Source organism: Alistipes sp. AF14-19 (assembly GCF_003461645.1).
GTDB classification, from domain to species: Bacteria; Bacteroidota; Bacteroidia; order Bacteroidales; family Rikenellaceae; genus Alistipes; species Alistipes shahii.
In genome coordinates this window covers 1-57,153 of sequence record NZ_QTXM01000007.1, presented here as the reverse complement: position 1 = coordinate 57,153, position 57,153 = coordinate 1, and the positions used below count along the sequence as shown (strand labels likewise).

At 56.1% G+C, this 57,153-nt stretch carries 57 protein-coding genes and 1 tRNA gene (1 of these 58 only partly in view); 45 read left to right on the top strand and 13 right to left on the bottom strand.

Annotated features, from left to right (window positions below):
- From DWW03_RS07765 to DWW03_RS07560, 42 genes are all read left to right on the top strand, one after another.
- Positions 1-440 carry the 3' portion of a hypothetical protein gene (locus DWW03_RS07765; RefSeq protein ID WP_004293656.1) on the top strand. Its footprint begins 373 nt before the window's first position, so only the last 440 of its 813 coding nucleotides appear in the window; the start codon falls outside the window, past its left edge; its stop codon occupies positions 438-440.
- On the top strand, positions 419-1,204 hold the full coding sequence (locus DWW03_RS07760) for a hypothetical protein (protein ID WP_004293657.1): 786 nt from the start codon (positions 419-421) through the stop codon (positions 1,202-1,204). The genes DWW03_RS07765 and DWW03_RS07760 overlap by 22 nt, the downstream gene beginning before the upstream one ends.
- A gap of 69 nt (positions 1,205-1,273) precedes the next feature.
- Positions 1,274-2,173 carry a DUF932 domain-containing protein gene (locus tag DWW03_RS07755; RefSeq protein ID WP_117700945.1) on the top strand — a complete coding sequence of 300 codons (900 nt, stop codon included), beginning with the start codon at positions 1,274-1,276 and terminating at the stop codon, positions 2,171-2,173.
- Between the two features lie 11 nt (positions 2,174-2,184).
- Positions 2,185-2,775 carry a tyrosine-type recombinase/integrase gene (locus DWW03_RS07750; protein WP_004293659.1) on the top strand — a complete coding sequence of 197 codons (591 nt, stop codon included), beginning with the start codon at positions 2,185-2,187 and terminating at the stop codon, positions 2,773-2,775.
- Between the two features lie 81 nt (positions 2,776-2,856).
- Positions 2,857-3,525 carry a hypothetical protein gene (locus DWW03_RS07745; RefSeq protein WP_004293660.1) on the top strand — a complete coding sequence of 223 codons (669 nt, stop codon included), beginning with the start codon at positions 2,857-2,859 and terminating at the stop codon, positions 3,523-3,525.
- A 130-nt stretch (positions 3,526-3,655) separates the two neighbouring features.
- Complete coding sequence (locus DWW03_RS07740; RefSeq protein ID WP_117700944.1) at positions 3,656-4,246, top strand: hypothetical protein; 591 nt, start codon at positions 3,656-3,658, stop codon at positions 4,244-4,246.
- Positions 4,233-6,137 carry a hypothetical protein gene (locus tag DWW03_RS07735; protein WP_008143046.1) on the top strand — a complete coding sequence of 635 codons (1,905 nt, stop codon included), beginning with the start codon at positions 4,233-4,235 and terminating at the stop codon, positions 6,135-6,137. Before DWW03_RS07740 ends, DWW03_RS07735 begins: the two co-directional genes overlap by 14 nt.
- On the top strand, positions 6,134-7,006 hold the full coding sequence (locus tag DWW03_RS07730) for a DpnD/PcfM family protein (protein WP_004293663.1): 873 nt from the start codon (positions 6,134-6,136) through the stop codon (positions 7,004-7,006). Before DWW03_RS07735 ends, DWW03_RS07730 begins: the two co-directional genes overlap by 4 nt.
- Before the next feature lie 140 nt (positions 7,007-7,146).
- Positions 7,147-7,818, top strand: a complete 672-nt coding sequence (locus DWW03_RS07725; RefSeq protein ID WP_004293664.1) for a hypothetical protein — start codon at positions 7,147-7,149, stop codon at positions 7,816-7,818.
- Positions 7,815-8,165, top strand: a complete 351-nt coding sequence (locus DWW03_RS07720; protein ID WP_004293665.1) for a hypothetical protein — start codon at positions 7,815-7,817, stop codon at positions 8,163-8,165. Before DWW03_RS07725 ends, DWW03_RS07720 begins: the two co-directional genes overlap by 4 nt.
- Positions 8,166-8,486, top strand: a complete 321-nt coding sequence (locus DWW03_RS07715) for a hypothetical protein (RefSeq protein WP_004293666.1) — start codon at positions 8,166-8,168, stop codon at positions 8,484-8,486.
- Positions 8,487-8,505: 19 nt separating this feature from the next.
- Entirely contained in the window at positions 8,506-8,925 is a 420-nt protein-coding gene (locus DWW03_RS07710) for a hypothetical protein (protein ID WP_004303935.1), read from the top strand.
- 32 nt (positions 8,926-8,957) lie between these two features.
- The gene (locus DWW03_RS07705; RefSeq protein ID WP_004293668.1) at positions 8,958-9,476 is read left to right on the top strand and encodes a hypothetical protein; all 519 of its coding nucleotides are present in this window, start codon (positions 8,958-8,960) and stop codon (positions 9,474-9,476) included.
- 34 nt (positions 9,477-9,510) lie between these two features.
- Positions 9,511-9,690: a hypothetical protein gene (locus DWW03_RS07700; protein ID WP_004293669.1), complete on the top strand. Its 180-nt coding sequence runs from the start codon at positions 9,511-9,513 to the stop codon at positions 9,688-9,690.
- Entirely contained in the window at positions 9,671-9,934 is a 264-nt protein-coding gene (locus DWW03_RS07695; protein WP_004293670.1) for a hypothetical protein, read from the top strand. The genes DWW03_RS07700 and DWW03_RS07695 overlap by 20 nt, the downstream gene beginning before the upstream one ends.
- A gap of 11 nt (positions 9,935-9,945) precedes the next feature.
- On the top strand, positions 9,946-10,449 hold the full coding sequence (locus tag DWW03_RS07690; RefSeq protein ID WP_117589475.1) for a hypothetical protein: 504 nt from the start codon (positions 9,946-9,948) through the stop codon (positions 10,447-10,449).
- 17 nt (positions 10,450-10,466) lie between these two features.
- Complete coding sequence (locus DWW03_RS07685) at positions 10,467-11,171, top strand: radical SAM protein (RefSeq protein ID WP_117700942.1); 705 nt, start codon at positions 10,467-10,469, stop codon at positions 11,169-11,171.
- Positions 11,172-11,191: 20 nt separating this feature from the next.
- A complete protein-coding gene (locus DWW03_RS07680) occupies positions 11,192-12,094 on the top strand; it encodes a hypothetical protein (protein WP_117700940.1) in 903 nt (300 codons plus the stop codon).
- A gap of 104 nt (positions 12,095-12,198) precedes the next feature.
- Entirely contained in the window at positions 12,199-12,672 is a 474-nt protein-coding gene (locus tag DWW03_RS07675; protein WP_004293674.1) for a MutS domain I containing protein, read from the top strand.
- Positions 12,673-12,710: 38 nt separating this feature from the next.
- Entirely contained in the window at positions 12,711-13,157 is a 447-nt protein-coding gene (locus DWW03_RS07670; RefSeq protein ID WP_004293675.1) for a hypothetical protein, read from the top strand.
- Positions 13,158-13,179: 22 nt separating this feature from the next.
- Positions 13,180-13,686: a hypothetical protein gene (locus DWW03_RS07665; protein ID WP_004293676.1), complete on the top strand. Its 507-nt coding sequence runs from the start codon at positions 13,180-13,182 to the stop codon at positions 13,684-13,686.
- Positions 13,687-13,701: 15 nt separating this feature from the next.
- Positions 13,702-14,292, top strand: a complete 591-nt coding sequence (locus tag DWW03_RS07660) for a hypothetical protein (protein ID WP_229053208.1) — start codon at positions 13,702-13,704, stop codon at positions 14,290-14,292.
- A complete protein-coding gene (locus DWW03_RS07655; RefSeq protein ID WP_004293678.1) occupies positions 14,268-14,603 on the top strand; it encodes a hypothetical protein in 336 nt (111 codons plus the stop codon). Before DWW03_RS07660 ends, DWW03_RS07655 begins: the two co-directional genes overlap by 25 nt.
- A 3-nt stretch (positions 14,604-14,606) precedes the next feature.
- Entirely contained in the window at positions 14,607-15,263 is a 657-nt protein-coding gene (locus DWW03_RS07650; protein WP_004293679.1) for a hypothetical protein, read from the top strand.
- 22 nt (positions 15,264-15,285) lie between these two features.
- Complete coding sequence (locus DWW03_RS07645) at positions 15,286-15,594, top strand: LPD28 domain-containing protein (protein WP_004293680.1); 309 nt, start codon at positions 15,286-15,288, stop codon at positions 15,592-15,594.
- Positions 15,595-15,607: 13 nt separating this feature from the next.
- Entirely contained in the window at positions 15,608-16,018 is a 411-nt protein-coding gene (locus tag DWW03_RS07640; RefSeq protein ID WP_021891778.1) for a hypothetical protein, read from the top strand.
- A 154-nt stretch (positions 16,019-16,172) separates the two neighbouring features.
- A complete protein-coding gene (locus DWW03_RS07635; RefSeq protein ID WP_004293682.1) occupies positions 16,173-16,496 on the top strand; it encodes a hypothetical protein in 324 nt (107 codons plus the stop codon).
- Positions 16,468-17,124: a hypothetical protein gene (locus DWW03_RS07630; RefSeq protein ID WP_004303923.1), complete on the top strand. Its 657-nt coding sequence runs from the start codon at positions 16,468-16,470 to the stop codon at positions 17,122-17,124. Before DWW03_RS07635 ends, DWW03_RS07630 begins: the two co-directional genes overlap by 29 nt.
- Positions 17,125-17,286: 162 nt before the next feature.
- Positions 17,287-17,817: a hypothetical protein gene (locus tag DWW03_RS07625; protein WP_004293684.1), complete on the top strand. Its 531-nt coding sequence runs from the start codon at positions 17,287-17,289 to the stop codon at positions 17,815-17,817.
- A complete protein-coding gene (locus DWW03_RS07620) occupies positions 17,814-18,212 on the top strand; it encodes a hypothetical protein (RefSeq protein ID WP_004293685.1) in 399 nt (132 codons plus the stop codon). Before DWW03_RS07625 ends, DWW03_RS07620 begins: the two co-directional genes overlap by 4 nt.
- A gap of 10 nt (positions 18,213-18,222) precedes the next feature.
- Positions 18,223-18,426, top strand: coding sequence for a hypothetical protein (locus DWW03_RS07615; protein WP_004303920.1), 204 nt, complete (start codon positions 18,223-18,225; stop codon positions 18,424-18,426).
- 364 nt (positions 18,427-18,790) lie between these two features.
- Positions 18,791-20,812: a polysaccharide lyase family 8 super-sandwich domain-containing protein gene (locus tag DWW03_RS07610; protein WP_259301984.1), complete on the top strand. Its 2,022-nt coding sequence runs from the start codon at positions 18,791-18,793 to the stop codon at positions 20,810-20,812.
- Between the two features lie 275 nt (positions 20,813-21,087).
- Positions 21,088-22,491 (top strand): site-specific integrase, encoded by a 1,404-nt coding sequence (locus DWW03_RS07605; protein ID WP_118406595.1) that lies wholly within the window; start codon positions 21,088-21,090, stop codon positions 22,489-22,491.
- A gap of 57 nt (positions 22,492-22,548) precedes the next feature.
- The gene (locus DWW03_RS07600) at positions 22,549-23,157 is read left to right on the top strand and encodes a DUF6088 family protein (protein ID WP_022061805.1); all 609 of its coding nucleotides are present in this window, start codon (positions 22,549-22,551) and stop codon (positions 23,155-23,157) included.
- Entirely contained in the window at positions 23,147-24,160 is a 1,014-nt protein-coding gene (locus DWW03_RS07595) for a nucleotidyl transferase AbiEii/AbiGii toxin family protein (protein ID WP_022061804.1), read from the top strand. Before DWW03_RS07600 ends, DWW03_RS07595 begins: the two co-directional genes overlap by 11 nt.
- 2 nt (positions 24,161-24,162) lie before the next feature.
- Positions 24,163-24,906, top strand: a complete 744-nt coding sequence (locus DWW03_RS07590) for a hypothetical protein (RefSeq protein ID WP_022061803.1) — start codon at positions 24,163-24,165, stop codon at positions 24,904-24,906.
- Between the two features lie 213 nt (positions 24,907-25,119).
- Positions 25,120-25,425, top strand: a complete 306-nt coding sequence (locus DWW03_RS07585) for a helix-turn-helix domain-containing protein (protein ID WP_118406594.1) — start codon at positions 25,120-25,122, stop codon at positions 25,423-25,425.
- Positions 25,415-26,635, top strand: coding sequence for a primase-helicase family protein (locus DWW03_RS07580; protein ID WP_009597055.1), 1,221 nt, complete (start codon positions 25,415-25,417; stop codon positions 26,633-26,635). The genes DWW03_RS07585 and DWW03_RS07580 overlap by 11 nt, the downstream gene beginning before the upstream one ends.
- A 183-nt stretch (positions 26,636-26,818) precedes the next feature.
- Positions 26,819-27,676 carry a toprim domain-containing protein gene (locus tag DWW03_RS07575; protein ID WP_118406593.1) on the top strand — a complete coding sequence of 286 codons (858 nt, stop codon included), beginning with the start codon at positions 26,819-26,821 and terminating at the stop codon, positions 27,674-27,676.
- Positions 27,677-27,944: 268 nt separating this feature from the next.
- The gene (locus DWW03_RS07570) at positions 27,945-28,313 is read left to right on the top strand and encodes a MobC family plasmid mobilization relaxosome protein (protein WP_009597001.1); all 369 of its coding nucleotides are present in this window, start codon (positions 27,945-27,947) and stop codon (positions 28,311-28,313) included.
- A complete protein-coding gene (locus DWW03_RS07565; protein WP_118406592.1) occupies positions 28,303-29,373 on the top strand; it encodes a relaxase/mobilization nuclease domain-containing protein in 1,071 nt (356 codons plus the stop codon). The genes DWW03_RS07570 and DWW03_RS07565 overlap by 11 nt, the downstream gene beginning before the upstream one ends.
- 24 nt (positions 29,374-29,397) lie before the next feature.
- Positions 29,398-30,156, top strand: coding sequence for a hypothetical protein (locus DWW03_RS07560; protein ID WP_009597054.1), 759 nt, complete (start codon positions 29,398-29,400; stop codon positions 30,154-30,156).
- Between the two features lie 250 nt (positions 30,157-30,406).
- Here DWW03_RS07560 and DWW03_RS07555 read toward each other — a convergent pair whose 3' ends face one another.
- The 8 genes from DWW03_RS07555 to DWW03_RS07520 all read right to left on the bottom strand — a co-directional run bounded on the left by DWW03_RS07555 (position 30,407) and on the right by DWW03_RS07520 (position 46,368).
- A complete protein-coding gene (locus DWW03_RS07555) occupies positions 30,407-32,602 on the bottom strand; it encodes a glycoside hydrolase family 97 protein (RefSeq protein WP_118406591.1) in 2,196 nt (731 codons plus the stop codon).
- A gap of 12 nt (positions 32,603-32,614) precedes the next feature.
- Positions 32,615-34,507, bottom strand: a complete 1,893-nt coding sequence (locus tag DWW03_RS07550; RefSeq protein WP_240046646.1) for a glycoside hydrolase family 13 protein — start codon at positions 34,505-34,507, stop codon at positions 32,615-32,617.
- Between the two features lie 183 nt (positions 34,508-34,690).
- Positions 34,691-35,998 (bottom strand): alpha-amylase family glycosyl hydrolase, encoded by a 1,308-nt coding sequence (locus tag DWW03_RS07545; RefSeq protein ID WP_118406590.1) that lies wholly within the window; start codon positions 35,996-35,998, stop codon positions 34,691-34,693.
- Between the two features lie 40 nt (positions 35,999-36,038).
- Positions 36,039-38,357, bottom strand: a complete 2,319-nt coding sequence (locus DWW03_RS07540) for an alpha-amylase family glycosyl hydrolase (RefSeq protein ID WP_118406589.1) — start codon at positions 38,355-38,357, stop codon at positions 36,039-36,041.
- 107 nt (positions 38,358-38,464) lie between these two features.
- Positions 38,465-40,279, bottom strand: a complete 1,815-nt coding sequence (locus DWW03_RS07535; RefSeq protein WP_009596999.1) for a SusE domain-containing protein — start codon at positions 40,277-40,279, stop codon at positions 38,465-38,467.
- A gap of 23 nt (positions 40,280-40,302) precedes the next feature.
- The gene (locus DWW03_RS07530; RefSeq protein WP_009597014.1) at positions 40,303-41,961 is read right to left on the bottom strand and encodes a RagB/SusD family nutrient uptake outer membrane protein; all 1,659 of its coding nucleotides are present in this window, start codon (positions 41,959-41,961) and stop codon (positions 40,303-40,305) included.
- Between the two features lie 13 nt (positions 41,962-41,974).
- Positions 41,975-44,896 (bottom strand): SusC/RagA family TonB-linked outer membrane protein, encoded by a 2,922-nt coding sequence (locus DWW03_RS07525; protein WP_022062061.1) that lies wholly within the window; start codon positions 44,894-44,896, stop codon positions 41,975-41,977.
- Between the two features lie 164 nt (positions 44,897-45,060).
- Positions 45,061-46,368, bottom strand: coding sequence for an MFS transporter (locus tag DWW03_RS07520; protein WP_022062060.1), 1,308 nt, complete (start codon positions 46,366-46,368; stop codon positions 45,061-45,063).
- 222 nt (positions 46,369-46,590) lie between these two features.
- Between DWW03_RS07520 and DWW03_RS16875 the strand changes: the two genes are divergently transcribed.
- Both DWW03_RS16875 and DWW03_RS07505 read left to right on the top strand, forming a co-directional pair.
- On the top strand, positions 46,591-47,973 hold the full coding sequence (locus tag DWW03_RS16875) for a sensor histidine kinase (protein WP_022062059.1): 1,383 nt from the start codon (positions 46,591-46,593) through the stop codon (positions 47,971-47,973).
- 1 nt (position 47,974) lies between these two features.
- On the top strand, positions 47,975-48,727 hold the full coding sequence (locus tag DWW03_RS07505) for a LytR/AlgR family response regulator transcription factor (protein ID WP_009597005.1): 753 nt from the start codon (positions 47,975-47,977) through the stop codon (positions 48,725-48,727).
- Positions 48,728-49,101: 374 nt separating this feature from the next.
- Here the strand turns inward: DWW03_RS07505 and DWW03_RS07500 are convergent, their stop codons facing one another.
- The 5 genes from DWW03_RS07500 to DWW03_RS07485 form a co-directional block, all read right to left on the bottom strand.
- Complete coding sequence (locus tag DWW03_RS07500; protein ID WP_022062058.1) at positions 49,102-51,705, bottom strand: 4-alpha-glucanotransferase; 2,604 nt, start codon at positions 51,703-51,705, stop codon at positions 49,102-49,104.
- 490 nt (positions 51,706-52,195) lie between these two features.
- Positions 52,196-52,627 (bottom strand): transposase, encoded by a 432-nt coding sequence (locus DWW03_RS16870; protein WP_227042921.1) that lies wholly within the window; start codon positions 52,625-52,627, stop codon positions 52,196-52,198.
- A gap of 114 nt (positions 52,628-52,741) precedes the next feature.
- Positions 52,742-53,083: an IS110 family transposase gene (locus DWW03_RS16865; RefSeq protein WP_009597111.1), complete on the bottom strand. Its 342-nt coding sequence runs from the start codon at positions 53,081-53,083 to the stop codon at positions 52,742-52,744.
- A 488-nt stretch (positions 53,084-53,571) separates the two neighbouring features.
- A tRNA-Leu gene (locus tag DWW03_RS07490) sits at positions 53,572-53,653 on the bottom strand.
- Positions 53,654-53,722: 69 nt separating this feature from the next.
- Positions 53,723-54,337 (bottom strand): lipoprotein signal peptidase, encoded by a 615-nt coding sequence (locus DWW03_RS07485; protein ID WP_015545747.1) that lies wholly within the window; start codon positions 54,335-54,337, stop codon positions 53,723-53,725.
- Positions 54,338-54,471: 134 nt separating this feature from the next.
- Between DWW03_RS07485 and DWW03_RS07480 the strand changes: the two genes are divergently transcribed.
- Complete coding sequence (locus DWW03_RS07480) at positions 54,472-56,556, top strand: S8 family serine peptidase (protein WP_118406588.1); 2,085 nt, start codon at positions 54,472-54,474, stop codon at positions 56,554-56,556.
- Positions 56,557-57,153: the final 597 nt, after the last annotated feature.

The window sequence follows — 57,153 nt, the reverse complement described above, 5'->3', positions numbered from 1 at the left end:
CATGGGATGACAAGTTATATGCACTCGTGGAATTTCCCGAGGAAAGTGCTCCTTTCGAGGAAGAAGGAACCGGTTATCCGGCATGGGGAAGCGGGGAGAACGGGGCGCTTTACGTGCCCGAGGAAGACTATATACGCCATACCGGCAAATCTCCCGAACGGGACAAGTGTTACCGTGCCGTGTGTTGGCCGGACTCCCAGAAATACATGGGAACGAAAGGTTGTGAACCCATACAGGATGAAAACGGGATACGGGATTTCGGCACATCGGCATACTGGGTGCCGCTGCTTCTGACGGAAGAAGCGGCAGAGCGACGAATGGACAAGAAAAAGGTACCGGTATGCCCCGAATGTGGGGGCACAGATATTGACATTCTGAGTGACGAGGGCGTGGCCGTATGCAATGACTGCTGCCTTGAATGGCCTTACGCGGAGGATTGAGAATGGAAACGGTAGATGTTTATACGGAACGAGGCGACCTGGTCACCTGTTCCGATTGCGGCAAGGTGATGCTCCTGCCGTATGGAGCGGATAAATGTCCCGCCTGCAAGAAAGAAGGTTGCCTGGTATGGACGGACGAAAGCTTGCGGGAAGCCGACATCGACTCCCTGCTCGAGAGGCACTGTAACCTGCACCAGAAGAGCGAACTGCAACCGGAGGAGTATCTTTCACTTTCCATACTGGTGACCGAGTATATTCCATATCTGGCCGATAAACCGCAGACAGCGCGTGAAACCCTGTTCCTACTCCTTGAAACCGGCTCTCTTTTCGAGAAATACTGGCGGGATACAAGATGCTTCCAATCCGAAAATATCTACACGCCCGCCATCAAGACACTGCTTGACAAACTGGACGTGAAACTGCGAGAGGGCGACACGATTCCGGTAGAATACCAGGATTGCCGCTCCCTGGAGGACTTCTTCAGGGTCGTTGCCGGCGAGCGTCCGGCAAAGGAAGAGGTATCGTTTTCTTCAGATAAGGAGGGAAACTATTATTTCAACGGACGCAAGGTCAAGGTGGAAAATTCTGACGAGTACGCCTACCGCCTGCTGAAAACCAAAATACAGACGAGCTACCGGCGTCCGGTAGATTTTTACTTCCGCTTCCTTGCCCGTTTCGGACCATACGGAACTTATGGCAACGTGTATTACCCGAGTATCACGGACCTGATATGCAGGCGTTACCTGCCTGAAACCGCAAAATGAATTCCGGAAAGGCGATGGACAACGGTTCACCGCCTTTCTTATTGTATAACTTTTTTAATATCAATCATTATGGCAACAGCATTAGCAACAACGGTCGCCCCCGTGCAGTTCGATTTCCAGAACAACAACGTCGAGGTGATGACGCTCGACACGCTCCGGCGCACACACAAGGAAAATGACATCTATGGCAACCCGCTCAAGGGAATCTACCATTACGAGGTGATAGAGCGCATGGCGGACATCTGCCAGAAACACAACCTGAATTACGAGGTGGAGGAAATCTTCGCCGCCCAGAACAAGAACAAGGCACAGCCCGGCGTGGTCGTCCTGCCCCAGGTGGAACAAAAGTACGGGGCGATGGCCGTCGAGGCGCATATCCTGCGCCGCGTTTATACGACCATCCGCATTAAGGAATGGGAAACGGACGAGCTGACCACGACGCTTGTCATCGCCTTCCATCAGGACGGCATCCAGGCGGCCATCGGCCCGTGCGTCAGGGTGTGCCACAACCAGTGCATCCTCTCCCCCGAACGCAGTGTGTCGAACTACGGGAAAGACAAAGTCACCACCGAAGAGCTTTTCGGTCGTGTAGACGAGTGGCTCTCGAACTTCGAGGTACAGATGAACGAGGACAGGGAACGCATCCGCCGCCTGAAAGCGAAAGTAATTACCCCGGTGGAGATGTACGCCTACATCGGATTGCTGACAGCATTGCGCGTATCGCATGACAGTTCCGACAAGCGTCTTTCGTCCAAGGTGGAGACCTATCCCCTGAACCAGTCCCAGATTTCCATCTTCACCGAGGACCTGCTCAAACTCACCGAAGAGAAGAAGACGCTCACGGCGTGGGATATCTATAACGTGGCAACCGAAATCTACAAGCCCGGACGTACGGACATTCCGGCCATGATTCCCCAGAACGGGGCGCTGGCCGAGCTGATGCTCTCGGAAGGGTTGCCGGAATCTTAAAAGGCTGCCACGTGACAAGAATCAAGGGACAACTGACGACAGCCGACTACCTGCCCATAGCGGAATATAACAGGCTGGTCCGCGGGCTTGAGAAGGACGGCGAGTACCTGTGGGAGACCTACTGCTGGCTGTCGTTCTGCACGGCATGCAGGGCCTCCGACGTGAGGACCCTGCGCTGGAAAGACATCTTAGGAAAAAGCACCATGACCCGCATCGAGCAGAAAACAAAGAAAAACCGCCTGATCAAGTTCAACAGGGACGTGCAGGAGAAGAACCGTTTCCTGTACGAGATGCTCGGACAACCCGCCCCCGAACAGTACATCTTTCTCAGCCCGCGTACCGGGAAACCTTACTCGCTGGAATACATCAACAGGCTGCTCAAGGTATTCAAGGTAAGGTACAGGCTGCCGATCAGGGCATTCTCCACACATACCTTCCGCAAGACTTTCGGGCGCTATGTCTACGAGCTGATGGGACGCTCGGCCGAGGGCCTGATCCTGCTCAACCAGATATTCCGCCATTCCAACCTGGAAACCACCCGGCGCTACATCGGGCTGGCGCAGGAGGACATCGACAAAGTGTTCGATTCCATACGTCTATGAGAATATTTTCAACGATGCCCGGAACCCGAGCGGGAGGTTCCGGGCTATGCTTTATATAACATATCAAAATCAGAACTGTAAATGGACACACCGATATATATCGACACATACTTCCGCGTCGAGTCCGGCTATGACGGCGGTCGCATGCCGGAAGAGAAAGCCGGACGCTTCTTCGACGAGGTAAAGCGCCTTTTCACGGAAACAGGGTTCAGCATCAAGGAAAACAAATACAAAGACGGTTGTCCCGAGGTGTATCTCGGAAAGACATGCCTGTACTGTCATCCCCAATCGTTATCGGGCCCTGTTCTTAAAGAGCACATGGAGCTTATCGAGAAGATTCTGGCACAAGGAACGACCTTCCGGTACCTACGTACTGACACTTACGGCGAGATTCTCGACCTGACGGAGGAGGAAGAACTCGCGTATTACCACAAGACTCATGACATGACTATCGGGGGTGTCTTTCTCGACGCCTTCCGCACCAAGCGCCGGAACCTGTACAAGAGCCGGGAGCAGGTGCTGGAAATACTCGTCGAAAAGCTGCGTGTCAAGACACTCCGTGGGAAGTCCGTTTATTCGAACACCTCCCCGGCATACCGTTATATCAGGGAAATGTACGGGAAAATGGTGTCTGAAGGACGGCTCGTCGAGGGATGCAAGCAAACCGCTTCCGGGAAACTGCCGCTCTGCCGCACGGCAACCGGCAGGGAACTGAAAATGAAAAGACGGGAAGACGACAGGACGGAATGACACGCGGTTCCGTACCGGACATGGCCGGATACCAGTCCGAAGACTTCTGTAAATCATAATTTTCAAGCCGGACTGTCAATCGAAAGAAGGACGACCCGGCTATACTTCAACAACAAGAGATAGCACTATTATGAGCATACAAATCGGAAAACTGTTGCCGAACGGCAGTGTCCGGCACATCAAGGCGCTCCATGAGACGCTTTCAAAAGACCTTGTGAGGAAACTCCGGGTGTTCTATCCCAATGACAGACGGGTAGATGCCCTGCTGTCGCTGGGCGACATACAAAAACTGGGACCGTCACCCTATGGAAAATGGACAGGAACCGGCGATACCGTCCACTGTTTTTCAAAGATCCGTGACGGACGGGAAACACCGCGGCAATCCGCATCACGCATCGCGGACAACGCAGACATTTTCGGCCGCATGGAGGACACGTGCCTCCTGTTCGATAACGGCAGATGGCATGTCATGGACAAGGGAGAATACTGTGAACAGCCGCTCTTCGTCGAAGATACGCCCTCCCATGACAGCATGAAACCGATCACGGTATATGTGAACAACCATGTCCGACTCGAAAAGATAAATACACCGCAGCACTGGCAGGGACTTGAGGAACTCGCCGAACGGGAATCCAGGATACTCTATGTCTACCGGGGGTGCCGCCTTGTGAGAATCGTCCGTTCGTCCAACCTTAAAAAGAAACTGTATGCGGCACAATAACATCGTATCGGCCATAGAATGGCTGCCGGAACACCTGTTCACGGAAGAGATCGTGGAAGCAGCCGTCGAAAGCAAGGAAATAGAGGTGCTGAGCCATATTCCGGGACGTTTCCTCACACCCGGACGTATAGAACGAATCATCGCGGGCAGCACGGAGAGCTGGCACAGCTTCGAGCTGCGCAATATTCCGGAGGCGTACCGTTCGGGAGCAGTCTGTGACTACGCCATGCGCAAAAAACCGAAGAATATCACGGCCGTTCCCGAAGCAATGGTTACCCGAGAAATGGCAGAAGCGGTCATCCGAAACGGACGCGGGGATTTCGACATTCTCGCCTTCATACCTGAACGCCTTTGGGATGCGCAACTGGCATACCTGGCCTTGCGCAGCTATATTTACGACCCGTATTACACGGACAGCAGGACAGACGCCGTCATGAAAACGGGGCTTATCCTCGGATATGTCCCCGTTGAGGTAAAGACTCAAGAGTTCTATTACGGGATGCTCGACGGGATGAAAATATTGAGCACGGTTACCGATGCCGTCGTGCCGTCCCGTTTCAAGACTGCGGCATACTACCGCAAGATGGCGGAACATGACCTCTCGCTTGTTCCCGCCCGGTTCTATTCCTATGAGATTCTCCATGCGGCTGTCTGTTCGACCGAAGGAAAAAACTTCATCACAGACCCCCAGTTTTTCAAGCCGTTGTCGGTATATCTGGACGACATGCTGGCGGACCGGCTGATGGAGAAACACCCTTACATGTTCGGGGAGTTGCCGAAGCGGTTCAAGACACCGGAAAGACTGGTCATTGCCATCGATAACAGCAAACGGGAGACGAACTGCTATATCGACGAGGAAACTGAACAATCCCTGCTCTCGGTGGAAGTGTGCAAGGCATTCATCCGAAGAAACGGCAACTGTCCCGAATTTCCTGAAAATGTATGGACGCGGGAATTTGTCGACTACTGCATGGAGCACGGGACGAGTTTCCGCTGGTTCCGCCAGATGCCCAAAAAGTTCCAGAGCTCCGCGAACACGCAGGCGGCGTATGATTACGGTCATTACCATATCTGTGACTTTGCCAAACGGTTCATCACTCCGCAAATGGCGAAGGAGTGCTACCAGGAGCGCAGTTATGCACATGCCATCCCCGGACATTTCCTCACGGAGTTCTGCCGACAGACCGGACTGCCCGAGAAGTTCTACGGCGGGGAAACCACGATGCTGTCGCTGAAAAACAGCCGTGACGACTATACTTACTGCAAAGTCGGCAATACCTGTCTGGCCTTTTACCTGAAAGAACAATACGAGCCGTCCTCGGCACATCTGATGATGACGCGGTCGGATTCAAAATACTGCACGCCGGAGAAGGTGTTCGACGTGCCTGTCGGAACCTTCCACCGCACGTGGCTGGAAAAGATCGTGGCGGAAAACGACCCCCGCTTTGTCAAACCCCGTGTGGACAAAGCGTTGAAAGCCGTACAGGCGGTCTGCTATTACGGTGTCGAGAAGTTGAAGGACCTGAACCGTACGGAAATCTTCCGCAACACCTTCATGGGTGAGACCATCGGTTACTGCGCCCGCCGCAGGGACCTGACCTACCACAGCGACAACTGCGGGACCCTTATCGAGGGCTTGAAGTTCAAGATCCGGGGAATGGCTGTCCCCGTAACCTTGGCGGAAGACATGACTCCTTATACGGCCGACATGCTGCACCGGAAGTTCGGCTTCTGCTATATCGGAATGACGGCATTCGCCACGGACTACGGCCTGGACATGGAGAAGGCATACACCTTTGCACAGATGCGCCAGATCGTAAGGGAGAAAGGGCACAAGCCGTCATTGAGAAACTACAAACGTGAACTGAAACAAATAAACATCATACAATGAAAAAATACCGGATAGCTATCGAAGAGACGCTCCGTAAGGTCGTGGAGATCGAGGCAGAAACGCCCGGTCTGGCCGTCTGCAGGGCGGAAGACGAATACAATGAAGAGAAACACGTGCTGTCAGCCGACAATTTCGCAGGAGCTGACATCGCGCTCTCGACTGATGACAGCACGGTCATGGAGACTCTGGAAGACGTGGATTTCATCGGATACGTGCAACGCCGTTTCGAGGAATGCCGGGAGTCCATATCCGTCGAAGACAAAGTCCGGCTGGCATTCGGAAGTTTCGACAACGCCCTGTATGAGTTCGGCGAATACCGTAAGGAGGCGGCCCGGAACCGCCCGCAGGTCTACCTGCTGTACCGGAGCGATGCCTGGCACAACCGTTCTTCCATGGAGCTCATAGCCCCGTTCTCCTCCCTCGAAAACATGATGGAGTACCTGCGGCGTAAGAAGAAGGAATTCCGCCTGACGGAAAGTGATCTGGAAGAGTTCAAGAACAACCGGCAGACGAAGGGGCGCGACGAAAACTACCTGTACGAGTCGGATTATTTGGATGTGCTGCCGGAACAGGAACCCGAACTGCCGCCGAAAGATGACGCTTTCTATGACAAGGTTTTCACCTGCGGGCAATCCGAGCTGTCACGCAGGGAGTTGGAATCTCTGCCGGAGCCGTTCGATACCTACCATGTTACGGACGAAGAAATGGAACAGATTGTGTACGAAACGGAAATGGAGACACGGGACCGGCTGCGGCTCGGTAAAAGAAAGCCCATAGATTTTGACAATGACCGCCATAGTGAAATCTGGTGGGAAGAAATGGAAAAAGCAGTGGTAAGGCACGGCGTACCGTACTACGAGGCCGAATAACGAAAATAGAACCTGTTCATCACATGCCATAATGATGACGGGCCGTCGCGGCTACGGCTGCGGCGGTCTTTTTTTTCAAAACGAGGTGAGTATTCCACCCCTTATACAAAACGATTACCTACTCTTAAAAAAACGGATTTATGAAACAGACAAGACAGGATTTCTTCACGGCGAACGGGGAAGGAATCAAAATCATGACATTTACGGAGTTCGCCCGGCATATCCTGCGTATGGAATGCGGGGAAAGTCTGGAACTGTATGCCGTTGTGAACCGGCAGACACGGGAATGCTCCCGGCCGCTCTCTGTCAGAAAGGAACAATGGAACGGTACGCCCTTTTACCTGCTCGGCGGGCACGGGCAGGAAGTCCGTACCATCAATTTTGCGGGTCGTCCGAAAGAGGAGTTTGAAACGACCTGCCATGATGTCTTGGACAGCTACGATGCCGTGGAAAGTATCGGGGCGGTCGTGTCAAGACTGCGTGAATTATCTCCTGAAGAACTGCATAAGCGGATTGCGGAAGAGATGAAGACCGGCTGTAAATACCTGTTGGTCTACCGCAGCGAGGAGGAGATGACGGCCGCACTCGACGGCAAGATATACGCCATCAGCGATACGGACGGCAAATTCCTTTGCGACCTGTATCAGCCGGATTATCTCCATCTGGAAAACGGGGGCGATATTGTGGACACCGCATCCATTCCGGACATGCATTTCCATTCCGATTGGGCAATCGCCAACCCCACGGTACGCGACAAGGTGCTCTCCTCCCGGATGGTGATTATATATACCCACGAAACGGTAACGCTATGATAGAGATTGGCAACAGGATAGAAACGCCGGAAGGTGTGTTCTATGAACTGGAATACGGAGGGGAAGGAAACATCTACAAGAACGAGGATGCCTTTCTCAACCGCCCCGATGAAGTGTGCTATGTACCTGAATACGCGGCAGAAGACCGTGAGGACTGGCGTGTGTCGGAGAGCAGTGACGGCTGTTTCACGCATAACTCACTGCTCGCCCTGTGCAAGGGTAATGAAGAGGTGTGCCAGGATCTGTTTTACAGCCTTGAATGGACGTACCCGACCACCTTGCTGGAAGAATGGGACTCGAACGGCTATTTCGATGAGATCGAGGGCTGGTATGACAGTAACGATTAAATGGAACGGCATATCATGGACAGGAAATACAAAATCACATACTCGGGAAAAATCACGGGCAAGACCCCGAACTACATATTGAGCCTGCGGGCGCATCTGAAAGGCATCTTCCCTGAAATGGAACGGTATGGTAAGGAAGAATTCGACCACGTGCTTCATTGCATCAGCTCGTTCATTGATGATTTTACCTTCAAGGTACGCAATTCCCGATACCGGGGAGACATCCTGAAAAGGACTATCAGTAACGACTGCCTGAAAGTGTTCAACCTGGGTGACGAGAAAGTGATACTGACCGTCTCCTTCACCCCGCTGGAAACATGAAACCAACAATATGACAGATATGGATAAAATACAGAAAGACAATGCGGAGCCGGGCAAAGCCCCGGACAAAATGAGCGCCGACAAGCTGCATCTGTTCGCCACCCAGTACGCCTTTATCGACGGACGGCTGCACGAGGCCGAGCAAGCCATGCTGAAATTCATGCTGGAGTTCCTGGCACAATATGGCCGCGTATCACTCGGCCTTACAGAAGAGGAGGAACTCGATGACAACAACTTCCCCGTCACGACAACCTTGTACGGGAAGCACGACACGCCCCGTATCAAGCTTACCGATGTCTACCTGACGGATGACGGGGAATATCTCCTTGCTGACGGAATAGATGCGGAGACCGGGGAAAAACGGGACGGATTCTATATCTACAGCGAACAATACGCCGATATCTTCCAGTTCGTCGGCCACGCTTCGGAGATGAACTGACGAATGAGGAACAACCATAAAACGAAATATCAATGGACTGTATCAAAGATTTACAAGACGCCATCCGCAACATTCTCGTGAACAACGGCCTTACGGAACTCTGTCTGGGAGAGCCTGACGAACTGGACGATCCCACCTATATCATCTGGTATGACAGGCACTGTGAGCCTCACGAAGACCCGGTATTGAAGGTTTACCTTGAAAATGAGGGCATTGCCGTTGAGGTCGAAGCCCGCAGTTTCGGGAACACGATAACCGTCTACGATTATGACATAGACCGTATTGAATGGTGGAAAGGCATTCATGCCAATATTCTGGAAGTGCTGGAGCGTGACGGCAAGCGCCGGTGTCCGGCCTGTGGCAGGACGGTCAAGGGGAAGCAGCGGTATTGCGGTGCCGGATGCCGTGATTTCATGACTCCCGGACCGACAGTGGAGCAGGTCGCGGAAAAAGCCAACCGGAATATCCGCAAACTGGCAAGCCTTGCCGCCGGAAAAGACAAGGCGTACCGGAAGCGGCTGATAGAGAAATATACCGTCGGTCCGTCATAAGCCGGCTTTGTTACACTAAAAAATGTATGATATTATGGCAACAAGAACCATTTACCTGACCGTACGGCTCGATATCGACAACCCGAAGGCTGATGAAATAACGGACGAAGAGGTTGACGAAATTATCAGCGAAGTGGACTATGAATTCAAAAATTACGGGGACTATGAAATCGACACGGAAATCTGCGGGAAAAATGACGAAGGTGGTCTTTAGACGCTATCCCGACGGACAGGTCATCGCCCTGTTCCCGGACATACCGTGGAGCGGACGGCGGGGTGAAATAACCTCCTACATGCATGTCGGCCAGCATGGTGCAGCCGACTATGCGGGCGTGATCGCCATGACACGGCCAGCCCATGAAAAGGAGTACCGCAACCCGCTTTCCGAACTGAGAGCCATCGGTTACGATGACCTACACATCATGCGGCGTGCAAGACCGAAATTCATAAACAGCTAAAAACAAATCTTATGTCTCATAAACCGAATGCCGTTCCTGTCTTGCAGGAGGGAACGGCCTATACAATTATACTTGACAACGGACGAAAGGTCCACGACGTAATCTATCATGCCTGTGTCGCCTCCGGCAAGTCGTATTTCGCCAAAGGCGATAAGACCTATCCCGCCGAAAAGGTGCGGAACCATTCAATCACCGGACATGCCGCATCGGACGGCTCTAGAAGGAATGGCACACCCAATCCCGACCGCTTCGCCATCACGGATGAAGTGTGCGAGGTCGTTGATGTAGTTACCACGCCGGAAACCAATCCGGAAATGTTCCGGTGTCGTGTCAAATGCCTGATGTATTCAGGCCTGTCACAAGCCGAGGCTGAGAAAGTCATCGCTTCAACGCCACTAAAGCTGGAACTCTTCTACGACGTAGGCCGTGGCAGTTTCGCTATTGACGCCGAGGCAGTTGGCAACACACCGCTGTATAATCCTTACACGGGAAAGGAAATCCCGGATGAAACTTAAGCCGAACTACATCGAATATGAGAGAACTATATATCAAGAATCTCTGCATCGAGATTACCCGACGTTGCAACATGCGCTGTACCCATTGCATGCGGGGAGATGCCGAATCCGTGGATATCCCTTTGAAACATATAAGCAACCTGCTGCGGCATGTCAGGCATATTCACCATTTCAACATCACGGGCGGCGAGCCGTCGCTTAACGTCCGGGCCATCCGCCATATCCTCGAACGGGTACGCGCCTACGGTATTACTGTCAATGACTTTTATATCGTAACCAACGGCTCTGCCACATCCCGTTCGGAGGAATTCATAGAAGCCTGCGCCGCACTGTACGAGTACCAGGAGGAAAAGGAGCAGGACTCCGGCCACATGCTCGAAATGAGCGACGACCGCTTCCATGATCCGGCAGAGCATGCCGCCACGCTCGCGGCACTTTCCCCGTATCCCTTTTTCGGAGTCCGGGGACAGACCGAGCGTATCTTCCTTTTCCGGGAAGGCCGCAGCACGGAGGGGTTTCCGAACCCTGTTCATGGGATTTATCTTACGGAGGAGAACTACGTTTACGGCGACCTCTGTCTCAATGCTGAAGGCATGGTTCTCTCCAACGGGGACCTGAGTTATGCCCGCCAACGGGAACATGCCCTGTGTCCCTGCGGGAAACTGATGCAATATCTCCGGATGACCTTGAAAAAGCGTCAAAAAGAAAGATTGTACGAATAAATACACAAATCAAAAAACTTATGTCAATCGTATGCAGTATCTGCGGCGGCACTGGAGTGAAATGTATCGCCGTCATCGACCCGAACACCAGACAGTTCCTCGAATTTACCCGCAACGCCTTGTCGGACGGCCGGTGCAGCCAGTGCGGCAACGTTGCCCTGACCGACCCTGACGAAGTAAAAGCCGGGCTGGACAAGCTTTGGACGGAATATACGGCGCGGCATCGTGCCGCCCCTAACTACACCTGCTGCGACATTGTCCGGCATGGTGATTACGACGGGTGTGAAAAGGCGTATATCCGCATCGGAGGCCCGTCAGACGTGGTCGAGAAGTATCCGGTCGTGGCCGTGTGCCGCGACCTCGAAGAGCTCAAATCACTTGCGCTCCCTGACCCGACGCGAGAATTTACCCTCATGGGAATTCAAGGGTTCGAGTTCCACGACGTGTTGGAAAACAAGACCTACGAGATCGGGGTGGACGACCTGAAAATTCCCGTCACGACGAAAGAGGTGCTGGACTTTTACCCGGCGGAACATCGGCTGAAAGAAACGGACATCGAACAATATGCCGCGGCTTACACGGCCCGTATCAAGGCGTACAGGGAGTATACCCGTCAGCTCGACGCCACACTCGTGCGGCGGCTTCTCGACGAAGAGCGGCTGATGAAAGTCGGCGAGAGCGACGGTTTCCGCTTGAAACTCCATTTCGACTGGTTTGTCATTTTAAAGCGGGAGAACGAAAGGATGTACGCGCCTTTCAAATACGCTGTAAATGCTTATTGTCTGGATAATATCCAAACTTTCGACCGTCGTTATGTCACGCTCGAAGATGCCTTGCTCCACTGCCTGAACGGTTTCAACGAGAACGCGAACATTCCTAACCGTTACAAGTCCATCGGGCATTACCTGTCGGGGAAATCCTGACGACGGGCAGTGTATCGACGGGTTACCGGAGGCCACGGGTGCTTTCCCCTTGACCGGAATACCGTCGGAACAAGTAACAATGTAACCAAAGAATAAAAAATATGATGAATGATTATAAAATCAAGAACATTCTCGAATCCCTGAAAGAGGAGGTCGAGAACGGGAAGGTATCCCTGCGGGAAGCTGCTGTCGAACTTCATAAAGCCGGCTGGACGAATTTCATCGACATCGACGCCACGAGGAACCTACTGAAGACCCGGAATGTAACGGGGAACGGAAATGTCCCGGGAGTTTCCGACATGATGGGAAAATACCGCGAGATGAAAGCGGCGCACCCGGATGCCCTGTACATTTTCCGAAACGGGGAATCTTGTGAATTGTATGAGGATGATGCCATCGCCGCTTCCGGCATTTTGGGCATTGCCACCGCCGAACGCGTCGACGGGCAAGGGAAAGGCGTCAAGGAACTGCGGTTTTCTTTTCGTGACCTGGACGTGTATCTCCCCAAACTGATACGCGCCGGAAACCGGGTGGCTGTCTGCGAACCGAATCAAACCGGTTCGGGCAAACGAGTTTGATAACCATTAAATAACAAATATTCAAAACCCAAAGACACATGATAAAGATAACAACGATTTTCGGCGAGGACGCCGTACGGGAATATGAAGAGAACAATGAACTGCCTTCTGAAGAATGGCTGGCGGATAACGGGGGCGTCGTGGACGAGAAAGAGTTCGAGACTGAGGCGGAGTACAATGCCTACATCGCCGGGGTAAACGATGCCGACGGATGGAGTGATTATCATATCATACGCCACCGGTCGGAAGAGGCGGACACCTCGAGAGAGGAAAATCTCTGGCTACGTCTCGGAATTAGCGTCCGGGGCAGCCGGGAGGACATCGAAAGGATTCTAAACGGGGACACCGAAACCCTTCGGAAACTGCTCGATGCCGGACGTTATGGGATTGGCGGAGAGACCTATGTCCCTGGTTCGACCGTCGAGGGGTACAACGAGGACCACGACACGGAGTTCGAGGAGGAAGACGTGGAGTTCCATTTATAATAAAACCACACCATCTGCAATAATGATAACAGTAAAAGTTCTACTCGGTAAGGATACTGTAAGCATATACAGGAAAACCGGGGATATCTCGTCGGTGGAGAGCACGGCCGAATCCGGGGGATATGTGATAACCCGACATTTCGAGACCGAAGCTGAATACAAAGCCTACGCAATGGCTGTGGAAGACCTGGACGGACATGAAGACTGGCAGATGCTGACTCCTGCCGTTACGCCGGAAGCTCCGTTCCGCAAAGGGGAATTTGTCCGGCTGACAGACGATGCAATTAAGCGGATACGTGAAAGTTTCGGGGACGGACCGGCTGACTACAGAAAGGAAATGATTTTGGAGGTGATTGCCTGGTGCCGCTATGAAGGCACATGGATCATTGAAGTCCGAGATATCCGTGAAGACGATACTCAGGAGTTCGATGCCGTTTTTCTGCGCCCCTTGACGGCACGGGATCTCGTGGCTATTTCCGCACCCCGACACCCGCTATCCACTGCGATATATCCTATTCACATCCGATAACTTAAATGATGCATGATGGAAAATATATTCATACTGCCCGGAAACGAACAGGAACTGTTTAACCGGTATTTAGATAACAACGAATACGGCCCTCTGAAAGAACGGCTGGAACTGGTCAGGAAAGCCTTGAGCAACAAGCTTTCCCCGGATGAACGCAATAAGCACGGGCTGAACGTGGGTGTGCATGAACTGTCCATGGAACGTAAGGAACTGGAAAGAAAGATATTCCAAATGGCACTCAAATCCTTTGCAGAACGGGTTTGTGACGAGCAACGCGCTCTTTGCGAACAGGGGTTCTGGCAGGCACCGTGCGGCAAAGAGGCGGAATATATCTCCTCCGCTCCGGTTCCGGACCTTGTAACGGACGTGAAGCAGTACAAGACCATTTGCCGCTGGTGGGAGAAGCTGTCCGATACCAGGAGGCTGAAGGTAGCGGCGATGTTTGCAAACGAACTGGGACCGATATACGGGCACGACACCGAAACGCTGGAACGGATTTATAGCCGCTGGTTTCTACTCTCCTTAGATGGCAAACAACGCATCTACCATTCATGGACCACAAACGAAAAACAGACTTCACCATGCCATACAAAAGCTCGGGAATAATCATCAGCGGGACACAATATGACCGCAGGCAGAAGCTCACTCCTTTTCAGAAGGCTGAAATTTTCCACCGTTACATGACAGAAGCTGTCAGCCAGCGCCAGCTTGCCCGGGAATACGGTGTCAGCCGCAGGCTGATAACCTTCATTGTGAACCCAGAAAGCGAAGAGCGGAACAAGGAACTGCTGAGAGAGAACAAGGCAAAAGGCTTGTATAAATATGACCGGAAGAAACATACCGAAAATATACGCAACCACCGTCGTTACAAACAGAGATTATTTCAAGAAGGTAAAATCATACTAAAAGATGGATAGACAATGAGAATACAGGAGAAACAAAAAGCGTTGGAACAGGAAGTTATAGCCAACCTGTGTGCGATACCGAAAATGCCGGAAAATATGTTGCCCCATACGGTATATGTCGAGGAGGAAGGGGAAGACGGGTATGGCCACGGGATACCGGTATACACCATGTACCGGTTGGAGGAGATACGCACGGACGGAAGCTGCACGCTTTACAACGCGGAAAGCCGGGAGCGTTTCACCTGCCGCCACCTGCATGAGATTAACATGGACTGGCTGGTGACAGTCTGGGAACGTTATCTGGAACTCTGTGTCGAGCAGGATATCTGGAAAGGGAATGCCGTTGCATTCCTGAAAGACCGTACCGGCAAACCGGAAGAGGAAATCATTTCATTCGTGGAAACCTCGTGGGACAAATGCCAGGCTTATACAGACAACCTCAAGGCGTTTCTTGGGGAAGATAAAGACCGGGAAATATGGATATTCTCTTTCCCGCTGGACGAATTTGAACGTGACGTTCCGGCCGGGAAAATCATCGTTGATTACGAAAATAACCCCGCAACGCGGGTTGAGAAGATGACACCGCTGGAATTTACGGCCAACATCAATGATGAATGTTTTGATGACCGGAACAATTGGGTAAGAGCCATTGAACTTCCCAAGCAGGAATAATAAACTATTTGAATCAATAAATATGATTACAAAAGAAAACATTGGCAACGAGACCTTTGAGTCTATGACCATCAATGACACGCCTGCATTGTTTACGGATATGCGGATTGACCGGAATGCCGTTCCGGAGGGACTGTACGCATACGATATCCGGGAGTCGGATGACGGGGACCGTCTGGCGACCATCGAACCGACGGTGATGGTAAATCATGGCGGAACCATCCTGACCAGGAAAGAGTTTATCACGGAAAAGGACGGCTATGTACAGATTGACGAATACGGTTTCGAGGCCTCCATGACACTGGAAGAGTGGCTTGAGGAAAACAATTAAATGTATAAAGGATATGGATATTAAGGAACTGACAGAAAGGTATCGGGATCGTTTCGATGCCCATTACCTGCAAGACGATAACGGAACCGGCAGAAAAGGTCGGAAACGGAAAAAGGAAGTTGAGACCCCGAATTTTCTCAAGGATGTTATCCGGCCGATCCTGGACACTTTGCCGGACTTGTTGCCGGAGTACGGGTTCACCAAAACTACGGATGATTACGCCATGTACGGCGAGTATTACCGTATCAAGGCGGGTATCGTCCTCGTGGGAGGTTTTTCCATCGATGAGGATTTTAACCTGTACTTCACGCCATTGTTCCATGGCAAAGCCTGCGGTAAGAGTCACAAAATCGACAGCATCGGACAACTCGTTGAAATCATCCGCGAACAATTTGAAAGAAGGGAGGTGAAGATGAAAGGATAGTTTCATGCAATAGACATGGGTCGTTCCGTAATTTATTGTATATTTGTCAGATGAAGAAAGTCTGTATATGTATTTCGGACGAAAGCCCGGCAGTTGAACGGATTACAGGCACTTTCATGTTTGGCTGACATCAAACCTAATATATCTATTTGATATGAAAAAGGAAGAGATTATTCGCCGCTGTTACGGCGGCATGAAGGAAAGGCATGGCGTGGAAACCATCATCCTTTTCCATGTCGGAGATTCATTCGAGGCGTATTTTGATGATGCCGAAACGATTACCCGGATCACGGAAGTGCCCCGGTTCAAGATGACGGCGGCAGGTATACCTGCCATCAGGATTTCCGACGCCGCCTTGGAAGAATGTAGAAACCGGTTGCTGGATGCAGGATGCAAGGTATGCGTGTCCGAGGTCCGGGGGGTATCCGGCCGCCACATTCTCAAAATCAATGAAACAAATACGGAAACGGGCCGATGAATTGATATTGATAGCGGCAGCAATAGGTCCTTGGACACTGTTGGTGGTAGCGGTATTAATCATCGGAACGCTGAAATGCTGTCTGACCACGGACTCGGACAGCATTGACGAAAGTATCAACAAATCACCGGGGATAGTCGCGCATGTCATGGTACTGGACAGTACGGATAATGGTTTTCGGGTGGTTTATGCGACGGCTGCGCCGGTAACGGATGAAAGGTTTGCCGAGATATGCGACAGGCCGGGTATTTTGGAGGGGTTCGAGAACCTGAAACGGAAAGCTCCCGAACACTTTGGCGGCAACCTGCTGGAAACCGACATCTGTGACTTCGCGTTGTACGCCTACCGGTTTCCTATCGATAAGGACGTACGGATACACAATATCTTTGTCGCCGGTAAAGAGAAAATGGACTTCTATGTCCGGAACAACCCGGACCTGCCCGGGTGCGCTACATGGATGCACCACGGTACGGAACAAGGGAACCAATATCTGAATGCTGACGATATAAATCACTGTATACCCAACGGAAGGCGGATTTACCGTTATTGGAAATGCCGTTATCTACTGCAAACTTCTGATACTGACGAGCGTTTCAGTCATTTTACAGAGGAGGAAAGGCTGTACTGAATGCAGCCTTTTCTCTATATATATTACACATAACCATCTGAAAATTAATAACTAAAACGTTTTGTTGGCGTGAAAAATTGGCATATATTTGTATGGAAAAGTGACCCATTGAAAACAGATTGTCAATTGAAAGCAATAGATTGAATATGAAAGAACAGTAATATGACATCGGAAAAATCGCAACTGAAGTTTGCGAGATCGGAAGAGACGGGCGAACTGATAGGGTTCGTTTCGCGCCATTCCAAGACACGTAAATTGATGGGAGTCCGTGAAGACTCAAGATTCGGCAAGCAGATTTGTGTCCTTTCGGAAGACCTGAAAGGAACTCTCGAGCCAAACATACTATACTCGGTAGAGTTGAAACCCATGCACAAAGCCAACGGGTATGTAGTCGTTGCCGCTACCCCCGTGTTATTTCAGGCGCATGTGGAAACAGTGATCGTCCCGAAGACATTGTATCAAGTAACTGTGACGTTCGGCAACAAAAAGATTTTCTTCGACCCGAAAGACGGCAAGAGCGTAATGAGCCGCACAATAGACGGTGTGCTGGAAATCCTCAAGGGACGCAAGGATATCAAGTACAAGGAAGGTGTCATCACCGACTATCTGAATCAGGCGCGTGCTCTGGTACGACGTATGGAATCCGACGGGTTCATCTATACGGGAGACAGACATCAGGGAGGAATTCAATGAAAGAAAAACCGGTCGTGGGTATTGCGACCGACGGTGCCCATTCTGCAAAAGAGAGGTTGACACGCTTCCGGGCTGTCGACCTCTCTTCAGGAAAAGAACTCTTTTCCAAAGCTATCGGTAACTGGACGAACAATATCGGGGAGTTTCTCGGCATTGTCGAGGCGGTCAGATATGTCATGGAACATCCGGAAAGTCCGCGAACAATCTACTCGGACAGCATTACAGCCATCACGTGGTATCGTAACAAACAGACAGCCTCTTCACGCAGATGCCCGGCATTGCAGAAAGCGGAGATATTCCTCAAAGTGATGGAGGCAAGAATCAAGGACATCGAAGTGCTGCACTGGGACAACCGCCTGTGGGGTGAGATTCCTGCCGACTTCGGAAACAAATAACAACATCAATATGGCAAAATTAAAATCACAGTCACAGAAATATGTTGAGCTGAAGGAGGAAGACTACCTGCTGCTCATCGAGAATACCATCAAGATGGAAGCCCTGAAGATTGCCGGTATCGAAAAGATGCCCATATACAAGGCTATGGAACATATCCTTGAACACGAGCACATCGACCTGCTCGTCAAACCCGTTTCAAGGAGATATTCTTGATTTTTTTAGGTGGACAATAATACACCCCACAAGCAAAATCAATGCTTATCAGTACCAAATGATAGTATATAATAACAATTAATGTAAATCAATGCAAATCAGATGATTAAGAAAGTGGCGCATGTACGGAATTATCTATACCATACATGCGCCACTTTGCTCTATACACTTTTTGATTTCCTTGATTGATAAAAGAAGGTTCTTTTCCAGTGTTTTACAATCCGACTTTTTTATATACTTTTGTCTTCAGTATCAGTTGGTTATTGAAACCCTCTATGTATGCTTATAAGTAGAGATTAGCTTTTTTAAGCGAAACTAACTACTGGTTATCAATCAATTATCAAACAAAAAAAGTTTGCCGATTTTGGCCGCCCTGCTTTTTTTGACGACGGCCCGCGCCTGCCCGGCCGGTCCGCTCGACCGTGTGAGGCAAGCCTTTGTCGATGTGTCGGTGATGTCCTATGCCCCGGACGGGGAGGCGACCGAACGTTTCGTCCGTTATTCCGATTACGGGAGGGCGAACGACGTGCTGCTGCTCCAGCTCTACACGTCGGTCCACCTTCCGGACGGCGAGGTGCGGCGCCTGCTCGGGCTTTTCGATGCGGGCGGATTCTGGTCCGACATCGACTACGACGACCGGACGAGGGGGCGGTGGCAGCCGTCGCTGCACCTGACGCGGATGTACGCCCTGGCGAAACTTTATGCCGACCCTGCGTCGGCGTGGCATGGCGACGGGCGTATCGGCGGCCTGCTGCACAAGGGGCTTGCCTACTGGTATGCGAAGAAACCGTCGTCGCTGAACTGGTGGCACGGGGAGATCGGGGTTCCCAAGAAACTCGCCGCGATTCTGCTGATGATCCGCGGCGAACTTTCCGGTCCGGAACTGGAGCAGGGGCTGCGGATCATCGAGCGTTCGCGCTTCGGCCGCACCGGGCAGAACAAGGTATGGCTGGCCGGGAACAACCTGATGCGCGGGCTGCTGACGGACGACGAGGCGCTCGTCGCCGAGGCCCGGGATCAGATCGCCGAGGAGATCGTCGTCACCGACGGCGAGGGCATTCAGGACGACTGGTCGTTTCACCAGCACGGACCCCAGATTCAGTTCGGGAACTACGGACTGGCCTATGCCGAGGGCCTCTCGTTCTGGCTCCGAGTTCTCGACGGGACGCCTTATATGTTCTCGGACGCGCAGTGCGCCGTCATCGAAAAGCTGATGCGGGAGGGTATTTGCCGGAGCATCTGGCGGGGTGTGATGGACCCGAGTTTCTGCGGCCGGCAGGTGTTTATCGACAGCGGTCCCGGAAAAGCCTCGTCGGCAGCCGTCGCCGCGGAGAACATCGCGGCGCTGAAAAGACCGGGATACCGGGTTTTCAGGCGGTTCGCCAAGAGGATACTGGAGCCGGAGAACCGCTCAGACGGATTGCGTGGGCCGCGTTATTACGACCGTTCGGACTGCGGCATCTACCGTACCGCCACATGGTATGCGTCGATCCGCATGCACTCCGACCGTACGATCGGCTTCGAGTTTACGAACCGGGAGAACACTCTGGCCAACTTCTCGGCCGACGGGGCGTTGCTGTTCATGCAGCACGGGCGGGAGTACGACAATATCTTCGCCCATTGGGACTGGCGGATGGTTCCCGGGACGACGGCTTACGACGACGGCGCGCCCCTGAAGTGCGACAACTCCGTCGAGGCCAGGAAAAACCGTTCCGGACATGTGGGCGGCCTCGCTTCGGGCGATGTGCTGTGTACGACGATGGAGATCGAGCGCGACGGGCTTCACGCCCTCAAGTCGGCATTCTTTTTCGGGGACCTCGTCGTGGCGCTGGGTGCGGACATCCGCAGTTCCGACGCCCGGATTTTCCGGATCACCACGGCCCTGGATCAGACGCACCTTGCGGGTCCGGTAACCCGGGGCGGAGCGACCGAGACCTCCGGCAGCCTGCCGTGGGTGCATCACGACGGCCGGGGATACGTATCGCTGGACGGCGCTCCGATTGCAGTCAGCACGGAGATTCAGGAGGGAAAATGGGATCTGATAGATCCTTTTTACAGGGACAGAACCCAGCGGGGGCCGGTTTTCAAGTGCTGGTTCGGGCATGATCCGGCCCGGACGGGCGGCTATGCCTACGCTTTTCTGCCGTGCCGCGACGCGAAACGGACCGAACGGTTTGCCCGGAATCCCTCCGTGCGGATACTTCGGAACGATGCCGGATGTCAGGCCGTCGAATACGGGAAAATATGCTGCGCCGTGGTTCACCGGGCCGGAGAATACCGCCTCGGCGGGCGGACGATCACGGCGCCGGAACCGGCGATCTACCTCCTCCGCGGCGGCCGGACCGAGGTCCGCAGCCTTCCGCCCCTAAACGGCGCTGCCGACTGAACGCCGGACGCCGGAAAACGAAAATCCCCGTAATCAAACGATTACGGGGATTGCCAGTGCCCAGGACAGGAATTAATTTGTGAAAACATATGCAAATAACTAAAATTTGAATATATTTATAATATGTTGAAATATAGTATATTAAAATGATATACTATGAAATGTATTTTGTCTGTTTTTAGCTGTTTTGCAAAAATGCGGACACGGTGCGGACATGAAAGTATTGCTGTATTCGAATCTAAATCATATCTTTGTAGAGCATAAAATGAGGATGTATGGCAAAAGTTACATATGTTTTGGCGCAAGGGGAGAACAGCGCGGGAGAATCGCAAGTTAATTTCCGTGTCTATGTTTCCCGCGAATTGCGTGTACGTGTGCCGTCCGGCATTTGGGTCGATCGGAAACGTTGGGGAAAGAAAAACGATATCAATATTCCGAACATACCGGGGGAGGAGCGCGATGCGCTGTTGGCAAAGCGGGCGAAATTGAAAGAATTGGTCGATGTAATTGAGACCTCGGTCGAGGCGGCAGACGATAAATCGACCGTTACGCGCGAGTGGCTCGAAAAGTTGATCCGGCGCACTTTGCGGCCAAAGACGGCGACTTCCGTTGAGGAAAAGAAAATAGGCTTTTTCCCGTTGACGGATGAATACCTCGCTACGCATAAATTGTCCGAATCGCGTGTCAAGCATTTCAATGTCTTGGTGCGGACGTTGAAGCGGTATGAGTTGTATCGTAAACTGTCGAACCGACGGTTCGTGCTGGACGTACACACCGTATCTCCGACGACACTTGATGATTTCGGGGCATTTCTGATGAAAGAACCGGATATTTTCGACGAACATCCGGAGTTGTACGACGAGGTGCCGTATGCCCGGCCGAAGGTGAGGAAGAATCTGCCTGTGAAGCGCGGCCCGTACCTCAATGCTGCGGGAGAAACGGTAATTCCCGGCCGTCCGAAAGAGCGGGGCATGAATTACGTTTCGGATATGTTGATTCGTCTACGGTCGTTTTATGTATGGTTAAATGATAACGGACATACCTACAATGATCCGTTCAAGCAGTACAAGATTGCGGAGATTGTCTACGGTACGCCTATCTATATTACGACCGACGAACGCAAACAGTTGGCCGAAGCGGATATGGGGGATGACAAGCAACTGGAAACGCAACGAGATATTTTTGTTTTCCAATGCATGATCGGCTGCCGGGTGAGCGACCTTTATAAGATGACCTATGCCAATATCATCGGCGATTGCATCGAATATGTTCCCCGCAAGACGCGAGACGACCGAGTGGTGACGGTCTCGGTGCCGCTGATCGGTGCTGCGAAAGAACTGATTCGTAAATACCTCGATGAGAACCGCGGAACATTGTTTCCATTTATTTCGGAGCAAAAATATAATGTCTATATCAAAGCGGCGTTCCGTAAAGCGGGACTGACGCGCATGGTGACGACGATCGACCAGCGGACGCGGCAGAATGTTCAGGTGCCGATCTGCGACCTTGCTTCGTCGCACATGGCGCGCCGGACATTCATCGGGAATGTTTATAAAAGCGTGAAAGACCCTGCGATCGTGGGAGCGATGTCCGGTCATAAGGACGGCAGCCGGGCGTTCGCTCGTTATCGCGATATTGACATGGATATTAAGCGTGATGCAGTAAGCGTGTTGGAGTAAGATTTGTTTTGTCGATAAATTTGTATAAATTTGCGACAGATATATGTGTGTAAATAGATGCAAGTAATAGAGGGTAAGATACTTAATAAGATAAAAAAGTGCGGGCGTGGTAAGCTGTATTCCGCATCCGATTTCGCTGTGTACGGATCGGCCGTATCGGTTGCGAAGGCATTGGAACGGCTTACTCGAAAAGGCGGTTTAGTCCGTATTGCAAGGGGCCTCTATTGCTATCCCAAAATCGACAGAAAGTTCGGACTGGGCATACAATACCCGACCATCAATGAAATCGCTGAAAAGGTAGCCCGGCAGAGCGAAGCCCGGGTTGTTCCGACGGGTATGCACGCATTGAATGTATTGGGATTGTCTGCCCAGGTACCGATGAACTATGTGTTTTATACCGACGGCAATTCCCGGACTGTCAATCTGTTCAACGGTCGTAAATTGCGATTCAAGCGTGTGGCGCTTAAAAATCTGGCCTATCAGAATAAAACGCTGATGCTTGCCGTGTTCGCTTTGAAGGAGATCGGTCGGCCGCAGGTGACGGAGGAGCACATCGCCCAACTGAAGACGATATTCGCCCGGATTCCGAAGTCGAGCATCCTGCCCGATCTGCGGTTGGTGCCGGCATGGATTCGTAAAATCATTATGTCGTTCTATGAAAAATAATTTTTGGACGTTTTCCGACGAGCAGAAAAGTATGTTCGTTGCACAGACGAGCGAGCGTGTCGGGCTTCCTCCGCAGGCTGTCGAGAAGGACTGGTGGGTGACGATGACGTTGAAAGCCCTGTTCGAATCGTCGTGCCGGGACTTCATCACCTTCAAGGGCGGTACGTCGTTGAGCAAGGGTTGGCATGTCATAGAACGCTTCTCGGAGGACATCGATATTGCAATCGACAAGTCCTTTTGGAGAATTGCCGGGGACAACAAGTCGCAGCGCGATCGGATTCGGAAACTTTCGCGGGCCTATATCGAGCAGCGGCTCGTTGCGGAAATGCAGGCATTGCTGGAAGGATATGGGGCTTCCGATTTTGAGTTGCGTGCCGTTCCGGCGCAGGACTCCGATGCTGATCCGACGCTGGTGCTGCTGCCGTATCGAAGCATTTATGCGAATATCGAGTATGTGGAATCGCAAATCCGGATCGAATTCAGCTGCCGGTCGATGAAAGAACCGCGTGAGCGGATCGAGATTCGTCCGCTGATTGCCGAGGCATATCCCGATGTATTCGGAGAATTGGTGTTCCCGATTTATGCGGTCGTACCGACCCGGACGTTTTTGGAGAAAGCGTTTTTGCTGCATGAAGAGTTTCAGAAAGAGAATCCGCGCGTCGAGCGAATGACACGTCATCTATACGATTTGGAGCGGCTGATGGATACGGATTTCGGAAAGGCAGCCTTGGCCGATCCGAGAATGTATGCCGAGATTGTCAGGCATCGCAGCATATTCAATACGATTCGCGGAGTCGATTATCGGACGCACCATCCGAGCCGGATCGATTTTATTCCGCCCGAAAAATTGGCGGAGGTATGGCGCAGGGATTATGAGCGGATGCAGGAGTATTTCATCTATGGAGATTCGCTGCCATACGATCGACTGATCGCGCGGATGGCGGAGTTGCGGGATCGGTTTCGGAAAGTTGTAATGGAGGATGATTTTTTCAGCGAATCGTAATTATGAATTCCGAGTATTATTTCCAGAAAGGTCTTCACCTGATCGTGGCGAGCGCTGTGATTTTTGCTTTGATCGTTTTGTTCAGTGCCATGGTTTCTCGGGGATTTCCGCTTTGGTTGGCGCTTGTCTTGCTTGTCCCCGCAGGACTTGGCGTGGTCGGATTTTACTTTTTCAGCCTGGGCAGTTCGGCCGATCTTTCGGAACGGTTTTTCCGTCGGTTTGGGCGTAGTCAGCCAAGAGGTGAAGAGAAAACAATGACAGAAGGAGTCGGTTCCGAACAGTGGTGTGAAAGAAGCCCGGATGCGATCGTGCCGGAATCCGCCGTTGTTTCTGCCGACCCGGTTCCGGACGATCGGATTCTCGAAAATGCACTCGCCACCGTTTACGAATATACCGACAAGGATTTGGGCGATGCCATTGACGAGACGAACCTGCGAATTTTGCGACGACGCTTGCTTTATCTGGCATGTATGACGCCTGTTCCGAACGATGTGCCGCAGGTTCAGCTTCGGCACGATCGGGTGAGCTATGGGGATTTGTGTCACTACGGTTGGAATGTCTGGAATGCTTTTAAGGGCGCGACCAATCGTTTTTATGACCAGACCGAATTGGCGGAATGGCTGAAAGCGAGTTTCGAGTCTTTGGCCAAATATAATACGAAGACGTTGCGGGCCAAACTCCGGGCGACGGACGGAGGTTATCGCATCCGATTGCTCGATAATCTGAAAGAATATATCCAAAAATAAAGAGCTGTATAAGGATGAGATATTCCCTGCACCCGGTCGGTGCAGGAAATTTTCTTGCTGTTTTCATGTAATTGCAAAATGCTGGTAAGTAGCAATATCTGAAATTGTTTGCCGGTGCAAATGCGGTGATTCGATTGCAAAAATAGGTGCAGGAAAAGCACCTGTTAATTTCGTCGCCGAACCTGCTTTCGGGTTCGGTTAAATTATCGTATTATGGACTTAAAACAATTGAGTGAGTTGGGCGGTGAAGTGAATGTGACCGTCCGTCTGGAAGATCTCCGGCAATGGCATCGGGAGTTGACGGCAGTCGCGTCGCCGCCGTCCGTAATGCCGGTTCCGCAACAAGCGGGCGAATTGTATACGCGAAAACAGACCATCGCGTTGTTGGGTGTTGATTCCTCTACGTTGTGGCGATGGGCCAAGAGCGGTTATCTTGTTCCCGTGGAGTACGGCGGGCAACGTCGTTATCGCGTGGCGGATGTGCAACGGATTCTAAACGGAGACAGCCATGCCCGCTAAAACAGTGAAAAGAGAAAGCCCCTACCTGCGCGTGGGAACGACCATCTACAAGCGGGTCCGGCAGCCGTTGAGCAGCGGCCGGAGCGTCGAGACGCTCATCCCGTGGAATGTCGAGACCTTGCGTCAGGACTACGGGAAAAGCTATCTGGCCTGCATTCCGAAATACGACGGCTTTTGCACGGTTCCCGACCACACGAACTACCGCCGGGAGATCGACGGTTTCCTGAACCGTTACGAGCCGATTCCCTTTCAGCCCGCCGATGGCATCTTTCCGCACATCCACGACTTTTTCGCTCATATCTTCGGCGAGCAGGTCGAACTGGGGTACGATTATCTGCAACTGCTCTACCTGCGCCCCTTGCAACGGCTGCCGGTATTGTTGCTGGTGTCGGATGAACGCAACACGGGAAAGACGACCTTTCTCAATCTCTTAAAGTCGATCTTCGGCGGAAACGTTACCTTCAATACCAACGAAGATTTCCGTTCGCAATTCAATGACGACTGGATGGGCAAACTGCTGATCTGCGTGGACGAGGTGCTGCTCAACCGCCGCGAAGATTCCGAGAGGATCAAGAACCTATCGACTGCACGCAGCTACAAGGCTGAGGCGAAAGGCCGCGACCGCCGGGAGGTGGAGTTTTTCGGCAAGTTCGTCCTCTGCTCCAACAACGAGCGCAATCCCGTCCTGATCGAGGCTGCGGAAACCCGCTACTGGGTGCGGCGCGTGCCGCCGCTCCCGTATGACGATCAACACCTGCTGGCCAAAATGCGAGCCGAGATACCGGGGCTGCTCTTCTATCTGCAACAACGTATGCTCTCGTCACATGAAGAGAGCCGTATGTGGTTCGCGCCCCGGCTGCTGGTCACCGATGCCTTGCGGCGGATCATACACTACAACCGCAGCAAGACCGAAACCGAAATGCTGTCGATTATTCGCGATATCATGGATGCCGAGAACCTTGCGGAGTATCGGTTCGACGTGAGCGATATGGTCAATATGCTGGAGATACGCGGCATCCGTGTTGACCATCCCACCGTGCGGCGGATTCTTGCCGAAAATTGGCAGCTGCGACCCGCACCACCGACTTACTACCAACGCTATACGATTACCTACAACGGCGAAACGCAGCGGCAGGACAGCAAGACGGCACGGGTCTATACCGTCACGCGGGAACAACTCGGCGGATTGCTGGACGATGCTGCGATGTAAGAATGTTGAAAAAAGGAAGTAGCTTTCTTATTTTCATAATCTTACATCTCTTACAAATCCTCTTACAAAGTCTTACGGGTTCTTTCGGACTTACAGCGCCGGATGCCGTGTAAGAGATATGTAAGACGCCAACCTTTTCTTTCACTGGATTTTACACTTTTTCTCAACAAATTTACGGAAAAAATGACTGTCATACCATACAGCAACCGGATTTCCATCCGTGATTTTCTCGCCTGGCGCGGGATTCAGCCCAAATACGAACGCAACGGCTACGGTATGTATCTTTCACCCTTGCGGGAAGAACGCACGCCGAGTTTCAAAGTGGACTACGTGCGAAATCTCTGGTACGACTTCGGATCGGGAGAGGGCGGCACGCTGCGCACCCTCGTGATGCGGTTGGAGCGGTGCGACAGCCGTGAAGCCGTCCGACGGCTGCAAAACGGTGAAAAAAGGGACGCCGGTTCCGTTTCTCTTTCACCGGGTGTTGGCGAACGTCCAGCTGCCGGAGGTCCCTTGCCGGTCTTGCGTCCAGCCGCCGTCCCCGCGCTCCGCATCCTCTCCGACGCTCCGCTCCGGCATCCGGCATTGGTCGGTTATCTCGCCTCGCGCGGCATCGTCCCGTCGGTCGCCGCAGCATTCTGCCGCGAAGTCCGTTACGAGATAAACGGCCGCGCCTTTTTCGCCATCGGGTTCCGCAACGATGCCGGAGGATGGGAGCTCCGATCCGCACGGTTCAAAGGCGGCTCATCGCCCAAACATATCACCACCATCGACAACCGTTCCGATACGGTAATCGCTTTCGAGGGATTTATGGATTTCCTCGCATATCTCTCGCTGAAACATCCCGAACGACTGCGCATCGACGCCGCGGTTCTGAACTCGGTCGTCAACCTGCCCAAAGCCATCCCGTTTCTCTCCCGGCATCCGGTGATTCACGCCTTCTTTGACAACGACGAAGCCGGGCGTAAAACGACCTCCGATCTGATCCGTCTTTGTCCCCGCAGCGAGGTAATCGACCAAAGCAGTTTTACAAGGACGTAAATGACTATCTGATCGCCCATATAAAAGACCGGCCGAATCTCCCGAAAACGACATCCGACCGGCAGGGTCACCTTTGTCGGAATAATCTGCAAGCCCTGAAAGCGGAACCGGAGGAAATTGAACCACCGCGTCGGAAAGGGATAAAGGTTTAAGGAAGGCAAGGTTGTGTTTTCGTAGACGAAAACTGCGCCTTCCCCGCTGGCCGGCGTAAAATCCCGCTGGTCTGAACAACCTATATAGCATGAACAATCTATCGAAACAACCTGTCATGGAAACACCGAAGAAAACATACAGCAAACAGGGCGGTCGGCCGAAAGTCGGCATCGGCCGCATCTGCAAATACGTCGTCAGCACACGACTCAGCCCCGAACGGAAACTCCGATTCTCGGCCCTTTGCCGCGAGGCCGGGCAACCGCCGGCCGAAGTCCTGCGCCAGCTGATCGACCGAGGAACGGTGAGGGCGCGGATCACCCGTGAACAGCTGGATTTCATGGCCCAACTCAAGGGCATCGCCCGAAATCTGAACCAACTGACCCGGCTGGCCAATGCCAAAGGTCTGGCGGCTGTCAGGGTACGGCATGCGGCGATCGTCACGGCCATCGAAAAACTCCTGAAGCAGATATGCGATGGTCGGTAAGGTCATATCCGCTTCGTCCTTTTCGGGGACGGTAGGCTACGTGATGAAAGAGGAATCCCGGATACTGGAAGCTGAAGGCATTACGCCTCCGGAAGTGAAGGACATGGTGCAGGACTTCAAAGACCAGACCTTATTGAATCCGCGGCTGAAAAACACCGTCGGGCATATCTCGCTGTCTTTCTCACCCAAGGACGCTCCGCGGATGACCGACGCCCTGATGACGCAGATCGCAAAGGAGTACATGCAGAAGATGGGCATCACCGATACGCAATACCTATTGGTGCGCCATCTCGACCAGCCCCATCCGCACTGCCATCTGGTCTACAACCGGGTCGGGAATAACGGGCAGACCATTTCGGACAAGAACATCAAGCTCCGCAGCGCCAAGGTATGCCGGGAGCTGACCGAGAAGTGCGGATTGTATCTCGCACCGGGAAAGGACGACGTGCGGCGGGAGCGGCTGCGCGAACCCGACAAGACCAGATACGAAATCCACGATGCGATCAAAAGGTGTCTGCCCCGATGCGCCGGATGGAAAGGGCTGGAGAAGCAACTGGAAAAACAGGGCATCGGCATCCGTTACAAGTATTGCGGTTCGACTGACCGCAAACAAGGGGTTTTGTTCTCGAAAAACGGCTTCGAGTTCTCCGGATCGAAGATCGACCGGGCTTTCAACTTTACGAAACTCGACAACCGGTTCAACAATATTCAACAACAAACCCAACACCGGGCAACGCTCTTCGGGAACCTCTCGGCGGCGGCAGGCAATTACCGTTCAGCATTTGCAGGGTTGTTCGGCGGTATGGGTAGCAGCGGCACGCGCGAAGAGCCGTCATCGGTAAACCTCGGAAAGGCAGGCGGGATTCCACTGCCGCCGGCCGATTCGCCCGGCGGAGTGTCCGCCAAGCAGTTACAGCGCAAGCCGGGAGAAAGCCCCGAAGAGTATATAGCACGAATCACGGCACTGCTCAACGCCGCGGCCGAGGCGATGGCCATCGCTGCGATGGAGCACCGCCGCAGGATGGAAGAACAGAAAAGAAGAGCCAAAATAAAACTGTAACCGAATTAGAAAATCTCAAAAATCATGAACGACGAAAATAAGATCGGACTCTCGATCGAAATGTACGAAGACCTCAAAGAAACGCTCGTCAAGGCTGTCAAAAGCACCAAAGCCAACGCGGGTCTGGAGAATGCACAGCTGGAACGGATCGAGCGGCTGATAGAGGCCACGGAGCTCTCGCAGGGGCAGGTCGCACAGATGCTCGAACAACTGCAACGGCATACGGCCTTGCCGGGAGTAAAAACCGAGCAGGAGCGGGAATTTACCGACAAATACAACGCTCTGTTGGCGCAGTTAGCGGGTAGGCTGGAGGTGATCGACAAAGAGATCAGGCAGACACATACATTGATAGAGCAGGTGAGGCAAGCTGTCGAAGCAGCGGCAAAGCCCGAAAACCTGCCAGTGCGGGAGCACCGGCATACTTATACGCTCGATATCAGTTCTTCGAAAACATTTTTGACGATGTTCGTCATGCTGGGATGTATTTTCCTGCAAGGCGCATTCATTTACCGAATCTCAGAGAATAATCGGCTGTTAGCTGCGAACGACCTGAAATACCGCTACGTGAAAATGCGTGGTGAGATCAAAGAAAAGGAGCTTATGGAGTTGGAAACGATATTCAGGGATGAGCAGCACACGGCCATACGCGATACCGTCCGAAACCAAGTTGAACGGTACAAAGAAGCCGTAAGGCGGCGGGCAGAACAACTAGAGCGGGCTGCAAGCAAAGAGCGCAAAGCGAAAAAGCTACTTGATGATGCAGCACAGTTGCGGGGAAAATAATTTATTTTCCCCGCTATAATGATTCGTTAATTTTGATTGACCACCTCCATGTTGTTTTGAAAATCAAGCAGTTGTGTTAATCTTGGATTTGTGGGCGTAAATGGTTTGGAGTCAATAATATAGGGGCGAACTTTTGCGTTTTAAAAATACGCATAAAAAAGCCCCTGTTCTTGAAAAGAACGAGGGGCAAAGGATTTTTTGAGGGGGCTGTGTGGGCCCCGGCATGATTGCCGTCCGCAGGCATCGCCCGTTATTTCAGCTTGCAGAGTTTGCGGTCTGCGTCGGTTGCCTCGCGTATGGAGATTGCAAAGCCTCCGCCGCGCGCCATCTCCACGTCGAGTTCCGTGCGTTGTCTGACCTTCCCGGTGCGGATGACATATGCCTGCGGATTGGTCTGGTAATCGGCATCGGGGGCATCGGCGTAGAGCGTCGCCACGTACTCCTTACCGGGATCGAGGTAGTCGAACGGGAGCGTCACCGTACGTCGGTTCTCGTCCGTCACGCCGCCCACGAACCACTCGCCCGTGTCTTTGGCCTTGCGCGCCACGACGATGTAGTCGCCCGGTTCGGCCAGCAGGTAGCGGCTCTCTTCCCAGTCCAGTGCGACGTCCTCGATGAAACGGAACGCATCCATGTATTTCTCATAGTGCTCGGGCAGGTCTGCCGCCATCTGCAGCGGCGAGTACATCGTCACGTACAACGCCAGCTGGTTGGCGAGCGTCGCGTTGACGTGCGAGTGGTTGCCGGGGTTGACCTCCGCGACGTCCATCACGAAGATGCCGGGCGTGTAGTCCATCGGGCCGCCCTGCAGGCGCGTGAAGGGCAGGATCGTCACATGGTGGGGCTTCGAGCCGCCGAACGCCTGGTACTCCGTGCCGCGTGCCGACTCGTTGCCGATCAGGTTGGGGTAGGTGCGGCAGAGGCCCGTCGGGCGCACCGCCTCGTGGGCGTTGACCATGATCTTGTGGTCGGCGGCCCGGCGGACGGCATAGAGGTAGTGGTTGTTCATCCACTGCCCGTAATGGTGCTCTCCGCGGGGCAGGATGTCGCCCACGTATCCGCTCTTGACCGAGTTGTACCCGTATTTGTTCATCAGGCGGTAGGCCGCTTCCAGGTGGCGTTCGTAGTTGCGCACCGAAGCAGACGTTTCATGGTGCATCATCAGCCGGATGCCTTTCCCGTGCGCATATTCGTTCAGCGCGGCGATGTCGAAATCGGGGTAGGGGGTCACGAAATCGAAGACGTAATCCTTCGTGTGCCCGAACCAGTCCTCCCAGCCGACGTTCCAGCCTTCGACGAGCAGCTGGTCGAACCCGTGTGCCGCCGCGAAGTCGATGTAGCGCTTCACGTTCTCGTTGTTGGCGCCGTGGCGGCCGCTGGGTGTGCACCGGGCGTAATCCGTCACGCCGAGCTGTACCGACGGCACGTCGCGCGTATAGGCCCAGTCGCTCTTGCCGGTGATCATTTCCCACCATACGCCCATGTATTTCACGGGCTTGATCCACGAGGTGTCGTCATAGGCACACGGCTCGTTGAGGTTCAGGATCAGCTTCGAGGCAAGGATGTCGCGGGCGTCGTCCGAGACCGTCACCGTGCGCCACGGGGTATGGCAGGGCGCCTGCATGTAGCCTTTCCACCCCTGTGCGTCGGGCGTAAGGTGCGAGGTGAAGATGAGATTCCGGTCGTCCAGGTCGAGGTGCATGCATGCATAGTCGACCAGCGCCGCTTCGTGGATGTTGATGTAGAGCCCGTCGTCGCTCTTCATCTGCAGGGCCGTCTGTACGCCCGTGGGCGAGAAGGGCGTCTGCGACGAGTTGGGCGTGATGGCGCCGGGCATCAGCTCCCGTATCTGCGAGAGCTTCGACTCCGTGTAGTCGTACTCCTGCGTGTCGTAGTCGCCCGGGATCCAGAACGCCGTGTGGTCGCCCGCCATGGCGAACTGTGTTTTCTCCTCGCCGATGACGAAATAGGTCAGCGACTCCTGTTCGGGGAATTCGTAGCGGAATCCGAGCCCGTCGTCGTAGAGCCGGAAGCGGATCGTCATGTCGCGGCCTGTCGCGGCCTGCCGCAGCGTGACGGCCATTTCGTTATAGTGGTCGCGGATCTCGGCCTGCTCGCCCCATACGGGACGCCATGTCTGGTCGGACTCGCTGCGGGCCACCTGCCCGAGGGTGAACCCGTCGTAGAGCGATACCGGGCGCCCCGGTTCGCCCTTGCGGATTTCAGCCCCGAATTCCAGCTTCGGGGCTTCGCCGCGCAGTTCGAGCCCCATGCCGCTGGGCAGGATCACGGGGCGCTCCTTGTAATCGAGCGTATAGGTGGGGCGGCCTCCGTCCGCCAGGCTGAATTCCAGGCGGAGGCGGCCGTCGGGCGAGAGGAGCGTCTCCTGTGCCGAGCAGGCTGCACCGGCCAGCAGCGCGGAGATATATAAAAATATTTTCTTCATAGTTCGATCTTGTTATTTACGTTTGAATTCTACGATCAGCGCTTGCCGCGGGCCGACCGTGGTGGTATCGTCCACTTCCGTGGCTTCGCCTGTCAGGACGTTGCGCCCGTCGCTCAGCCCCGAGGCGATCTCGGCATAGTGCGACCACGGCACCTGTTTCTTGCCCCGCGAGTTGTTGATGAAGACGAATACCGCGTCGGTGTCGTCATAACGGAAATAGGCGTAGGTGTTGTCGCGCGAGAGGAAGTGCATCGTGCGGCCGTTGTGGATCACGGGCTTCGACTTGCGCCATTGGAAGAGCCGCTGCGTGTAGTCGAAGAGCCCCGCCTGTACGGCATCGCGCTGCGCGGGGTCGAAAAGGTTCACCGCGTCGCCCTCCCAGCCGCCGGGGAAATCCACGCGCAGCCCGCCGTGTCCCTGCGAGAGGTCTTTCGAGGTGAACATCATCTCGTCACCCGAGAATATCTGCGGGATGCCGCGCATCGTGGCCAGCATCGCCATCGAGAGTTTCAGCCGGTCGGGGTTCCCGCGTACGATGTCGCCGATGCGGTCGGTGTCGTGGTTGGCGACGAAGATCATCATTTTCGACAGGTCATGGTAGACGAAATCGTGCGACAGGCAGTCGTAGACGCGCGTCATGCCCTCGCCCCAGCGGAGCGAGTCGGTGGGCAGCGCCCGGCAGATGGCCTCCTGCAGCGGGAAATCCATGATCGACGGCAGGTGCGAGTCGAAGCCGTCCTTGTTGGGATTGCCGCCCTGCCAGTATGCCAGTTGCGGGATCGACGACGTCCAGCATTCGCCCACGATGTTGAAATCGGAGTATTCCCTGCGTACGGCCGCGCACCACTCGCTCATCGGCACCTTCTCGTTGTAGGGGTAGGTGTCGACGCGGAACCCGTCCAGGCCGGCATACTCGATCCACCACACGGCCCATTGCTTGAAATATTGCAGCACGTAGGGATTGTCGAGGTTCATGTCGGGCATCGACGGCACGAACCAGCCGCTCTCCTGCAGGTCAAGGTCGTAGCGCGAAGCGTTGGGATCCATGTTCGTCGAGAAGCAGACGTTCGTCCCGGTGTATTCGGGGAACTGGTGTATCCAGTCCCTGAAAGGCAGGTCTTTCATCCACCAGTGGCCCGTGCCGCAGTGGTTGGTGACGATGTCCATAATCACCTTCAGCCCGTGCTCGTGGGCTTTGCCTACGAACTCCCTATACAGTTCGTTCGAGCCGAACCGGGGGTCTATGCGGTAGTAGTCGCCGCAGGCGTAGCCGTGGTACGAACCTTCGGGTTCGTCGTCCAGCAACAGCGGCGTGGGCCATACGGCCGTGGCGCCCAGCCCTGCGATGTAATCCAGGTGGTCGATCATCCCCTGCAGGTCGCCCCCGTGGCGGCCGAAGAAGGCGCTGCGGTCGGCGCGCTCCCGCGTGTGGGGCGTCGAGTCGTTCGACGCATCGCCGTTGGCGAAGCGGTCGGGCATCAGGAGGTAGATCATGTCGGCCGTGGTGAAACTCTTGCGTGCGGCCGAGCCTTCGGCGCGTGCCGCGATCTCATAGGGAACCTTGAACTGCCGTTCCCCCTGCGAGAATACGAGGTAGTAGGTGCCCGGTTCCGCGTCGGGTTTCACCTTCACGTCCACGAATAGGTAATTGGGACTGTCGGCTTTGTGGCGGGCCTTCACCCCGACGCCCTGTCCGCCTTCGATGCGGACGTCGTATGCCGCGATGCCGGCCCCGTTGACGAGCAACTGGAGCGGGGTCTGCATTCCCGTCCACCACGAGAGGGGTTCGACGCGGGTAACCTCGCCCGAGGCGTCTGCCACCGAGGCGGGGTCGAATACGGACTGTCCTGTCCCTGTGCAGGAGAGCAGGCCGGCTGCTGCGAGTGTCATGAAAAATCGGTTCAAAATATCGTCGTTTGTAAAGTTAGCAAAAAATCGGTTTCCAGCGATTCCCGTTTCGCCCGGGGCATCCTTGTGCTTCTCATGCGCATCCCCGTGCTTTTCGGATGGTTTACTGTCTATTCCCGTCGGGTGCTATCGGGGTTCCTGTCGCTGTTTCCGCGCATCCCCGGCGCATGTCCGCAACCCTTATCTCCTGTCTTGTGCGAAGACCTGCCACTGCCATGCGGGAAGCACGGTGCGGGTGCCGCCCGTGTATTCCTTCCCGGTGAAGAACTCGCGGCGCGAGCCCTCGAACGGCAGGTCGAATGCGACCTCCTCCGCGCTGAGGTTCGCAGCGACTGTCACCTCGTTGCCGCCGGCCGTGCGGGAAAACAGCATCAGGCCGTCGGGTGTTCGTTCTCCGAGCGGGTATGCGGCCTGCCCGCCGCGTTCTCCGGCCGCGAGCGCCGGGTTCTCGTGGCGCAGCCGGATCAGTGCGGTGTAGAAATCCGTAAACCCGTTATGTTCCCACGCGGGTACGGGGTCTTTCTCGAAGAACTCGAAGCGGTGGTCGAACCCCATCTCCTGTCCGGTATAGACGAGCGGCTGCCCGTTGGGCAGCGTGAAGGTCAGCAACGCCATCACGCGTGCCGCGTCGCCCATGCGCTCGAATTCCGTCCCGGCCCACGAGTTTTCGTCGTGGTTCGAGGTGAACATTAGGCGGAACGCCTCGCGCGGCATGGCAGCGGAGTCTCTGGCGACGTAGGCACGCAGGTCTGCGGCGCTTTTGCGTCCCTGTGCGATGTCGTTCAGCAGGTGGTGCAGTTCCCACGCATATGAGGCGTCGAACGCCCCGTCGTGCAATGCGGGGGCTTCGCCCTCGGCGAGCAGGTAGATGCCGGGGTACTCCTTCCGCAGTGCGGGCAGCGTCTGCTGCCAGAAGTCGATGGGTACCTCGCACGCCATATCGCAGCGGAATCCGTCGATGCCGCGGTTGAGCCAGAAACGCATGGCGGCCGCCATTGCGGCACGCATGTCCGTGTTGCCGTAGTCGAGCTTGGCGATGTCCGTCCAGTCGTACTGCACGATGGTGTTGCCCAGCGAGTCGCGCACATACCAGTCGGCCGGATGCTCCTCGATCCAGCGGGCATCGGGCGAGGTGTGGTTGGCCACCCAGTCCAGGATTACGCGCAGCCCGAGTCTGTGGGCGTCGGCTACGAACCGGTCGAAATCCTCCAGCGTGCCGAATTCGGGGTTGACGGCTTCGTAGTCGGAGATGGCGTAGTACGAGCCGAGGGTTCCCTTGCGCTCCTTGACGCCGATGGGGTAGACGGGCATCAGCCAGACGATGTCCACGCCCAGTTCTCTGAGCCGGGGCAGGTGGCGTGCGGCCGCCGCCAGCGTCCCTTCGGGGGTGTACTGGCGCACGTTCATTTCGTAGACGACCGAGTTGTAACTCCAGTCGGGGTGGGCGGCCGGTTGCTGCGGCCGTGTGCCGCAGGCAACCAGTACCATTGCGAGTAGTAATGCGGGCAAGCGTTTCATGGCGTGTCGTTTAGAGCGTGAATACCACCGACGACCAGGCGCCCATGAGCAGTTTCGACGAAGCGTCGCCGCGCTGAAGTTTCACTTCACCTGAGACGCCTACGGCCTTGTCCGGTTGGTCGGTAAGGGTCAGTATCTGCTCCTCCCGGCCGAAGTTGTGCACGACGAGCATCCGTTCGCCGTCCAGCTCGCGGTACCAGGCCGCGATGGATTGCTGCGAGGTGTTGCCGTCGTTGTAGACCGGGTGTTTGACCATCTTGCCCTGCGCCAGCACGGGGTAGGTGTTGCGCAGCCGGGCGAACGTGCGGTAGAGGTTGAGCAGCGAACCGTCGTCGTCGGCCTGTGCCTCGACCGAGATCGCCGGGGTCAGCATCTGCATGTCGATCTTGCCCGAGAGGCTTCCCGAAGCCAGTTCGTTGCCCGCCTTGTCCCACAGGATCGGGGTGCGGACATATTCGTCGCCGTTGGATTTGGTGCCCCAGTACCCGAGCTCTTCGCCCTGGTAAATGTAGGGTGCGCCCTGCGCCGTGAGCAGCACGGCGGCCGCCACCTTCATCTTTTCGGCGGACTGTCCCAGGTCGGAGCCCGTGCGATCCTCGTCGTGGTTCGAAAGTTTCGTGGCTTCGATATAATCGCTGCGGTACTGTGCGTAGAGGGGCTGCACGTCGAGGATGTCCTTGACGAAATAGCATCCGATGCCGTTTTGCAGCGCCCATTTGAGCTTGTACCAGAACGTGAATTCGAACAGCGCCGGCAGCCCCCGGTAATAGGGTGCCGCCTTGTCCGCTTCGTCGAGCATCTCGCCCACCATGTAGAAATCGCCCTCTCCGCCGGCGGCCTTGTAGCTCTCGTTCATGCGGTCGTAGAATTTCTTGAGGAACGTGGGGTTCTCGTCGTTGTAGGCGTTGTGGTAGATGTGCTTCACGGCATCGAGGCGGAACCCGTCCACGCCCATGCGTACCCACTTGTCGGCCGCTTCGGTGACGGCCTTGAACGCCCCGGACTGCTCGGCCTCGGCGGCCTTGCCGTAGTTGAGGTCGGCGAATGCCGCCGTCCAGAAGTGCGAATGGTACATCGTCGGCAGCGAGAACTGCACGTTGGCCGGATCGGCCGAGCGGTTCGACATCAGGGTGAAGGGCTCCCCGAACCGGATGATCGTCCGGTTGTCGGGGGCGCCGTATTTGGTGCCTGCGGCCCACGACGTGGTCGAGGTGCGGACGAGGAATCCCCAGTCGGAATCGAAGTCGAGCGTCAGTTCGTAACTGTTGCCGCCCCTGGCGTAGAAGCGTTTGCTCGTGCCGTTGCCGAAATAGAGGTATTTGTCGTCCGCGCCGCCCTGCGTATTGTCCGCATCCGCGGCATCGGTCGTTTCGGTAACGGTCACCGTCGGGCTGTCGGCATTTGTCCAGTCGAGCACGAACTTGAAGCGCCCGGCGGCACCCGCCCCCGTGTCGGTCGAGAACCATTGTCCGGCATCGTAGCCTGCGGCGCCTTCCGTGGCGATCTGGTCGATCCGCCCGGCCGCGATGTCGGCCTGCGGGTCTTCGGAGAAGATATAGCGGTCACGGTAAGGGCTCCCTTCGGACGCGGCGGCCGATTTGAACCACGGGTGGTCTTTGCCCGTATGGTTGAGCACGTAATCCAGGTAGACCCGGATGCCGCGGGCATGGGCCGCGTCGATGAATGCCCTCAGGTCGGCGTCCGACCCGAAGGCGGGGTTGACCGCCTCGTAGTCGAGCACGTCGTAACCGTGGTACGAAGCCGCCGGATGGATCGGTGAGAGCCACACGGCCGAGGCGCCGAGTGCGTCGATGTAGTCGAGCCGCCGGGTCAGCCCCGGCAGGTCGCCCACCTTGTCGCCGTTGCCGTCGGCAAAGCTGTATACCAGCAGCTGGTAGCTTATGTCGGCGCGTTTGCGGTTGTCCCACGCATCGGGCTGGGCGACGACCTGCTCGCCCTCGAAATCCTGGGAGGCATCGCCGCTCTGTGTCACGGTGACGACGACCGGATCGCAGCCCGGGGCGGTGAAGGTAAGCGTCGCGGAGCGTTTCGACGACTCGTTTGCGGTCGCCGTGACCGCGAACGACGTGGAGGTTTTGCCCGATGTGAGGGCCGGTGTGCACCATGCGGTATTGTCGCTCTGCGTCAGCGACCACGCGCCCGCATCGGTGCGCAGGTCGAGCAGCCGGCTGCCGCCTGCGGCTTCGAATTCTATCTCCGTGGGGGTCACGGAGAGCATACTGCCGCCGGTATCGCCGGTCTTGTCGTCGCTGCACGACACGGATACGGAAAGTACGAGTGCCAGCAGCAGGAAAAGAAATTTTTTCATAGCGGAATCTCGGTTAAAGTTCGTTTCGGGGCCTGCCGTCCGGTCAGGGGCGGCAGGCCAGAAACGGGACGGCAATCTCTGTGTGCCGTCCCGTGAAAGGGTGGCCGTTATTCGGCCTCTGCCGGGGTCTTGCCCTCGGACATGATGTATATCTGCGAATTCGCGAGGTCGAAATAGATGTCGTAGGTGCCGTCGAGCTGGACTTTCATGTTCTGCGAACCGCCGCTGGTGATGATGTCGACGGCCTTGTTGATGTCGACCGCACCGCCCGACGCCGTGCCGTAGTTCTTGGAGTCGTCCCAGGCGTTGTTGAAGCGGATCTTGAATTCGCTGGCGGTGGTCAGGACTACGCCTTTGCGAACGAGGTAGGCGCCCTCCTCGCTCATGGAGAAATCGCCCAGGTCACCCCATCCGGTGATGTTGCCGACCAGTCCCCATGTGTCGGCGACCAGCTCGGGCTTGGCGCCTGCGGCCATCACGTAGGCGCGTCCCGCCTCGGGCAGCAGCCAGTAGTCGTACGTGCCGGCTTCGGCGATCACGGCATTGACCTTGTCGGCGGAAACCTTGAAGGCCGAGCCGATCGTGCAGGTGTAGGGGCTGCTGCCGGCGAATGCGGCGTCGGCCCCGATCCACTGCGACTCGTCGCCGCTCTTGAAGAGGAATTCCGAGTTGGCGGCTACCTCGACCCCTGCGGCCTTGTAGGCCACGATGTTCGAGCTGGCGCTCTCCATGGCCGTCGGGCCCCAGTCGGGGGTTGCGACGGTCTGGCCGTGGATGTACCAGTCGGCCTTTTCCGGCCCCGGGTCGGGTTCTTCGCCGCCGCCCGTGCCGTAGTCGCCGGCATTGAGTTCGTAGGTGATCTCCGCAGAGTTGTTCAGGGTTGCGTATACGCGGTAGTTGCCCGCCGTGGCCTTGATGTTGTCGCCGTTCTGCGAAAGGCGTCCGTCCGCCCCGCCGAAGTTTATCGCCCAGTCGTTGTCCGCACGGAATTTGAATTCCCCGGCGGTCAGTGTGACGTCGACCCAGAAACGCTGTTTTTGGGTGTCGAAATTCATCTCCGTGTCGGTGTCCCAGCCGCCCGGAGTGGCATCGCCGATAATACCCATCGAGTTGAACGACAGCTTATTGCTTAACGTTAATGTCGAACGGTCGAATACGAAGCGGTAGAAGCGCTTGGAATAGACCATGATGTTTCCGGAACCGCCGCTGGAGATCAGCGTGATCGACGGGGCTTCCGTTTCCGGAGCCGCAGCATCACCGTCGGTGCCCCAGTTGCAGGCATCGTTCCAACCGGCTTCGCCGCTCAGTTTGAAGCCGTTGGCGGCTTTTTCGCCCAAGTCAACGATAGCTTCGTAGGTGACCTCGTCGCCGGAGAAACAGAACAGTCCCTGTGCGTTGTCGAAATTCCAGCCGCAGTAATCGCCGATTACCCAGACCTGGGGATAGGTACGCTCGGCCGTCGTCACGGTCATGCGGACGGTGGCGGGGGCGGAGTAGAATTTTTCGAAGTCGGTGCCGATCGTGGCGCTGATGTAGAAATCCACGTCCGTAGGTTCGCCCGAGGGAACCCCCAGGCCGCCGTCTTCCACGGACAGCGCAAGGATGTTGTTGAGGCTTTCATAGGTCTGTTCCGACGAGGTGCCGTTCATTCCCGTGAAGAGCACCAGTTTCGCACCGTCGTTGTACGAGGCTTCGATCGAGTAGTTGATCTGGGTGCGGACGCCGAAGTCGGCGGCGTCCCAGGTGAAGGTCTGCGTCGAGCCCATGTTGTCGGGCGTAATGACGATCTCCCCGGGCAGCGCATGCAGCACGGGCGCCACGACCTTGTCGGGGTCGTAGGCCTTTACCTCGTCGAGCTTTTGGCAGGCGGAGAGGAGCCCCGTCGCAGCCGCCAGCATCATCGCATATCGTGTAATTTTCATAGTCGTACGATTTTTAGGGTTGGTTATTTATCGGTTGCGTTTCCGTAGCCGGGATTCTGGTGCAGTTCGGGGTTGGAAGCGAGCTCCGACGAAGGGATGGCAAAGATTTTCATGTAATCATCGAACCCCTGTCCGGTGAAGGTGCCGCCCTTGTATGTCCAGAGGAACGACGGGGTGGTGAACTTGCCGTAGCGGATCAGGTCGGTGCGGCGGTGCCCCTCCCACATCAGCTCGCGGGCACGCTCCTCGAGCAGGTAGTCGGCCGTGACCGACGAGGGGGCCGATACCCCGGCGCGGTCGGTCAGCTCCTTGAGCTTCGGCAGCGCGGTGTTGGCCTGTCCCAGGTTCATGCAGGCCTCGGCGTAGATCAGGTAGATCTCGCCCAGGCGGATCATCGGGAAGTCGATGTCGCTGTATGCCTTCGATGCAGCCGTGGCAAGGAATTCGTCGTTGGTCATGTTGTGGGGGATATTGTTGAACTTGAGGCAAGTCCACCCGTTGAGGAAGACATAGAGCGCATCGTTCATCGACTCCTGGCGGCCTTTGATGTAGAACATTCCGCCGCGTTTGTCGTTGACCGTATATTCGCCCGTGGTGTAGTCCGCGTTGCGGGCGTTGAAATATTTCTGTACGTATTCGTAGGGTACGCGGATGCCGGCCCAGCCGTTGTTCACGCCGTTGATCTTCTGTTCGGCCGTCACGTCGGTGGCGGCGATGGCTGCCAGCGTCAGGTACGACGTGCCGCCGTAGGACTGCGTCTGCTCGGCGTCGTATGCCACGCCGAAGATGATCTCCTTCAGGGCGTCGGCGTTCTCGCCGTTGTCGCCGCGGAAGAGGTCGGAATACTCCGGGCAGAGCGAGTAGCCCATGCCGAAGATCGCTTCGCAGGCGGATTTGGCCTCCGTCCACATCGGGGTGCCGGCATAAACCTCGGCATTGAGGTACATGCGGGCCAGCAGGCCGTTGACCGCACCCTTGTCGGCACGCGGGTAGTTCGAGCGTGCGGCAGGCATCGCGCTTTCGTCCGAAGCCAGGTCGGTCAGCTCCGAGATGCAGTAGTCAAAGACATCCTTGCGCGAGGCCTGTTTGGGGTTCACACCGCCGCCGAAGGGCGAGGTCTCGGTCGTAAACGGCACGTCGCCGAACACGTCGAGGGCGATCCAGTAGAAATAGGCGCGCAGGAAACGGGCCTCGGCACGGAAGCTCTGGATCCTGGCGGCCAGTTCGCTGCTCACGCCGCGGTCGGAGAGTTTGTCCGAGGCGGTCTGGCGCAGGTACTCGTTCACGTAGGCGATGCCCTGCAACGTACGTACGTAGACGGCGTAGGTCGCGTCGTTGTCGGCGTCGGACCACGTGTCGGTATTCATGGCGCGAACCCAGGCGTCGTTCTCCCAGGCGCATTTGCAGGCGTCGGCCGTAACCTCCTGGATCGTCCAGAATGCGCGGATGAGCTCCGAGGCGCCGCCGTCGCTGACCTGCAGGTCGGTGGTGTCGTTCGAGACGAAATTGAAATAGAGTTTGGTGAGCCCGGCCAGGTAGCCGTTCTCGTCTTTCCCGTAGACGGTCTCCGAGGTCGAGTCGGACGGGTTGAGGGGCAGGGTGTCGAGATCCCCGATGCACGAAGTGAGCAGCATCGTTGCGCCTGCCGCCGCCAAGGCGAAATGTTTTATGTCGATTTTCATGGTTCGTTCGTTTTTAGAAGTTTACATTCAGACGCAGCGAATAGGTGCGCGGGCGCGGCCAGATCGAGCCGTCGATGCCGTTGACGCCCGGTATTTCGGGGTCTACGCCGCTGTAATCGGTGATGACGAATACGTTCTGCACGCCGAAGGCGACGCGCATCGAGCCCTTCCAGTTGCCAATCTTGTTGAACGTGTACCCGAGGTTGATGTCGTCCATGCGGAAGAACGAAGCGTTTTCGAGGAACATGTCCGAATACCACTGCTCGCCGCTGTTGGCCTTCGTAAAGCCGGTCTTCTTGACCAGCCGTGCGAAGTTGGGCAGGTTGCCGGCGTTGATGTCGATGTTGGACGTCGAGTTGGCCGAGGCGAAGTCGTTGAAGACCCAGTTGCCCGCCGAACCGTGGCCGTTGAAGCCGAAGTCCCAGTTCTTGTAGCTCAGCTTGAGGCTGATGCCGTAGAAGAAGTCGGGGTTGGGGCTCTTGTCGGTCATGTAACGGTCGCCCTGGTCGATCTGGCCGTTCTTGTTGCGATCCACCAATGCGTTCTGGATCGGCTTGCCGTCCTGGTCGTAAACCTGCTGGAAGCAGTAGTAGGTGTAGGGTGCATAACCCACCATGTGGCGCTGGAGCAGGTTGCCCGTACCCTTGGTGATGCTGCTCACCTGGATGGCGTAGTCGGGGTCGTCGGTGTTGTTGAGCTTGGTGAACTCGGTGTGCTGGAACGTGCCGTTGAAGCCGACCGTGAGGTTCCAGTCCTTGGTCTGCACGGGGATGAAATTCAGGTTGAACTCCACGCCCTTGTTCTCCATCGAGCCGATGTTGGTGAGCACCGTGTTGCCGAAGTTCGAGCCCATGGGGGTGATGACGTTGTTCAGGAGGTCGTCCGTCTGACGCAGGTACCAGTCGACGCTGCCGTTGATGCGCCCGCCGAGGAACCCGAAGTCGAGGCCGACGTTGTAGGTCGTCGTGGTCTCCCATTTGATGTTGGGGTCGTAGGCGCCCGGCGTGAGGTAGAACATGTGCCCGGCGCTGCCCATGTAATAGGTCTTATAGACGTCGGTCGACATGTCGTAACGCGCCAGGTAGGGATAATTGGAGCCGATCTCCTGCTGCCCGGTCTGCCCCACGCTGACGCGCAGCTTGAGGGCCGAGACGGCACGCGAATCCTTCAGGAAATTCTCCTCGGCGATGTTCCACGCAAAGGCGCCCGAAGGGAAGAGGCCCCAGCGGGTATCCTTCGAGAAACGCGATGAGGCGTCGTCACGCAGTGTGAAGGAGAAGAGGTATTTCGAGGCGATCGAATAGTTCAGGCGTCCGTAGAACGAGAGCAGATAATTCTCCTGGCGGTTGAACGGGTAGCGCGAATCCTCGCCCTTCTGCTCGTGCGTCTCGTTGAAATAGGATACCGAGTGGTCGGAGCTGTAGAAATGCTGCCACGAATAACCGGCCATCACGTCGAGGTGGTGGATGCCCCACTCCTTATTGAAGTTGGCGTAGAATTCGAGCAGCTGGTTGCGGCGGAAGTTCGTCGTCCACGAATACTGTCCCCAGCCGCGGGCCTCGGTGTCGGTGTATGCCTGGAACGAGCCGGGGTTCACGCCGTCGTAGGTCTTGGCGCTCGATACGTCGAGGCCGAGGTTGAGGTTGAAGCGCAGCGCCTCGAAGCCGTGAACCTTATAGTCGATCTGGGCGTTGCCGATGAAACGCTTGGCACGCGCCGTATTGTCGCGGTCGTAGAGCTGCGAGAGCGGGCCTGCGCCCAGCAGGGTGTTGGGCGTGAAGTCCTCGCCGCGGCCCGATCCGTAGTTCCAGTATCCGTTGGTGGTCGTGTAGTCGATCGAACCGTCGTCGTTGCGGAAATAGGGGTCGATCGTGGGGTTGAAGAAGGCCGCCGAACCCACCACGCCGCCCGAGGCGTAGCGCTGCGACGTGATGACGCCCTTGGCGTTGAGGTTGACCGTGAGGTGCTTGTCGAAGAAGTTGGGCGAGAGGCTCAGGTCGAGCGTCCCGCGTTCGTATTTCGATGTTTCGAGCGTACCCTGCTGGTTGGTGTAGCCCACCGATGCGCGGTAGGGCATCCTATCGTTGATGTTGCCGATCAGGCTGACGTTGTGGTCATGCGAAATGGCGGTGCGGAAGACCAAGTCCTGCCAGTTGGTGTTCTTGTCGCCGAGCATCGACTGCACCTTGTCGCCCGTGGTCGTACCTGCGGGGTATACCTGGTCGATGTAGGTGCGGAACTCGCCGGGCGACATCACGGGCAGCTCGTCGGAGTTGGTCTGGACGCTCACGCTGCCGCTGTACGATACGCGGGGCGTGTTGCCGCGCCCCTTCTTGGTGGTGACGAGGATGACGCCGTTCGAGGCGCGCGAACCGTAGATGGCCGCCGCCGAAGCGTCCTTGAGCACGGTGAAGGATTCGATGTCGTTGGGGTTGATCGTCTCCAGCGGGTTGGCCATACCCTTGCCGCCGTCGACTGCGATGGGCACCCCGTCGATCACGATCAGCGGGTCGTTCGAGGCGTTGAGCGAAGCCGCACCGCGCACGCGGATGGTGGCGCTCGATCCGGGGCCTCCGTCGCCGGGGATGATATGCACGCCCGGAACCTTACCCTTGAGCATGTCCTGTGTGGAGACCACGGCGCCGCGGTTGAACTCTTCGGCCTTGATCGCCACGACCGAACCGGTCATGTCGTTCTTCTTGACCGTACCGTAGCCGATCACCACCACGTCGTCGATACCCATGGCATCCTCTTCGAGCGTGAGGTGCGCCAGCAGCGACGAACTGGCCACCAGGCTGACGGTCTTGTAACCGACATAGCTGACCTCGATGACCGACTCGGGGCCGGCGGCGCGGATGGCATAGTCGCCGTCGATGCCCGTCGAGACACCGTTGGTCGTGCCCTTTTCGACGACGGTAGCGCCCAGGATCGGCATCCCGGACTTGTCGACAACTACGCCTTTTACCTCATAACCAGCGTTTTGCGCCAGCGTGAGGGGGGGGGGTAAATTGACATATGAGCAAGATACCCGCACACATAGTTAAAAATCGTTTCATAAGAATTTTGGTTAGTTTATAAGTTGATTTTATGGATTGTAGGTCATTGGGCCTTGTGTTCTTTGACCAGGAAGACCGACACGGCGGCCAGCAGCATGAATACCCCGGCGAGCGCCAGCATGTCGGCCGCATCGGAGGCGAAGCAGTACTTGACGATGGCACCGCCGGTCAGTCCGATGACGATCTGGGGGACGGTGATCGTGAAATTGAAGATACCCATGTATACGCCCATGCGGCGTGGCTCGACCGCGCGCGACAGGATGGCGTAGGGCATGGCGAGGATGCCCGCCCAGGCGATGCCGATCCCCACCATCGGGAGCATCAGCGCGTACTGGTCGTGCAGCAGGCACAACCCCGCGAAGCCCAGCGCCCCGGCGAGCAGGCAGGCAGCGTAGACGGGTTTGTTGCCGTAGCGCGCGGCGACGCGCCCGAGGAACAGGGCGGCGATGCAGGCGGGGATGGGGTAGGTGCCGTTGAGCACGCCGACCCATGTCTGCGTGGCGCCGGCCGAGAGCACTTCGCCCGTGGCATGGTCGGTGACTACACCCGTGATGGCGGGTTTGAGGTAAGTCCACATCAGGAAGAGCGCCGCCCACGAGAAGAACTGCGTGACGCCCAGCCGTACCATCACGCCGGGGACGTTGCGCATGAGGCCGACGAAGCTCATCGGTTTGGCGTCCTCCTCGGAGAGGTTGTTGTAGCGGGCGAACTCCCCGGGCGGATATTCCCGTGTCTTGAACGAGGTGACGAGCACCGTGAGCAGCAGGATCGCGCCCCCGGCATAGTAGGAGTAGGCGATGTGCGGCGAAACATGCCCCGGAGCGGCCTCGTCCGACACGCCGAGCCATGTCATGACGAGCGGCAGGATAGCGCCGACGACCGCACCGAGGTTTATCAGGAAGGTTTGTACCACGTAGCCCTGTGTCTTCTGCGAATCGTCGAGCATGTCGGCCACCAGCGCCCGGAAGGGCTGCATCGTGACGTTGAACGACAAATCCATGAACAGCAGGATGAAAGCCCCCATGGCGAGCGGAGCGAAGGCGAGCAGTTTGGGGCAGTTGGGCATGAGTACTAGCGCCAGCGTTGAGATCAGCGACCCGCCCAGGATGTAGGGTATGCGGCGGCCCCAGCGCGTCCAGGTGCCGTCGGAAAAAAGCCCCACGATGGGTTGAACGATCATGCCGGCCAGCGGTGCTGCTAGCCAGAAGTAGCTCAGGTGGCTGACATCTGCCCCCAGCGATTCGAAGATGCTCGACGTGTTGGAATTCTGGAGCGAATATCCGATCTGCACGCCGAGGAAGCCGAAGCTGAGGTTCCAAATCTGCCAAAATGAGAGTTTAGGCTTGGTCATTTCGGTTTTTCGGTTGGTTTTCAGGTTATACAAATTTTAATAAAAAAATCCGGACGGCGAACCGCAGGGCGACGAACGGAAGGTTCAGCCGGATGAACGGGCGGATTTTTGCGACGAACGGTAGCCCGCGGGGGACGATTTGGAATTTCCGCGGAAAAACACTACCTTTATTCGTAATAAACGAAACCCGTATATACTTTAATACAGCCTCAGTCAGCCTATATGCGATCGCTCAAAGTGTCCGGAATCATCCACCTGTTCGCCGTGCTCCATGCCGTGGTCGCCCTTTCGTGCCATCTGGCGGGGATCAACGACGAGTTGGTGCTGACGCTGCTGACGATCGTGCTGATCGTGCTGATCTGCCTAAAACGGGGCCTGAATGTGGAGTTCACCGCAGCCAGCGTGATCGTCGTCAATGTGATCGGCTACCTGCTGGGTACGGGTGGTGCGCAGCTGATCGAGCTGTTATTGCACGCCCCGCCCGTGGTGCATGCCGTTTCGACCTTCATCACCACCGAGATCCTGGGCTGGAGTATCGTGTGGTTTACCAAGTTGTTTCGCCGCGGCGACGACACGGCGAGCCGCTCCTCGGCTTGGACGCCCCGCATCGGGTTACTGCTGCTGGCCGTGGGGGTGATTTTCGTGCTGAGGCTGGCCTATGTCGAACTTTTCACCTCGCCCTCCTTTTCCACAGACCGCCTCTACCACATGGCCGACTTGCTGGTTTCGAACTCCGCGGCATTGATTATCCTGCTGTGCGTCAATATCATCTATGTCCGGCATACGCGCAGGCGTGAAACCCGACACGGCCCGATCGCCGAAATTGCGGCCTTCCTCCTGTTCGTGCTGCTCACGTCGGCCTGCGTGGCGCTTATTACGGGGCTGCACCTGCCGTTCGCCTTCGATCGCTCGTTCACCGCACGGGAGTTCCTGCAACTGTGGATCATCACGCTGCTGGTCGAGGTAATCCTCTATTCGGTCGTATTTATGGTTGATTACGCCCTGGTCGCACGTGCCGTGCTGCGTGCCGAGCGCGGTAAGGCGCACCAGGCGCAGTTCCGTTACATGAAACTCAAACAGCAGGTCAACCCCCATTTCCTGTTCAACTCGCTCAATATCCTCGACTGTCTGGTCTGCGAGCAGCGCACGGAGCAGGCCAGCGTCTACATCCATAAACTGGCGGGCATTTACCGTTACATGCTCCAGAACGAGGAGGAGACACTCGTGCGCCTGCGCGAGGAGATGGCCTTCGTGGGGATGTACGTCGACCTGTTACAGGTGCGTTTCCCCGAAGGGTTCCGCGTGGAGACCGACATTTCGGATGAGGCCATGAACCGCCATGTCCTGCCCTGCTCGGTGCAGTTGCTGATCGAAAACGCCATCAAGCATAACTCGGTGGGGGCCGACCGGCCGCTGGTGATCCGCATCGTCGCCGTGGCCGAGGCCGTGACGGTGTCGAACAACCTTCAGCTGAAGGTATCCGGCAACCCCTCGACCCGTGTGGGGCTGAACTACATCCGCCAGCAGTACCTCGACCTGTCGGGCATCCCGATCGGGATACGCCGTACCGATACCGAATATTGTGTCACCTTACCGTTGCTGTAATATGAACGTACTGATCGTAGAAGACGAAATGATGGCCCAGGCAAACCTGGCGCGAGCGCTGACCCAGCATTTTCCCGACGTACGGATCGTCGGGACGACCGGCTCGGTCAGGGAAACGGTGCTCTGGCTGCGCACGCCGGGGAACAGTGCCGATGTGATTTTCATGGACGTGGAACTCTCCGACGGGGATTGCTTCGAGATATTCCGCCAGGCGGACGTAACGGCGCGGGTCATCATGACCACCGCATATGACAATTACGCCGTGCGGGCGTTCGAGGTCAACAGCATCGACTACCTGCTCAAACCGATCGACCTCGCGGCGCTGCGGCGTGCCGTGGAACGTTGCCGTGTGCGGAGCGGGGGCATCGACCCCGACGTATTGCTGAACGCAATCCGCAGCCCGCGCGAATACAAACAGCGCTATGTCGTGCGTTTCAACGACCGGATCGTCCCGGTGCAGACCACCGACATCGCCTATTTCTACTCGGAAGAGAAAAACACCTACCTTGTCACGAACGACAACAACCGCTACATCATGGATCAGTCGCTCGACGTCCTTTCGGACGAACTGGATCCCGGGCGGTTTTTCCGCATATCGCGCAGCTGCATCATCGCCATGCCGGCGATCGTCAGCATCGTGAAATACCTGGGCAACCGGCTGAAGATCACGGCACGTCCGCGTCCGGAGTTCGAGATGGTGGTGAGCCGGTCGCGGGTCGACGACTTCCTGAAGTGGCTGGAGGGGAATGGCTGAGCCTTGGTCGCGACGGGCAGGTCTTCGGCCCCCCCCCTCCGTTTCCGGGTTTTGTCCTCCGGCCTTCCGGGTTACCGTTCCTGCGGCGGGCGGGGGCTCCGGTTCCGGCGGGAGAGGGGAGTTCCGCAGAGGAGTTCCTCTGGAATTTTCCGCCGAGGACTGAAAGTTCACTTTGAAGGATCATGCTGCGGGCGTTCCTCCGGAGGCGTCCTTCGAGGGCTTCGGTTGAGAGATCCCAGGAAGGGATTCCCGTGGAAGGTTTCCGCAGGGGCACCCGGGAGGATGGCGCGGCGGCATGATAAAAGGGGCGCTCCGGAAATTCCGGGGCGCCCCTTATTTTTGCGGCCGGGGTCGGCGCTGCCGCAGTCTGCCCGTCAGCGGCGCCCGCTGCAGGCGATCATGTCGTGCAGCGACTCGTTGAAAGTCTCCTTGTGCAGCAGTTCCTCGAGCGGGAGGTGCATTCGGTAACGCCAGTAGTATCGGGCGACGGCCGGGACGTTGATGCGTTCCTTGGCCGGGTCGGGGTAGCGCAGTTCCCCGTCGGTCGAGAACCAGTCCTGCAACGGCAGGATGGTGAGCATCGCCGGGGAATTGAGGTGCATGTCGAGGATGCGCCGGCATATCCACGGCTCGCAGAAATAGGGAACGTCGCCCCCGATGCCGAGTGCTTCGTGGTAGAAGCGCGCCGTGAGTTCGCGGTCTTCCTCCCACCATGCCCGCAGCGGGTTCATGTCGTGCGTCGAAGTGGTGCAGACCGAGAAATAGGGGTAGTGCGCCGGGTCGGCGAAGAGTTCCCCCGGCGTCTTGGGCATGCGCTGGATTTCGAGCGAGAGGATTTGCAGTTCGTGCATCGTCTCGGGGACGCTGTCGGGAATCATGCCCAGGTCTTCGCCGCAGGTCAGCATCTCGGTCGCCGAGAGGAGCACCGGGAGCTTGCGCAGGGCGGATTCCTGCCAGAAACGGTTGTGCCGGTGGTAGAAGAAGTCGGTATAGAGCCGGTCGAAAGCTGCACGGCGCTCTCCGTCGAGCCGGCGGTAGGCGTGCGTCGAGTGGGGGGCGATGCGGGGGTGGAAATAGCCCTTGCGGCGCGGGTCTTCGATGAAGAGCACGTCGTCGAGCAATGCCATGAGCCCTTCCCGCAGCCGGGTCTGGCGTTCGTCGTCGCCCGGGAAGCGGGCTGCGACCTTGCGCTGGGTGGCATAGGCGGGCAGTAACCGCCCCTCCTTCATGCAGGTGGCGCGGACTTCGCCGGCCAGGTCGCCGAACAGTTCCCCGAGCATGTGTTCGTCGGGCGCCGGGGTGGTGTAGCGTCCGTCCTGCGTGTCGAAGCCCATGCCGCGCAGTTCATCTGCGGAATAGGGCAGGGCGGGGTTGAAATAGCCCAGCAACCCGTGTACGGCATGCGTGGGAATCTCCCAGATGCGGAAGAACCCGAGGATGTGGTCGATGCGGAAGGCGTCGAAGTATTCGGCCATCTTGGCCATGCGTGCCCGCCACCAGGCGTAGCCGTCGCGTGCCATGCGTGCCCAGTTGTAAGTCGGGAATCCCCAGTTCTGCCCGACGGCCGAGAATGCGTCGGGCGGAGCCCCGGCCTGCGAGTCCATGTGGAACAGGTGCGGGTAGAGCCATGCGTCGACGCTCGTGCGGCTGATGCCGATGGGCAGGTCGCCCTTGAGGACGATGCCGTGGTCGCGGGCGTAGGCGCAGACCTCGGACAACTGCGTATGCAGGTGGTATTGGACATAGCAGTGGAATGCGATGTCGCGGCTGTGGCTGCGGCAGTAGGCGTCGACGGTTTTGCGGTCATAGCGGGCGAAGCCGCCCCAGCGGGTGAAGTCGGGCGTGCCCGTTTCGTCGCGCAGCGTGCAGAAGGCGGCATAGGGGATGAGCCAGTGTCTATTGGCGGCGATGAAGTCCTTGTAGTCGCGGCGTGCCGCAGTGCGGGTTCCGTGGCGTTCGAACGCCCGGCGGAGCAGCCGCAGTTTGTGCCGGTTGACCCGTTCGTAGTCTATTTCGGGGAGTGCGTTCAGTTCGTTGCGCAGGGTGCGGTACTCGTCGTCCTCCACGACGCCCGCGGCCGGCAGCCGGATGAACTGCGGGTGCAGGGCGAAGGTCGAATTGGCGTTGTAGGGGTAGGAGTCTTCCCATGTACCGGTCATGGTGGTATCGTTGATCGGCAGTACCTGGATGACGCACTGCCCGGTGGCGGCCGCCCAGTCGATGAGCCGTTTCAGGTCGTAGAACTCACCGACGCCGAAATCCTCTTCCGTACGGAGCGAGAAGACCGGGATCGCCGTCCCGGCGCCCTGCCATCTGCGTTCGGGGAACCGCGGGTACGCCGCGGCGTCGAGGGCGTGTTCGCCGGCGCCGGGCAGTTCGCCCCAGGTGCGGTTGGCACCCTCCTCCCACAGGATGGGGGTGAGGGTCTTGCGGTCGGCGATCAGGAATTTGTATTCGAACCGGTGTGCGGTATGTAGCGTGAGTTCCCATTCCGGGAAGCGGCTGTCGTCCATCGGGACGATTCGTTTCCAGTCGCCCAGTTCACGGCCGCTGCCGGCGACGGCGAGCGTTTCGTCCGGCCGCAGGGTGGGCAGGATGACGCGCAGGGTGATGTTGCCGGCTGCTTTCTTCGGATTACCGGTTTTCCCGCGGCCGAAGATGCCCCGGGTGAATGCCGAGGAGTAGAACGGCGTGTCGGAGGGCATCTCCTGCCAGCGGTCGCGAATGCGCAGCGTACGCACCCCCTCCCGGGACGGGATCCGCAGCGTGTGCGGCCGCCATTCGCTGCGGATGCACACGCCCTCGCGCTCGACTTCGTAACGGTATTCTGCCGGCTGCGCCGCAGGGGCGTACCGCTCTACGGCGCAGGTCCAGACGCCGCCGTCGGCGTATTGCAGGGCGATGCGCCGCTTGCCGAGGCGGAGTACGAGCTGTTCGCCCCAGCGGGTACGGTATTCGATGCTGATCAGGAGTGTCATTCGTATATTCACTTTAATGATTATAACTTTGAGGAAATAAAGACATCAGAGCATGGAATAAGTCCGAAATTTCATTGGTCTACGAGACCGGGGACAATGTTCCGGCCCCATGCTGCCGTTTCCTGTTACAATCCAAATAAATCTGGATCAAAGTTTTCGGTTAAATTTGTTTTTATTTCATTTGCAATACATTGCGATTCTTGATGAGTTTCCCGGCCAAAGGTCAAGGCACAGCGTGTCTCCGCCGGCCTTCGATCGAGTCGGTGCGGAGTCACGATGTGCTTTGACCTTTGGCTCTTGCGAAAGCCGTGATTTCAGAACCCGTAAAAATCCTTCGGTAGACAGACTTTCCACAGCGGTCAGTATTCTGCCGCATGTTCCTGTATTAGTTTACAAAGGCCAGAGGAGCATTTTACATTAAGCGGACTCCAAAGCCGCACGCAATATGTAGTATTCTCTCTGGGAAAATCCGTTTACCGGAAGGGGTTGCTTATGACACGACACTATTGACATATTCGGTCTGGTGTTTCAACACGAAGTATAGTCTATTTACCAGTTTGCGGGCGACCTTTACGATGGCCTTGCTCTTGGGCATCCGCTTGCATTGTTCTGTATAAAACAGATTCATCGCGGGATCTTGGCGTATAGCCACCCATGCAGCCTCTATCAGATTACAGCGCATGACGGCGTGTTTTCGCACGGTAATGTCTCCTGTTCCGTCTTTCTCTCCGCTGCTATGGCACATCGGGATCATCCCGATATAGGCGGCCAGTTGTTCGGCATTGCGGAAACGGGTTATGTCGCATATCTCCGACAGAAACGCCATTCCCGTAGTCTGCCCGAACCCCGGAACGCTCATAATCAACCGCTGCGGTTCGCGGAATCGGTCCGCCTTGGCCAAGGCCCGTAAAGCCCGTGTCATCTCCAACTTCTGACGGCGTAGTTCCTCCAGATGCCGGAGCTGAATGTCGAGGGCCTGACGATCGCTCGGAGTGAGTGTCTCAACCTCTTTCAGCCATGCGAAAAAGCGTTTCGATCAGTTGGAGAAAGGTTCGAGGAACTCCTGCGGAATCCCGATGCCTAAACACCGTAACTGGGACTTGATCCGGTTCTTCTGACGGGTCGTGTCTTTGGTGATCGAGTTCTTCAATCTTATCAAGGAACGCATTTCCAACGATACACTGTCCGGCGTATAAATGCCTTTCAGTTCGTTGGCTCTTAAACTCCGCGCCAGCTTGCCGCTGTCCACGGCGTCACTCTTACGCAGCTTTTCGCTGCTCTTGGTCGGTACGTCGGCCGGGTTGACCACGATGTTGTCGATCCCCAATGCCGTCAGGCGTTCGTGTATCCAGAATCCGCAAAAGCCCGCTTCGTACACCGAATGATACTCGGCTCCCGGATAAACTCCTCGTCAGAAATCCGTGCAACGCTTCCGGGGCCGGATTTTGACTGAATTTCTTCAGTACAGAGGTCGCGGACAAGACCGTTACCGACCAACTCTTCAAATGGACGTCGATTCCTACATAAATCTTTTGTCCTTTGAAATAATTTCATTTCTTCGTTCTCTCATGGCTATCGTCGTTTTAGTTAGTAAAGGTCTCGCAACTTTAATCTAACCAAAATCTCGATAGCTTTTTCATCTATCCGCTTTCATCGCAGTCAACTCTGATTGTAAACATAGGGATTACATCAGAATCTGGATAGTTCGTCGTTTGTTTGGAATCGGTTTATACAAAATTACAAAAATAATCTGGTTTTGTCTTTCTGGCAGGGAAAAATCAGAGCCCTTCTCCATGAAATTGCGGACACGATGCGGACACGGAAAAAGAAAAATCCCCTCAGAGTTTCCTCTAACGGGATTTTTTGTGCCCAGGACAGGAATCGAACCTGCACGCCTTGCGGCACACGCACCTGAAACGTGCGCGTCTACCTATTCCGCCACCTGGGCATTTCTGGAATTGCGGTGTGCAAAAGTAATACTTTTTTCTGAAACACCAACTCTTTTTTCAAAAAAAATCTACTTGCTGAAGAACTTGTGCTGAAACAGAAGCAGATAGACGACTGCCACCGAGATGTAGGCATCGGCCAGATTGAAGATCGCGCCGAAGAAATAGTTGTTGCTGTCGACCAGAAACCGCAGCAGGCGGGGTACGCCGTTCCATTGGAACAGCGGGAAATAGAACATGTCGACCACTTTGCCCATCATAAACCCGGCGTAGTGCCCCCCGAATTGAGCCACCGTGTAGGGCGTCGATTCGGAGAAGATCAATCCGTAGAATGCGCTGTCGAGGATGTTGCCCATGGCGCCGGCGAAGATCAGCGCGAGGCCGACGATCACTCCCTTGGGCGTGTCTTGGCGTTTGGTGCAGAGGTGGTGCATCAGCCAGCCGATGAATCCGACCATGACGATCCGGAAGACGCCCAGCAGCAGCTTGCCCCAGTCGAAGCCTCCGCGCGAGGCGATGTGCATGCCGAAGGCCGCGCCGTTGTTCTCGATGAACCGCAGCTGGAACCAGTCGGGGAAGACGACGATCGACTCGTCGAGGTGCATGTGGGTCTTGATCCAGATTTTGAGCGCCTGGTCTGCGATGAGCAGCAGCACGATGAGCAGCGATATTTTCTTGAAATTCATAATCGTAGTGGTATTCGGTTGCAAAAATAGTAAAAAAATCTCCTTTTTTGGAACTCCGGGGCGATTTTACCTCCCGGGTCATGCACTTTGGCGGAAAAATCATATCTTTGGAAAATCGAAAAGTTTGACGATCTATGAAAAAATTGCTACTCCTCTGCGGGCTGTTGGCGGTATTTGCCTGTACGGAAGAGCCTGCGGACTCTGCCGGCGGCAATGGCGGACGGAAGGCCCGGGTGCTGGGTTCCCCGACTTCGCGGCTGGCGTTGCGGGGGAGTCTTTCCGTAAAGCTGTCGCCCGAAACGGCACAGGCGGTTGCCGCTGCGCAGGCGCAGCGGCCCGCGACACGCAGCGGTGTCGCGACCCGTTCGGGTGTCGGCGGCATCGACGCAATCCTGCATGAAATCGACGCCGGGCGTTTCGAACGTGTCGTCGCATACAATCCCGAGTGGGAGGACGTTTACGAGGAGACGGGCATCAACCGCTGGTATACGATCGCGTTCGACGACGAAATTCAACTCTCCGAGGTCGGCGAACGGCTGGCGGCGTTGCCCGGCGTTGCGGTCGTGGAGTACGGGATTGATCCCCGCTATATCCGTCCGATGAGCGAAGGCCCTGCCGTTCCGGCTTCCGAGGGCATGTTTTCCCGTGTGGGCGAGACCCGCGCCGCGAAGGCGATGAACGATCCGATGCTGCCTTTTCAGTGGAATTACGACAACCCGGGCGGAGGCCTCTTTCCGGATGTCGCCGTCAAGCCGGAGGCGGGGGCCGACATCGACCTGCTGGATGCCTGGCAGCTCTGCACGGGCAGCGAGGAGGTTATCGTCGCGGTGATCGACGAACCCGTGCAGATCACCCATCCCGACCTGCGGGCGAACATCTGGTCGAATCCGAAGAATTCGCAGGAACACGGCTATAATTTCTGGGACGACACCCCCGAACTCGACTGGAAGTCGGTCGGCGGGGATGACCGCAATCCGGAATACGCGGACCACGGAACGCATGTCGCAGGCGTCATCGCCGCCGTGAACAACAACGGCCGGGGCGTTTGCGGCATCGCCGGCGGGCGGAGCAACAGCGGCGGCGTGCGGATCATGTCGTGCCAGATCATGGGCAACAGCACGACCGGCGGCAAGGGAAACCCGACGGTCAAGGCCTTCGAATATGCCTGGACCAACGGTGCGATCATCGCCCAGAACAGTTGGGGATACAATCTCGAAACGGCGGACGGCACGAAGATCACCCCCGAGGAGTTTGAGCGGGAGTGGAAGAGCAATTATGGCATCATGCGCGACGCCATCGACACCTTTGTCCGCGGGGCGGGGACCCGGAACCCGAACTCCCCGTTGCAGGGCGGGCTTGTGATTTTCGCCGCCGGCAACGAGGGCGACGTTTACGGCGACGTCCGGATCTATCCGGCCGCCTACGATCCGGTGATCGCCGTCGGGGCGATGGACTGGAGTTTCCGCCCGGCCTATTATACCGACTACGGACCGTGGGTCGACATCGCGGCCCCGGGAGGCGACCGCTATTCCGGAAAGACGACGCGGACCGCTTCCGACGGGAGGACGGTCTTTTATAGCAATGCGCAGATTTTGAGCACGATCCTCTGCGACGATGCGATCGCTTATCAGGACGGACGCAAGGATGGCGGGATGTACGGCTACGGTTTTATGCAGGGGACTTCGATGGCGTGCCCGCACGTTTCGGGCGTTGCGGCCCTGGGGCTTGCTTACGCGGCGCAGAACGGAAAGAAATATACGCCGGCCGAATTCAAGGCCCTGCTATTGAGTTCCGTTTACGGCATCGACGACTGCTTCGCCGGCTCGAAGGACGGGGAGCTGGGTCCTATTGCCGATATGGCCGTCTATAAGAATAAAATGGGCGGAGGCTGTATCGACGCCCTGAAACTGCTGTTTGCCGTCAAGGGGACTCCCGCCGTCTATGTGAGGACCGGAGAGCCGGTGACCGTGGACTTCGCGCGTTATTTCGGGGGCGACCGGAGCCGGGTTGCGCTGACTGCCGCGTCGTTCGTATCGCCGGGCAACCTGGGGCTGTCCTCTTCGAAGGCGGTGTTCGACGGTACGAAGATCACTTTCGACTGTCCCGAACCGGGAACTTCCATGCTTCGGATAAGCGCGGTGTCGGGCGATACGGAGTTCGTGCGCGAATTCGCCGTCGTTTCCCGTGCCGGACTGGCCGCCAACGGCGGATGGCTTTGACCGGCTTTCCTCCCCGGTATGTCCTGCGGCGGTTCCGTGCGGAGCCGCCGTTTTTCTGCCTCTATTAATATATATAGGTAGTATCGGCTTTATCGGGTAAAATTGAAGATTTTTCAAAAAAAGATGCGCAAATATTTGCAGGTTCGGAAAAAGTCGCTACCTTTGCATCCGCGTTTGAGAAATACCGGTTCTTACAAATAAGTCGAGGGTTTACAATAAAGGAGCTTGAGATGGTTTTGTGTGCTGAATTTCAATAAGATGCAAAGTTCTTGAAAAAGTTTTTGGAGATTTGAAAAAGATTACTTATCTTTGCAGTCCCTTTCGCAAATGTCTCGCAAGAGGCCGCGAAAAAAAATCTTTAAAAAAGATTTGGTGGATTCAAAAATAACACTTATCTTTGCAATCCCTTTCGCAACCAAAATGCGAAGCTTTTTTAAACTGGTTCTTTGAATTACTGGTTATATTTTGAGAGAAAAATTGTAGTATTTATCTGTCAATTTCCTTTTAAAGGATAAACGAATAGTCAGGACTCTAACAATACATTATTTTTTTTACAATGGAGAGTTTGATCCTGGCTCAGGATGAACGCTAGCGGCA

What these genes read in the sequence shown, in the direction of transcription:
- DWW03_RS07760 (WP_004293657.1), top strand. Translation starts at nt 419, where the DNA reads ATGGCCTTACGCGGAGGATTGAGAATGGAAACGGTAGATGTTTATACG.
- DWW03_RS07755 (WP_117700945.1), top strand. Translation starts at nt 1,274, where the DNA reads ATGGCAACAGCATTAGCAACAACGGTCGCCCCCGTGCAGTTCGATTTC.
- DWW03_RS07745 (WP_004293660.1), top strand. Translation starts at nt 2,857, where the DNA reads ATGGACACACCGATATATATCGACACATACTTCCGCGTCGAGTCCGGC.
- DWW03_RS07740 (WP_117700944.1), top strand. Translation starts at nt 3,656, where the DNA reads ATGAGCATACAAATCGGAAAACTGTTGCCGAACGGCAGTGTCCGGCAC.
- DWW03_RS07735 (WP_008143046.1), top strand. Translation starts at nt 4,233, where the DNA reads ATGCGGCACAATAACATCGTATCGGCCATAGAATGGCTGCCGGAACAC.
- DWW03_RS07730 (WP_004293663.1), top strand. Translation starts at nt 6,134, where the DNA reads ATGAAAAAATACCGGATAGCTATCGAAGAGACGCTCCGTAAGGTCGTG.
- DWW03_RS07725 (WP_004293664.1), top strand. Translation starts at nt 7,147, where the DNA reads ATGAAACAGACAAGACAGGATTTCTTCACGGCGAACGGGGAAGGAATC.
- DWW03_RS07720 (WP_004293665.1), top strand. Translation starts at nt 7,815, where the DNA reads ATGATAGAGATTGGCAACAGGATAGAAACGCCGGAAGGTGTGTTCTAT.
- DWW03_RS07715 (WP_004293666.1), top strand. Translation starts at nt 8,166, where the DNA reads ATGGAACGGCATATCATGGACAGGAAATACAAAATCACATACTCGGGA.
- DWW03_RS07710 (WP_004303935.1), top strand. Translation starts at nt 8,506, where the DNA reads ATGGATAAAATACAGAAAGACAATGCGGAGCCGGGCAAAGCCCCGGAC.
- DWW03_RS07705 (WP_004293668.1), top strand. Translation starts at nt 8,958, where the DNA reads ATGGACTGTATCAAAGATTTACAAGACGCCATCCGCAACATTCTCGTG.
- DWW03_RS07700 (WP_004293669.1), top strand. Translation starts at nt 9,511, where the DNA reads ATGGCAACAAGAACCATTTACCTGACCGTACGGCTCGATATCGACAAC.
- DWW03_RS07695 (WP_004293670.1), top strand. Translation starts at nt 9,671, where the DNA reads ATGACGAAGGTGGTCTTTAGACGCTATCCCGACGGACAGGTCATCGCC.
- DWW03_RS07690 (WP_117589475.1), top strand. Translation starts at nt 9,946, where the DNA reads ATGTCTCATAAACCGAATGCCGTTCCTGTCTTGCAGGAGGGAACGGCC.
- DWW03_RS07685 (WP_117700942.1), top strand. Translation starts at nt 10,467, where the DNA reads ATGAGAGAACTATATATCAAGAATCTCTGCATCGAGATTACCCGACGT.
- DWW03_RS07680 (WP_117700940.1), top strand. Translation starts at nt 11,192, where the DNA reads ATGTCAATCGTATGCAGTATCTGCGGCGGCACTGGAGTGAAATGTATC.
- DWW03_RS07675 (WP_004293674.1), top strand. Translation starts at nt 12,199, where the DNA reads ATGAATGATTATAAAATCAAGAACATTCTCGAATCCCTGAAAGAGGAG.
- DWW03_RS07670 (WP_004293675.1), top strand. Translation starts at nt 12,711, where the DNA reads ATGATAAAGATAACAACGATTTTCGGCGAGGACGCCGTACGGGAATAT.
- DWW03_RS07665 (WP_004293676.1), top strand. Translation starts at nt 13,180, where the DNA reads ATGATAACAGTAAAAGTTCTACTCGGTAAGGATACTGTAAGCATATAC.
- DWW03_RS07660 (WP_229053208.1), top strand. Translation starts at nt 13,702, where the DNA reads ATGGAAAATATATTCATACTGCCCGGAAACGAACAGGAACTGTTTAAC.
- DWW03_RS07655 (WP_004293678.1), top strand. Translation starts at nt 14,268, where the DNA reads ATGCCATACAAAAGCTCGGGAATAATCATCAGCGGGACACAATATGAC.
- DWW03_RS07650 (WP_004293679.1), top strand. Translation starts at nt 14,607, where the DNA reads ATGAGAATACAGGAGAAACAAAAAGCGTTGGAACAGGAAGTTATAGCC.
- DWW03_RS07645 (WP_004293680.1), top strand. Translation starts at nt 15,286, where the DNA reads ATGATTACAAAAGAAAACATTGGCAACGAGACCTTTGAGTCTATGACC.
- DWW03_RS07640 (WP_021891778.1), top strand. Translation starts at nt 15,608, where the DNA reads ATGGATATTAAGGAACTGACAGAAAGGTATCGGGATCGTTTCGATGCC.
- DWW03_RS07635 (WP_004293682.1), top strand. Translation starts at nt 16,173, where the DNA reads ATGAAAAAGGAAGAGATTATTCGCCGCTGTTACGGCGGCATGAAGGAA.
- DWW03_RS07630 (WP_004303923.1), top strand. Translation starts at nt 16,468, where the DNA reads ATGAAACAAATACGGAAACGGGCCGATGAATTGATATTGATAGCGGCA.
- DWW03_RS07625 (WP_004293684.1), top strand. Translation starts at nt 17,287, where the DNA reads ATGACATCGGAAAAATCGCAACTGAAGTTTGCGAGATCGGAAGAGACG.
- DWW03_RS07620 (WP_004293685.1), top strand. Translation starts at nt 17,814, where the DNA reads ATGAAAGAAAAACCGGTCGTGGGTATTGCGACCGACGGTGCCCATTCT.
- DWW03_RS07615 (WP_004303920.1), top strand. Translation starts at nt 18,223, where the DNA reads ATGGCAAAATTAAAATCACAGTCACAGAAATATGTTGAGCTGAAGGAG.
- DWW03_RS07605 (WP_118406595.1), top strand. Translation starts at nt 21,088, where the DNA reads ATGGCAAAAGTTACATATGTTTTGGCGCAAGGGGAGAACAGCGCGGGA.
- DWW03_RS07600 (WP_022061805.1), top strand. Translation starts at nt 22,549, where the DNA reads ATGCAAGTAATAGAGGGTAAGATACTTAATAAGATAAAAAAGTGCGGG.
- DWW03_RS07595 (WP_022061804.1), top strand. Translation starts at nt 23,147, where the DNA reads ATGAAAAATAATTTTTGGACGTTTTCCGACGAGCAGAAAAGTATGTTC.
- DWW03_RS07590 (WP_022061803.1), top strand. Translation starts at nt 24,163, where the DNA reads ATGAATTCCGAGTATTATTTCCAGAAAGGTCTTCACCTGATCGTGGCG.
- DWW03_RS07585 (WP_118406594.1), top strand. Translation starts at nt 25,120, where the DNA reads ATGGACTTAAAACAATTGAGTGAGTTGGGCGGTGAAGTGAATGTGACC.
- DWW03_RS07580 (WP_009597055.1), top strand. Translation starts at nt 25,415, where the DNA reads ATGCCCGCTAAAACAGTGAAAAGAGAAAGCCCCTACCTGCGCGTGGGA.
- DWW03_RS07575 (WP_118406593.1), top strand. Translation starts at nt 26,819, where the DNA reads ATGACTGTCATACCATACAGCAACCGGATTTCCATCCGTGATTTTCTC.
- DWW03_RS07570 (WP_009597001.1), top strand. Translation starts at nt 27,945, where the DNA reads ATGGAAACACCGAAGAAAACATACAGCAAACAGGGCGGTCGGCCGAAA.
- DWW03_RS07565 (WP_118406592.1), top strand. Translation starts at nt 28,303, where the DNA reads ATGGTCGGTAAGGTCATATCCGCTTCGTCCTTTTCGGGGACGGTAGGC.
- DWW03_RS07560 (WP_009597054.1), top strand. Translation starts at nt 29,398, where the DNA reads ATGAACGACGAAAATAAGATCGGACTCTCGATCGAAATGTACGAAGAC.
- DWW03_RS07555 (WP_118406591.1), bottom strand. Translation starts at nt 32,602, where the DNA reads ATGAAGAAAATATTTTTATATATCTCCGCGCTGCTGGCCGGTGCAGCC.
- DWW03_RS07545 (WP_118406590.1), bottom strand. Translation starts at nt 35,998, where the DNA reads ATGGTACTGGTTGCCTGCGGCACACGGCCGCAGCAACCGGCCGCCCAC.
- DWW03_RS07540 (WP_118406589.1), bottom strand. Translation starts at nt 38,357, where the DNA reads ATGAAAAAATTTCTTTTCCTGCTGCTGGCACTCGTACTTTCCGTATCC.
- DWW03_RS07535 (WP_009596999.1), bottom strand. Translation starts at nt 40,279, where the DNA reads ATGAAAATTACACGATATGCGATGATGCTGGCGGCTGCGACGGGGCTC.
- DWW03_RS07530 (WP_009597014.1), bottom strand. Translation starts at nt 41,961, where the DNA reads ATGAAAATCGACATAAAACATTTCGCCTTGGCGGCGGCAGGCGCAACG.
- DWW03_RS07525 (WP_022062061.1), bottom strand. Translation starts at nt 44,896, where the DNA reads ATGCCGATCCTGGGCGCTACCGTCGTCGAAAAGGGCACGACCAACGGT.
- DWW03_RS07520 (WP_022062060.1), bottom strand. Translation starts at nt 46,368, where the DNA reads ATGACCAAGCCTAAACTCTCATTTTGGCAGATTTGGAACCTCAGCTTC.
- DWW03_RS16875 (WP_022062059.1), top strand. Translation starts at nt 46,591, where the DNA reads ATGCGATCGCTCAAAGTGTCCGGAATCATCCACCTGTTCGCCGTGCTC.
- DWW03_RS07505 (WP_009597005.1), top strand. Translation starts at nt 47,975, where the DNA reads ATGAACGTACTGATCGTAGAAGACGAAATGATGGCCCAGGCAAACCTG.
- DWW03_RS07500 (WP_022062058.1), bottom strand. Translation starts at nt 51,705, where the DNA reads ATGACACTCCTGATCAGCATCGAATACCGTACCCGCTGGGGCGAACAG.
- DWW03_RS16870 (WP_227042921.1), bottom strand. Translation starts at nt 52,627, where the DNA reads ATGACACGGGCTTTACGGGCCTTGGCCAAGGCGGACCGATTCCGCGAA.
- DWW03_RS07485 (WP_015545747.1), bottom strand. Translation starts at nt 54,337, where the DNA reads ATGAATTTCAAGAAAATATCGCTGCTCATCGTGCTGCTGCTCATCGCA.
- DWW03_RS07480 (WP_118406588.1), top strand. Translation starts at nt 54,472, where the DNA reads ATGAAAAAATTGCTACTCCTCTGCGGGCTGTTGGCGGTATTTGCCTGT.